The sequence below is a fragment of the Micromonospora sp. NPDC049359 genome, assembly GCF_044466585.1.
GTDB lineage: Bacteria > Actinomycetota > Actinomycetes > Mycobacteriales > Micromonosporaceae > Micromonospora.
Genome location: NZ_JBITMW010000002.1, coordinates 1 through 56,219, shown reverse-complemented (window position 1 = coordinate 56,219; position 56,219 = coordinate 1). Strand labels below are relative to the sequence as shown.

Annotated in this window: 53 protein-coding genes and 1 riboswitch; of the genes, 43 read left to right on the top strand and 10 right to left on the bottom strand. The window is 72.9% G+C overall.

The window, feature by feature from the left end; all coding sequences use genetic code 11:
* Positions 1-55: 55 nt before the first annotated feature.
* Entirely contained in the window at positions 56-544 is a 489-nt protein-coding gene (locus tag ACIBTX_RS06495; RefSeq protein WP_007458348.1) for a transcriptional regulator, read from the bottom strand.
* A gap of 289 nt (positions 545-833) precedes the next feature.
* On the opposite strand from ACIBTX_RS06495, the gene pyrR reads away from it, so the two are divergent.
* The 15 genes from pyrR (at position 834) to ACIBTX_RS06420 (ending at position 18,765) form a co-directional block, all read left to right on the top strand.
* Positions 834-1,418, top strand: coding sequence for a bifunctional pyr operon transcriptional regulator/uracil phosphoribosyltransferase PyrR (gene pyrR / locus ACIBTX_RS06490; protein ID WP_357133446.1), 585 nt, complete (start codon positions 834-836; stop codon positions 1,416-1,418).
* Positions 1,415-2,341, top strand: a complete 927-nt coding sequence (locus ACIBTX_RS06485) for an aspartate carbamoyltransferase catalytic subunit (protein WP_357133444.1) — start codon at positions 1,415-1,417, stop codon at positions 2,339-2,341. Before pyrR ends, ACIBTX_RS06485 begins: the two co-directional genes overlap by 4 nt.
* Positions 2,338-3,615: a dihydroorotase gene (locus ACIBTX_RS06480; protein ID WP_355053079.1), complete on the top strand. Its 1,278-nt coding sequence runs from the start codon at positions 2,338-2,340 to the stop codon at positions 3,613-3,615. Before ACIBTX_RS06485 ends, ACIBTX_RS06480 begins: the two co-directional genes overlap by 4 nt.
* Positions 3,612-4,763 (top strand): glutamine-hydrolyzing carbamoyl-phosphate synthase small subunit, encoded by a 1,152-nt coding sequence (carA, locus tag ACIBTX_RS06475; protein WP_357133440.1) that lies wholly within the window; start codon positions 3,612-3,614, stop codon positions 4,761-4,763. Before ACIBTX_RS06480 ends, carA begins: the two co-directional genes overlap by 4 nt.
* Positions 4,756-8,103 (top strand): carbamoyl-phosphate synthase large subunit, encoded by a 3,348-nt coding sequence (carB, locus tag ACIBTX_RS06470; RefSeq protein ID WP_357133438.1) that lies wholly within the window; start codon positions 4,756-4,758, stop codon positions 8,101-8,103. The genes carA and carB overlap by 8 nt, the downstream gene beginning before the upstream one ends.
* A complete protein-coding gene (locus tag ACIBTX_RS06465) occupies positions 8,100-9,146 on the top strand; it encodes a quinone-dependent dihydroorotate dehydrogenase (protein ID WP_396832154.1) in 1,047 nt (348 codons plus the stop codon). Before carB ends, ACIBTX_RS06465 begins: the two co-directional genes overlap by 4 nt.
* 118 nt (positions 9,147-9,264) lie before the next feature.
* Positions 9,265-10,539 (top strand): adenosylmethionine--8-amino-7-oxononanoate transaminase, encoded by a 1,275-nt coding sequence (locus ACIBTX_RS06460; protein ID WP_396832153.1) that lies wholly within the window; start codon positions 9,265-9,267, stop codon positions 10,537-10,539.
* A 65-nt stretch (positions 10,540-10,604) separates the two neighbouring features.
* Entirely contained in the window at positions 10,605-11,441 is an 837-nt protein-coding gene (pyrF, locus tag ACIBTX_RS06455) for an orotidine-5'-phosphate decarboxylase (protein WP_396832152.1), read from the top strand.
* Positions 11,442-11,619: 178 nt separating this feature from the next.
* Entirely contained in the window at positions 11,620-11,937 is a 318-nt protein-coding gene (gene mihF / locus ACIBTX_RS06450; RefSeq protein WP_007458370.1) for an integration host factor, actinobacterial type, read from the top strand.
* A gap of 25 nt (positions 11,938-11,962) precedes the next feature.
* On the top strand, positions 11,963-12,496 hold the full coding sequence (locus tag ACIBTX_RS06445; RefSeq protein WP_357133430.1) for a guanylate kinase: 534 nt from the start codon (positions 11,963-11,965) through the stop codon (positions 12,494-12,496).
* Between the two features lie 64 nt (positions 12,497-12,560).
* Positions 12,561-12,824, top strand: coding sequence for a DNA-directed RNA polymerase subunit omega (rpoZ, locus tag ACIBTX_RS06440; RefSeq protein WP_074318577.1), 264 nt, complete (start codon positions 12,561-12,563; stop codon positions 12,822-12,824).
* 14 nt (positions 12,825-12,838) lie between these two features.
* On the top strand, positions 12,839-14,047 hold the full coding sequence (coaBC, locus tag ACIBTX_RS06435; RefSeq protein WP_357133428.1) for a bifunctional phosphopantothenoylcysteine decarboxylase/phosphopantothenate--cysteine ligase CoaBC: 1,209 nt from the start codon (positions 12,839-12,841) through the stop codon (positions 14,045-14,047).
* A gap of 87 nt (positions 14,048-14,134) precedes the next feature.
* Positions 14,135-15,328: a methionine adenosyltransferase gene (gene metK, locus ACIBTX_RS06430; RefSeq protein ID WP_355624166.1), complete on the top strand. Its 1,194-nt coding sequence runs from the start codon at positions 14,135-14,137 to the stop codon at positions 15,326-15,328.
* A 59-nt stretch (positions 15,329-15,387) separates the two neighbouring features.
* Positions 15,388-17,634: a primosomal protein N' gene (locus ACIBTX_RS06425; protein ID WP_396832151.1), complete on the top strand. Its 2,247-nt coding sequence runs from the start codon at positions 15,388-15,390 to the stop codon at positions 17,632-17,634.
* Positions 17,635-17,781: 147 nt separating this feature from the next.
* Positions 17,782-18,765, top strand: coding sequence for an AAA family ATPase (locus ACIBTX_RS06420; protein ID WP_357133425.1), 984 nt, complete (start codon positions 17,782-17,784; stop codon positions 18,763-18,765).
* A gap of 84 nt (positions 18,766-18,849) precedes the next feature.
* On the opposite strand, the gene ACIBTX_RS06415 is transcribed toward ACIBTX_RS06420, so the two are convergent.
* A complete protein-coding gene (locus ACIBTX_RS06415; protein WP_396832149.1) occupies positions 18,850-20,130 on the bottom strand; it encodes a hypothetical protein in 1,281 nt (426 codons plus the stop codon).
* Positions 20,131-20,439: 309 nt separating this feature from the next.
* Here ACIBTX_RS06415 and ACIBTX_RS06410 point away from each other — a divergent pair, with 309 nt between their 5' ends.
* From ACIBTX_RS06410 to ACIBTX_RS06390, 5 genes are all read left to right on the top strand, one after another.
* A complete protein-coding gene (locus tag ACIBTX_RS06410) occupies positions 20,440-22,857 on the top strand; it encodes an ATP-binding protein (RefSeq protein ID WP_396832148.1) in 2,418 nt (805 codons plus the stop codon).
* 79 nt (positions 22,858-22,936) lie between these two features.
* Positions 22,937-24,205, top strand: a complete 1,269-nt coding sequence (locus tag ACIBTX_RS06405) for a cytochrome P450 (protein WP_357133419.1) — start codon at positions 22,937-22,939, stop codon at positions 24,203-24,205.
* Between the two features lie 45 nt (positions 24,206-24,250).
* Positions 24,251-24,808, top strand: coding sequence for a peptide deformylase (def, locus tag ACIBTX_RS06400; RefSeq protein WP_355243190.1), 558 nt, complete (start codon positions 24,251-24,253; stop codon positions 24,806-24,808).
* Between the two features lie 5 nt (positions 24,809-24,813).
* Entirely contained in the window at positions 24,814-25,740 is a 927-nt protein-coding gene (fmt, locus tag ACIBTX_RS06395) for a methionyl-tRNA formyltransferase (protein ID WP_357175969.1), read from the top strand.
* Positions 25,695-27,173: an RsmB/NOP family class I SAM-dependent RNA methyltransferase gene (locus ACIBTX_RS06390; RefSeq protein ID WP_396832270.1), complete on the top strand. Its 1,479-nt coding sequence runs from the start codon at positions 25,695-25,697 to the stop codon at positions 27,171-27,173. The genes fmt and ACIBTX_RS06390 overlap by 46 nt, the downstream gene beginning before the upstream one ends.
* Before the next feature lie 87 nt (positions 27,174-27,260).
* On the opposite strand, the gene ACIBTX_RS06385 is transcribed toward ACIBTX_RS06390, so the two are convergent.
* Positions 27,261-28,151: a septum formation family protein gene (locus ACIBTX_RS06385; protein WP_357133412.1), complete on the bottom strand. Its 891-nt coding sequence runs from the start codon at positions 28,149-28,151 to the stop codon at positions 27,261-27,263.
* An 84-nt stretch (positions 28,152-28,235) separates the two neighbouring features.
* Entirely contained in the window at positions 28,236-29,126 is an 891-nt protein-coding gene (locus ACIBTX_RS06380) for a septum formation family protein (protein WP_396832147.1), read from the bottom strand.
* A gap of 254 nt (positions 29,127-29,380) precedes the next feature.
* Between ACIBTX_RS06380 and rpe the strand changes: the two genes are divergently transcribed.
* The 7 genes from rpe (at position 29,381) to ribH (ending at position 35,713) form a co-directional block, all read left to right on the top strand.
* On the top strand, positions 29,381-30,061 hold the full coding sequence (gene rpe / locus ACIBTX_RS06375; protein WP_357397351.1) for a ribulose-phosphate 3-epimerase: 681 nt from the start codon (positions 29,381-29,383) through the stop codon (positions 30,059-30,061).
* Between the two features lies 1 nt (position 30,062).
* On the top strand, positions 30,063-31,019 hold the full coding sequence (locus ACIBTX_RS06370; protein ID WP_357133405.1) for a response regulator: 957 nt from the start codon (positions 30,063-30,065) through the stop codon (positions 31,017-31,019).
* A gap of 78 nt (positions 31,020-31,097) precedes the next feature.
* Positions 31,098-31,268: riboswitch (FMN riboswitch) on the top strand.
* Positions 31,269-31,426: 158 nt separating this feature from the next.
* Positions 31,427-32,488 carry a bifunctional diaminohydroxyphosphoribosylaminopyrimidine deaminase/5-amino-6-(5-phosphoribosylamino)uracil reductase RibD gene (ribD, locus tag ACIBTX_RS06365; RefSeq protein WP_357397348.1) on the top strand — a complete coding sequence of 354 codons (1,062 nt, stop codon included), beginning with the start codon at positions 31,427-31,429 and terminating at the stop codon, positions 32,486-32,488.
* A 1-nt stretch (position 32,489) separates the two neighbouring features.
* Complete coding sequence (locus tag ACIBTX_RS06360) at positions 32,490-33,107, top strand: riboflavin synthase (protein WP_396832145.1); 618 nt, start codon at positions 32,490-32,492, stop codon at positions 33,105-33,107.
* Positions 33,107-33,796 (top strand): nicotinamide riboside transporter PnuC, encoded by a 690-nt coding sequence (gene pnuC / locus ACIBTX_RS06355; protein ID WP_357133399.1) that lies wholly within the window; start codon positions 33,107-33,109, stop codon positions 33,794-33,796. The genes ACIBTX_RS06360 and pnuC overlap by 1 nt, the downstream gene beginning before the upstream one ends.
* Positions 33,797-33,947: 151 nt before the next feature.
* Positions 33,948-35,210: a bifunctional 3,4-dihydroxy-2-butanone-4-phosphate synthase/GTP cyclohydrolase II gene (locus tag ACIBTX_RS06350; RefSeq protein ID WP_357133397.1), complete on the top strand. Its 1,263-nt coding sequence runs from the start codon at positions 33,948-33,950 to the stop codon at positions 35,208-35,210.
* A 2-nt stretch (positions 35,211-35,212) separates the two neighbouring features.
* The gene (ribH, locus tag ACIBTX_RS06345; protein ID WP_396832269.1) at positions 35,213-35,713 is read left to right on the top strand and encodes a 6,7-dimethyl-8-ribityllumazine synthase; all 501 of its coding nucleotides are present in this window, start codon (positions 35,213-35,215) and stop codon (positions 35,711-35,713) included.
* A gap of 114 nt (positions 35,714-35,827) precedes the next feature.
* Here the strand turns inward: ribH and ACIBTX_RS06340 are convergent, their stop codons facing one another.
* Genes ACIBTX_RS06340 through ACIBTX_RS06330 form a run of 3 tightly spaced genes read right to left on the bottom strand, consistent with a single transcriptional unit; the run spans position 35,828 to position 38,303 of the window.
* Positions 35,828-36,571 (bottom strand): amino acid ABC transporter ATP-binding protein, encoded by a 744-nt coding sequence (locus ACIBTX_RS06340; protein ID WP_396832144.1) that lies wholly within the window; start codon positions 36,569-36,571, stop codon positions 35,828-35,830.
* A gap of 2 nt (positions 36,572-36,573) precedes the next feature.
* Entirely contained in the window at positions 36,574-37,446 is an 873-nt protein-coding gene (locus ACIBTX_RS06335; protein WP_357133393.1) for an amino acid ABC transporter permease, read from the bottom strand.
* Positions 37,443-38,303 carry an ABC transporter substrate-binding protein gene (locus ACIBTX_RS06330; RefSeq protein WP_357133391.1) on the bottom strand — a complete coding sequence of 287 codons (861 nt, stop codon included), beginning with the start codon at positions 38,301-38,303 and terminating at the stop codon, positions 37,443-37,445. Before ACIBTX_RS06330 ends, ACIBTX_RS06335 begins: the two co-directional genes overlap by 4 nt.
* Before the next feature lie 133 nt (positions 38,304-38,436).
* Here ACIBTX_RS06330 and ACIBTX_RS06325 point away from each other — a divergent pair, with 133 nt between their 5' ends.
* The 9 genes from ACIBTX_RS06325 to pheT all read left to right on the top strand — a co-directional run bounded on the left by ACIBTX_RS06325 (position 38,437) and on the right by pheT (position 46,815).
* A complete protein-coding gene (locus tag ACIBTX_RS06325; RefSeq protein ID WP_089016570.1) occupies positions 38,437-38,700 on the top strand; it encodes a phosphoribosyl-ATP diphosphatase in 264 nt (87 codons plus the stop codon).
* A 45-nt stretch (positions 38,701-38,745) separates the two neighbouring features.
* On the top strand, positions 38,746-39,591 hold the full coding sequence (gene hisG, locus ACIBTX_RS06320) for an ATP phosphoribosyltransferase (RefSeq protein ID WP_396832143.1): 846 nt from the start codon (positions 38,746-38,748) through the stop codon (positions 39,589-39,591).
* 144 nt (positions 39,592-39,735) lie between these two features.
* A complete protein-coding gene (locus ACIBTX_RS06315; protein ID WP_357133387.1) occupies positions 39,736-40,209 on the top strand; it encodes a PH domain-containing protein in 474 nt (157 codons plus the stop codon).
* Between the two features lie 546 nt (positions 40,210-40,755).
* Entirely contained in the window at positions 40,756-41,403 is a 648-nt protein-coding gene (gene infC, locus ACIBTX_RS06310; RefSeq protein WP_355053109.1) for a translation initiation factor IF-3, read from the top strand.
* A 20-nt stretch (positions 41,404-41,423) separates the two neighbouring features.
* On the top strand, positions 41,424-41,618 hold the full coding sequence (rpmI, locus tag ACIBTX_RS06305; RefSeq protein WP_355053110.1) for a 50S ribosomal protein L35: 195 nt from the start codon (positions 41,424-41,426) through the stop codon (positions 41,616-41,618).
* A 32-nt stretch (positions 41,619-41,650) separates the two neighbouring features.
* Complete coding sequence (rplT, locus tag ACIBTX_RS06300) at positions 41,651-42,043, top strand: 50S ribosomal protein L20 (RefSeq protein WP_007458417.1); 393 nt, start codon at positions 41,651-41,653, stop codon at positions 42,041-42,043.
* Positions 42,044-42,126: 83 nt separating this feature from the next.
* A complete protein-coding gene (locus ACIBTX_RS06295; protein WP_396832142.1) occupies positions 42,127-42,924 on the top strand; it encodes a TrmH family RNA methyltransferase in 798 nt (265 codons plus the stop codon).
* 220 nt (positions 42,925-43,144) lie between these two features.
* On the top strand, positions 43,145-44,224 hold the full coding sequence (gene pheS / locus ACIBTX_RS06290; RefSeq protein ID WP_357134722.1) for a phenylalanine--tRNA ligase subunit alpha: 1,080 nt from the start codon (positions 43,145-43,147) through the stop codon (positions 44,222-44,224).
* A gap of 41 nt (positions 44,225-44,265) precedes the next feature.
* Positions 44,266-46,815, top strand: coding sequence for a phenylalanine--tRNA ligase subunit beta (gene pheT / locus ACIBTX_RS06285; RefSeq protein ID WP_357134721.1), 2,550 nt, complete (start codon positions 44,266-44,268; stop codon positions 46,813-46,815).
* A 150-nt stretch (positions 46,816-46,965) separates the two neighbouring features.
* Here the strand turns inward: pheT and ACIBTX_RS06280 are convergent, their stop codons facing one another.
* Positions 46,966-47,469: a hypothetical protein gene (locus ACIBTX_RS06280; RefSeq protein ID WP_357134720.1), complete on the bottom strand. Its 504-nt coding sequence runs from the start codon at positions 47,467-47,469 to the stop codon at positions 46,966-46,968.
* Positions 47,470-47,733: 264 nt separating this feature from the next.
* Here ACIBTX_RS06280 and argC point away from each other — a divergent pair, with 264 nt between their 5' ends.
* From argC to argH, 7 genes are all read left to right on the top strand, one after another.
* Positions 47,734-48,735, top strand: a complete 1,002-nt coding sequence (argC, locus tag ACIBTX_RS06275) for an N-acetyl-gamma-glutamyl-phosphate reductase (RefSeq protein WP_396832141.1) — start codon at positions 47,734-47,736, stop codon at positions 48,733-48,735.
* A gap of 55 nt (positions 48,736-48,790) precedes the next feature.
* Complete coding sequence (gene argJ, locus ACIBTX_RS06270) at positions 48,791-49,963, top strand: bifunctional glutamate N-acetyltransferase/amino-acid acetyltransferase ArgJ (protein ID WP_357398041.1); 1,173 nt, start codon at positions 48,791-48,793, stop codon at positions 49,961-49,963.
* Positions 49,960-50,865: an acetylglutamate kinase gene (gene argB, locus ACIBTX_RS06265; protein WP_396832140.1), complete on the top strand. Its 906-nt coding sequence runs from the start codon at positions 49,960-49,962 to the stop codon at positions 50,863-50,865. Before argJ ends, argB begins: the two co-directional genes overlap by 4 nt.
* Entirely contained in the window at positions 50,862-52,106 is a 1,245-nt protein-coding gene (locus ACIBTX_RS06260; RefSeq protein WP_396832139.1) for an acetylornithine transaminase, read from the top strand. Before argB ends, ACIBTX_RS06260 begins: the two co-directional genes overlap by 4 nt.
* The gene (argF, locus tag ACIBTX_RS06255) at positions 52,103-53,038 is read left to right on the top strand and encodes an ornithine carbamoyltransferase (RefSeq protein ID WP_357134710.1); all 936 of its coding nucleotides are present in this window, start codon (positions 52,103-52,105) and stop codon (positions 53,036-53,038) included. Before ACIBTX_RS06260 ends, argF begins: the two co-directional genes overlap by 4 nt.
* On the top strand, positions 53,035-53,550 hold the full coding sequence (locus ACIBTX_RS06250) for an arginine repressor (RefSeq protein WP_357134708.1): 516 nt from the start codon (positions 53,035-53,037) through the stop codon (positions 53,548-53,550). Before argF ends, ACIBTX_RS06250 begins: the two co-directional genes overlap by 4 nt.
* 82 nt (positions 53,551-53,632) lie before the next feature.
* The gene (gene argH / locus ACIBTX_RS06245) at positions 53,633-55,096 is read left to right on the top strand and encodes an argininosuccinate lyase (RefSeq protein ID WP_357134728.1); all 1,464 of its coding nucleotides are present in this window, start codon (positions 53,633-53,635) and stop codon (positions 55,094-55,096) included.
* Positions 55,097-55,139: 43 nt separating this feature from the next.
* Here argH and ACIBTX_RS06240 read toward each other — a convergent pair whose 3' ends face one another.
* Positions 55,140-55,493 carry an MmcQ/YjbR family DNA-binding protein gene (locus tag ACIBTX_RS06240; protein WP_357134706.1) on the bottom strand — a complete coding sequence of 118 codons (354 nt, stop codon included), beginning with the start codon at positions 55,491-55,493 and terminating at the stop codon, positions 55,140-55,142.
* A 138-nt stretch (positions 55,494-55,631) separates the two neighbouring features.
* On the bottom strand, positions 55,632-56,057 hold the full coding sequence (locus ACIBTX_RS06235; protein ID WP_357134704.1) for a DNA-binding protein: 426 nt from the start codon (positions 56,055-56,057) through the stop codon (positions 55,632-55,634).
* Positions 56,058-56,219: the final 162 nt, after the last annotated feature.

The following is a 56,219-nucleotide window of genomic DNA, read 5'->3' as shown; positions in this document are numbered from 1 at the left end:
CGTGCCACCGGCACGGGCCCTTCTCGTCGAACGGCAGATCAGGTGAAGCGACAGCTCAGGAGGCGAAGAACGCCCGGGGGTCGGCCACCAGCACGCCGTGCTCGGTGAGCCGCTCGATCAGACCCGACGGTGAGGCGTCGTAGACGATGGCGAGCGCCCGGAGGTCGTCGGCGCGGATGGAGAGCACCCGGCCGTTGTAGTCACCGCGCTGCTGCTGGATCGCGCGGGCGTAGCGGGCGACGTAGGCCAGGTCCTCGGAGGCCTCGTCGTAGAGCCGCTCCAGGTCCAGGACGATCTTGCTGGTGGGCTCGTGCCGGACACCGCTGCCGTCGGGCAGCAGCTCCGAAACGGGGACCCGGTAGAACTCGGCCAGCTCGGCCAGACGGGACACCGTCACGGCCCGGTCGCCACGCTCGTACGAGCCGACCACCACGGCCTTCCACCGCCCGTTCGACTTCTCCTCCACACCCTGCAGGGAGAGGCCCTGCTGCTGGCGGATGGAGCGCAGGCGGGCGCCCAGAGATTTGGCGTATTCAGAGGGCATTCGGACACTCCCAGTGCTGCTCGGGGTTCTCCCGTCGATCGCTACGGAGCGTGACGGTACGGGGAATGGGACACCTGGTCAAGTGGTCGTGACCTTACCGTTGGGGAGTGCCGAGGGGGTCATCGGTGTTTCGTGGATCTGATCCGGTGGTCAGCGGCCGCTGTCGGTCGGCGCGGTGACCACTGGTAACGTGGCGTGAAGCCCCGGCCAGGGCAGCTCGCGCTCCCCGGTCGGAGGTGCCCGACATCCTTTAACGACCCGTCCCGTGAGGCGGGGAAGGAGGTCCGCCGTGGCGTCCCCACCGGCTGCCCGCCCGTCACCACCGCGACAACCCTCGGTGAAGGTGATCCTCGCCAGCGCCGACGTGCAGCGGGTGGTCGACCGCATCGCCCACCAGATCCTGGAGAAGACCCAGGGCGCGGCCGACACCGTGCTGCTCGGGATTCCCACCCGCGGCGTCCCCCTCGCGCGGCGGCTCGCCGCCCGGATCAGCACCTTCGAGGACGTCGTCGTCCCGGTCGGTGTGCTCGACATCACGCTCTACCGCGACGACCTGCGCCGGCACGCCACCCGCGCGATCGGCCCGACCCAGGTGCCCAGCGGCGGCATCGACGGTAAGCGGGTGATCCTCGTCGACGACGTGCTCTTCTCCGGCCGCACCGTGCGGGCCGCGCTCGACGCGCTCAACGACGTCGGCCGCCCGGCGTCCGTGCAACTGGCCGTGCTTGTCGACCGCGGCCACCGCGAGCTGCCGATCCGGGCCGACTACGTCGGCAAGAACATCCCCACCGCGCTCGCCGAGAGCGTCAAGGTGACGCTGGCCGAGACCGACGGAACGGACGAGGTCAAGCTCTACGGGGGAGCCCACTCATGATCAAGCACCTGCTCTCCGGCGCGGACCTGGACGCCGCCACCGCCACCGAGATCCTGGACACCGCTGCCGAGATGGCCACCGTCGCCGGCCGGGAGATCAAGAAGCTGCCCGCGCTGCGCGGCCGGACGGTGGTGAACCTCTTCTACGAGGACTCCACCCGGACCCGGATCTCGTTCGAGGCGGCGGCGAAGCGACTGAGCGCCGATGTGATCAACTTTTCCGCCAAGGGGTCCAGCGTCGCCAAGGGCGAGAGCCTGAAGGACACCGCGCTGACCCTGCAGGCGATGGGCGCGGACGCGGTCGTCGTACGACACCCCGCCTCGGGCGCCCCGCACCGGCTGGCCAACTGGGTGGACGGGTCGGTCGTGAACGCCGGCGACGGCACCCACGAGCACCCGACCCAGGCGCTGCTCGACGCGTACACGATGCGGGCCCGGCTGGGCCGGCTCGCCGGCCTGTCGGTCGCGGTGGTCGGGGACGTGCTGCACTCCCGGGTGGCCCGCTCCAACGTGCTGCTTTTGTCGACCCTCGGCGCGAAGGTCACCCTGGTCGGCCCGCCCACCCTCATCCCCGTCGACATCGCCGGAGCGCTCGCCCCGGGCATCGACGTGTCGTACGACCTCGACGCGGTGCTGCCGAACGTGGACGCGGTGATGATGCTGCGGGTGCAGCGGGAGCGGATGCGGGACTCCTACTTCCCCTCCGCCCGCGAGTACGCCCGCCGCTACGGGCTGGACGGTCCCCGGATGCGTCGCCTGCCCGAGCACGCGATCGTCATGCACCCCGGTCCGATGAACCGCGGGATGGAGATCACCCCCGAGGTCGCCGACTCACCCCGCTCCACCATCGTCGAACAGGTCACCAACGGGGTCTCCGTCCGGATGGCTGTTCTGTACCTGCTGCTCGGAGGGAACAACCGGTGACCGCGTACCTCATCACCAGCGTGAGCATCGTCGGCGCCGCGCCGACCGACCTGCTGATCCGCGACGGCGTCGTCGCCGAGGTCGGTCCGGGGCTGTCCGCGCCGGACGCCACCGTCATCGACGGAACCGGCCTGGTGGCCCTGCCCGGCCTGGTCGACCTGCACACCCACCTGCGCGAGCCCGGCCGGGAGGACGCCGAGACCGTCGAGTCCGGGTCCCGCGCGGCGGCGCTGGGCGGTTACACGGCGGTCTGCGCGATGGCCAACACGTCGCCGGTCGCGGACACCGCCGGGGTGGTCGAGCAGGTCTGGCGGCTCGGCCGGGAGGCCGGGATGGTCGACGTGCAGCCGATCGGGGCGGTCACCGTCGGGTTGGCCGGCGAGCGCCTCGCCGAGTTGGGGGCGATGGCCGACTCCGCCGCCCGGGTACGGATCTTCTCCGACGACGGGCACTGCGTCGCCGATCCGTTGCTGATGCGCCGGGCCCTGGAGTACGTCAAGGCGTTCGACGGGATCATCGCCCAGCACGCCGAGGAGCCCCGCCTCACCGAGGGCGCCCAGATGCACGAGGGTGAGGTCTCCACCCGGCTCGGGCTGATCGGCTGGCCGGCGGTCGCCGAGGAGGCGATCATCGCCCGGGACGTGCTGCTCGCCGAGCACGTGGGCAGCCGACTGCACGTCTGCCACGTCTCCACCGCCGGCAGCGTCGAGGTGCTACGCCAGGCCAAGGCCCGCGGGGTGCGCGTCACCGCCGAGGTCACCCCGCACCACCTGCTGCTCACCGACGAGCGTGCGGAGAGCTACGACCCGGTCTTCAAGGTCAACCCGCCGTTGCGTACGGCCGCCGACGTCGCCGCGCTGCGCGCCGCGCTCGCCGACGGCGTGATCGACATCATCGCCACCGACCACGCCCCGCACGCCGTGGAGGACAAGGAGTGCGAGTGGGCGTACGCCCGGCCGGGGATGCTCGGCCTGGAGACGGCGCTGTCCATCGCGCTGGACGTGCTCGGTCCCGAGTGGGACCTGATCGCCGAGCGGATGTCCCGCGTTCCCGCCCGGATCGCGGGACTGACCGGGCACGGCGTCGACCCGGCGCCCGGCGCCCCGGCCACCCTGACCCTGGTCGACCCGGCCGCCCGCCGCACCATCGAGCCGGCGGAGCTGGCCAGCCGCAGTCGCAACACCCCGTACGCCCGCATGACGCTGCCGGGTCGCATCGTGGCGACCTTCCTGCGCGGCGAGCCGACGGTCCTGGACGGAAAGGCAATCAAGTGACGCGTAGACGTTCCGCGATTCTCGTGCTCGAGGACGGGCGCACGTTCCCCGGTGAGGCGTACGGCAGTGTCGGGGAGACCTTCGGCGAGGCGGTCTTCACCACCGGCATGACCGGCTACCAGGAGACGCTGACCGACCCGTCCTACCACCGTCAGGTGGTCGTGCAGACCGCCCCGCACATCGGCAACACCGGCGTCAACGGCGAGGACGACGAGTCCGGCCGGATCTGGGTGGCCGGGTACGTGGTCCGCGACCCGGCCCGGATCGGCTCGAACTGGCGGGCCACCGGCGGTCTCGAGGACCGCCTCGCCACCGAGGGCGTGGTGGGCATCAGCGGGGTGGACACCCGGGCGCTGACCCGGCACCTGCGCGATCGGGGCGCCATGCGGGTGGGCATCTCCAGCGTCGAGAAGGACCCGCAGAGCCTGCTGGCCCGGGTCCGGCAGTCACCGCAGATGGTCGGCGCGGACCTGTCCACCGAGGTGACCACTCCCGAGCCGTACGTCGTCGACGCGATCGGCGAGCACCGGTTCACGGTGGCCGCGCTCGACCTGGGCATCAAGCGCAACGTGCCGCGCCGGCTCGCCGCGCGCGGGGTGAGGACCCACGTGCTGCCGGCCTCGTCGAGCATCGAGGACCTGCTCGCCACCGGCGCCGACGCGATCTTCCTGTCGCCCGGACCCGGCGACCCGGCCACGGCCTACGGTCCGGTGGCGGTGGCCCGGGAGGCGCTGCGGCGGCAGGTGCCACTGTTCGGCATCTGCTTCGGCAGCCAGATCCTCGGTCGGGCGCTCGGTTTCGGCACCTACAAGCTGGGCTACGGCCACCGGGGAATCAACCAGCCGGTGCTCGACCGGGCCACCGGCAAGGTCGAGGTGACCAGCCACAACCACGGCTTCGCGGTCGAGGTGCCGGGCGCGGGGGTGGGTGCCGGCGCGGTCGTCCCCGACCAGGTGATCGACACCGACTTCGGTGGCGTGCGGGTGTCGCACGTCTGCCTCAACGACAACGTGGTCGAAGGGCTGCGGGCCGTGGACGTGCCCGCCTTCACCGTCCAGTACCACCCGGAGGCGGCGGCCGGTCCACACGACGCGGACTACCTCTTCGACCGTTTCGCCGAGCTGATCGAAGGCGGGAAGAATGCCTAAGCGGACCGACCTCAAGCACATCCTCGTCATCGGCTCCGGGCCGATCGTCATCGGGCAGGCCTGCGAGTTCGACTACTCCGGAACCCAGGCGTGCCGGGTGCTGCGCAGCGAGGGGATCCGGGTCAGCCTGGTCAACTCCAACCCGGCCACGATCATGACCGACCCGGAGTTCGCCGACGCGACCTACGTCGAGCCGATCACCCCGGAGTTCGTCGAGCTGGTCATCGCCAAGGAGCGCCCGGACGCGATCCTGGCGACCCTCGGCGGGCAGACCGCGCTGAACACGGCAGTCGCCCTGCACGAGGCCGGCATCCTGGAGAAGTACGGCGTCGAGTTGATCGGCGCGAACATCGACGCCATCAACCGGGGTGAGGACCGCCAGCTCTTCAAGGAGATCGTCGCGAAGGCCGGCGTACGCCTCGGCGTCGAGGACCCGGCCGCGCTGGTGCCGCGCTCGCGGGTGTGCCACTCGATGGACGAGGTCGAGGCGACCGTCGCCGAGCTGGGCCTGCCGGTGGTGATCCGGCCGTCGTTCACCATGGGCGGCCTGGGCTCCGGCATGGCGCACACCCCCCAGGACCTGGCCCGCATCGCCGGCGACGGCCTGGCGGCCAGCCCGGTGCACGAGGTCCTGATCGAGGAGAGCGTGCTCGGCTGGAAGGAATACGAGCTTGAGCTGATGCGCGACCGGCACGACAACGTGGTGGTGGTCTGCTCCATCGAGAACATCGACCCGATGGGCGTGCACACCGGCGACAGCGTGACCGTGGCCCCGGCCATGACGCTCACCGACCGGGAGTACCAGCACCTTCGTGACCTGGGCATCGCCGTGCTGCGCGAGGTCGGGGTGGACACCGGCGGCTGCAACATCCAGTTCGCGGTCAACCCGGTCGACGGCCGGATCGTGGTGATCGAGATGAACCCCCGGGTGTCGCGCTCCTCGGCGCTGGCCTCCAAGGCGACCGGCTTCCCGATCGCGAAGATCGCCGCGAAGCTGGCCATCGGCTACACGCTCGACGAGATCCCCAACGACATCACGTTGAAGACCCCGGCGGCGTTCGAGCCGACCCTGGACTACGTGGTGGTGAAGATCCCCCGGTTCGCGTTCGAGAAGTTCCCCGGCGCGGACCCGGAGCTGACCACCACCATGAAGTCGGTGGGCGAGGCCATGAGTCTCGGGCGCAACTTCAGCGAGGCGCTGAACAAGGCCATGCGGTCGATGGAAACCAAGGCGGTCGGCTTCTGGACCACTCCGGACCCGGCGGGCGTCACCCTGGCGGACACCCTCGCCGCGCTGCGCGTGCCGCACGACGGCCGGCTCTACACCGTCGAGCGGGCGCTGCGTCTCGGCGCGTCGATCAGCGAGGTGAGCGAGGCGTCCGGCGGGATCGACCCCTGGTTCCTGGACCAGATCGCGGCGCTGATCGAGCTGCGGACCGAGATCGTCGACGCGCCGGTGCTCGACGCCGAGCTGCTGCGCCGTGCCAAGCGGGCCGGGCTCTCCGACCGGCAGCTCGCCGCGCTGCGTCCGGAGCTGGCGGCCGAGGACGGCGTACGCGCCCTGCGGCACCGCCTCGACGTCCGCCCGGTCTACAAGACCGTCGACACCTGCGCGGCCGAGTTCGAGGCCAGCACGCCCTACCACTACTCGTCGTACGACTCCGAGACCGAGGTCGTGCCGTCGGACCGGCCGAAGGTGCTGATCCTGGGCTCCGGCCCGAACCGGATCGGGCAGGGCATCGAGTTCGACTACTCGTGCGTGCACGCCGTGCAGGCGCTGCGGGCGGCCGGCTACGAGACCGTGATGGTCAACTGCAACCCGGAGACGGTGTCGACCGACTACGACACCGCCGACCGGCTCTACTTCGAGCCGCTGACCTTCGAGGACGTCCTGGAGGCCTGGCACGCGGAGGACTCCTCCGGCCGCGCGGCCGGCGGCCCGGGCGTGGTCGGTGTGGTCGTGCAGCTCGGCGGGCAGACCCCGCTGGGGTTGGCGCAGCGGCTCAAGGACGCGGGCGTGCCGGTGGTCGGCACCTCGCCGGAGTCGATTCACCTGGCCGAGGAGCGGGGCGCGTTCGGCGCCGTCCTGGCCCGCGCCGGGCTGCGCGCGCCGGCACACGGCATGGCCACCTCGTACGACGAGGCCAAGACGATCGCCGACGAGATCGGCTACCCGGTGCTGGTCCGTCCGTCCTACGTGCTCGGTGGGCGTGGCATGGAGATCGTGTACGACGACCCGACGCTGCGTGACTACATCGGCCGGGCCACCGACATCTCCGGCGACCACCCGGTGCTGGTGGACCGGTTCCTCGACGACGCCATCGAGATCGACGTGGACGCCCTGTGCGACGCCGACGGCGAGGTCTACGTCGGCGGCGTGATGGAGCACATCGAAGAGGCCGGGATCCACTCCGGAGACTCGTCCTGCGCGTTGCCGCCGATCACCCTGGCGGGCTCGCACCTGGCCGAGGTCCGCCGGTACACCGAGGCCATCGCCCGGGGTGTCGGCGTGCGTGGTCTGCTCAACGTGCAGTACGCGCTCAAGGACGACGTGCTCTACGTGCTGGAGGCGAACCCGCGCGCGTCGCGGACGGTTCCGTTCGTCTCGAAGGCGACGGCGGTGCCGCTGGCCAAGGCGGCGGCCCGGATCGCGCTGGGCGCGACCATCGCCGAGCTGCGTGCCGAGGGTCTGCTCCCGGCGACGGGGGATGGTGGGACGATGCCCGCCGACGCGCCGATCGCGGTCAAGGAGGCGGTCCTGCCGTTCAAGCGCTTCCGTACCCGCGCCGGCAAGGGGATCGACTCGCTGCTCGGCCCGGAGATGAAGTCGACGGGTGAGGTGATGGGCATCGACACCAACTTCGGGCACGCCTTCGCCAAGAGCCAGTCGGCTGCGTACGGGTCGTTGCCGACCGCCGGGAAGATCTTCGTGTCGGTGGCCAACCGGGACAAGCGCGGCATGATCTTCCCGATCAAGCGGTTGGCCGACCTGGGCTTCGAGATCGTGGCGACGGCCGGTACCGCCGAGGTGCTGCGCCGGCACGGCATCGCATGCGAGCAGATCCGCAAGCACTACCAGGCCGGCGAGGGCGACGACGCCGTGTCGCTGATCCTCGGCGGCCACGTGGCGCTGGTGATCAACACGCCGCAGGGCTCGGGCGCGAGTGCCCGCTCCGACGGTTACGAGATCCGCAGCGCCGCCGTCACCACCGACATCCCCTGCATCACCACGGTCCCCGGCGCCGCCGCGGCGGTGATGGGGATCGAGGCACGTATCCGGGGCGACATGCGGGTGCGACCGTTGCAGGATCTGCACGCCACCCTGCGGGCGGCGCAGTGACGCTGTTCGAGCGGGTCGTCCGGCCCGGGTTGTTCCGGCTCGGCGGCGGGGACGCCGAGACGGCGCACGAGTGGACGCTGCGGCGGTTGGCCGCACTGTCACGGCGTCCCGCCGTCCTGGCCGCGCTGCGGGCCCGGTACGCCGTCGAGGCGCCGCGCACGGTCTTCGGCGTGCGGTTCCCCAACCCGGTCGGGCTGGCTGCCGGCATGGACAAGGACGGCGCCGCGCTGCCGGCCTGGCCGGCGCTGGGGTTCGGCTTCGTGGAGGTCGGCACGGTCACCGCGCACGCCCAGCCGGGCAATCCGCGGCCCCGGCTGTTCCGGCTGCCGGCCAGCGAGGCGGTGGTCAACCGGATGGGCTTCAACAACGCCGGCGCCGCGGCGTTGGCCACCCGGCTGGCGGCGTTGCCCCGTCCACTCGGGGTGCCGTTGGGCATCTCGCTGGGCAAGTCCAAGGTGACTCCGCTCGACGAGGCGGTCGAGGACTACCTGGCCTCGTACCGGGCGCTGCGTGGGCACGGCGACTACTTCGCGGTGAACGTGTCGTCGCCGAACACGCCGGGTCTGCGGTCGTTGCAGGACCGTGCCCACCTGGACGCGCTGCTCGGCGCGCTGGTGGGGGAGAAGCCGGTGCTGGTGAAGATCGCGCCGGACCTGACCGAGGCGGCGATCGCCGAGTTGTTGGAGGTCTGCCTGGCCCGGGGCGCCGCCGGGGTGATCGCCACGAACACCACCCTGGCCCGCGACGGGCTCGCCGCCGTGGACACCGACCGTGGCGCACAGGCCGGCGGCCTGTCCGGTCGGCCGCTGACCGGCCGTGCCCGGGACGTGGTGGCCTTCGTGCACCGCGAGACCGGCGGCCGGCTGCCCATCGTCGGGGTCGGCGGCGTGCTCGACCCGGACGACGCCACCCGGATGTTCGATGCCGGCGCCGCCCTGGTGCAGCTCTACACGGGCTTCATCTACCGGGGCCCGGCCCTGGTCCGGGCGGCGGCCCGCGCGAGCGCCACGGTGGCGACGCCGGATCCGGTCGCCGGCCGGTGAGTGTCCCCGGCCCGGTGCCCGCCCTGCGGTACGGGGACGGGGCGGGGCCGGCGCAGCGGTTCCACCCGGCCGCGCGACGTCCGTCGTCCGGCCGGCTTCAGGCACCCGAGGAGTACGCGTGACACCCGAGGAGATTCTGGCCGTCGACCGGGCGCACGTCTGGCATCCGTACGCCACGCTGCCGCCGGCGAACGCGCCGTTCGTGGTCCGCAGCGCCGAGGGGGTACGGCTGAGGTTGGCCGACGGCCGGGAGTTGGTGGACGGGATGTCGTCCTGGTGGGCGGCGGTCCACGGCTACCGGCACCCGGTGCTGGACGCGGCCGTTACCGACCAGCTCGGGCGGATGAGCCACGTGATGTTCGGCGGACTCACCCACGAGCCCGCCGTGCGGCTCGCGCGGACGCTGGTCGAGCTGGCCCCGGACGGGTTGGAGCACGTGTTCCTGGCCGACTCCGGATCGGTCAGCGTCGAGGTGGCCGTGAAGATGTGCCTGCAGTACCAGCGGGCGGTCGGTCGGCCGGAGCGGCGTCGGCTGGCCACCTGGCGGGGCGGGTACCACGGCGACACGTTCCATCCGATGAGCGTCTGCGACCCCGAGGGCGGGATGCACCACCTCTGGGGTGACGTGCTGCCCCGCCAGGTCTTCGCCCCGGTGCCGCCGGGCGGGTTCGCCGACCCGCCGGACGAGGCGTACGTGGCGGCGTTGGTGGACGCCGTCGAGCGGCACGCCCACGAACTGGCCGCGGTCATCGTGGAACCGGTGGTGCAGGGCGCGGGTGGGATGCGCTTTCACCATCCGGGTTACCTGCGGGTGCTGCGCGAGGTGACCCGCGCGCACGGGGTGCTGCTGGTCTTCGACGAGATCGCGACCGGGTTCGGCCGTACCGGCACGATGTTCGCCGCCGAGCACGCCGGGGTGTCCCCGGACGTGATGTGCGTGGGCAAGGCGCTCACCGGCGGCTACCTGACCCTGGCCGCGGCGCTGTGCACCCCGGAGATCGCCCGTGGGATCTCCGCTGACGGCGTCCTGGCGCACGGTCCGACGTTCATGGGCAACCCGCTGGCCTGCGCGGTCGCCAACGCCTCCATCGGGCTGCTCCGGGCGGGCGACTGGGCGGCACAGGTGTCCCGGATCGGCGCGGGCCTGCGCGCCGGCCTGGAGCCGCTGCGCGCCGTGGCGGGCGTGGCCGACGTGCGGGTGCTCGGGGCGATCGGCGTGGTCCAGCTCGACCACGACGTCGACCTCGGCGCGGCCACCACGGCCGCCGCCGACCGTGGCGTCTGGCTGCGGCCCTTCCGCGACCTGATCTACACGATGCCGCCGTACGTGACGGACGACGCCGACCTGGCCCGGATCGCGGCCGGGGTGGCGGCGGCCGTGGCGGCCGGCTGAGCGGGAACCGACAAGCATTCCGGGAGGCGGCCAGCCGCCCGGGCGACAAGAGGGGAAGTACGCCGATGGAGAGCTTCGGCACCCGGCTGCACCGGGCCGTCACCGAGCGCGGACCGCTCTGCGTGGGCATCGACCCGCATCCCGGCCTGCTGGCCCGCTGGGGCCTCGCCGACGACATCGACGGTCTGGACCGGTTCACCCGAACCGTGGTGGATGCGCTCGGTGACCGGGTTGCGGTTGTCAAGCCTCAGTCGGCCTTTTTCGAGCGATTCGGATCCCGCGGTGTGGCGATTCTTGAGTCAACTATCCGACAGTTACGGGAAGCCGGATCGCTCGTTCTGCTCGACGTCAAGCGTGGCGACATCGGCTCAACGGTCAGCGCGTACGCCTCCGCGTACCTGGATCCATCCAGCCCGCTGTATGTCGACGCGGTCACGGCCAGTCCCTACCTGGGAGTAGGTTCGTTGGCGCCGATGTTCGAGTTGGCCGCCAAACACGGCGGCGGGGTCTTCGTGCTGGCCCTCACCTCGAACCCCGAGGGCGCGGCCGTGCAGCGGGCCCGCACGGCCGACGGGCGCACCGTGGCGCAGACCGTGATTGACGAGATTTCCCAGCTCAACAGCGGTGCGGACCCCCTCGGCAGCTTCGGTCTGGTGGTCGGGGCCACCATCGGTGACACCGGTCATGACCTGTCCACCGTCGGGGGGCCGCTGCTCGCTCCGGGGCTCGGCGCGCAGGGTGCGGGCGCCGCCGATCTGCGTACCGTCTTCGGCTCCAGCCTCGCCGCGGTGCTCCCGTCGTACTCCCGTGAGGTCCTGTCGGCGGGACCGGACAGCGACGCCCTGCGGGCCGCCGCGGACCGCGTGCTGGTCGAGTGTCGGGCCGTTCTGGCTGCCCGGTGACTGACTGACGGCTCGGTCACTTTGCGATGATCATCGCGCGCCCACGTTGCCGAAAGCTCCGTCGACCGCTAGTTTTCCCCGCGCTGGGAACCATGGACCCCTTGGTTCACAGCGACACCACGTTTCACAGATGCGGCGGTGCGCCCCGCCCGCCGCGATAGGGACCTGAGGAGAACTGGTGCCGCTCCCGTCACTGACCCCCGAACAGCGCGCTGCCGCGCTCGAGAAGGCCGCGGAGATCCGCAAGGCCCGTGCCGAGCTGAAGGAGCAGCTCAAGCAGGGCAAGACCACCCTTGGCGCCGTCCTCGAGCGCGCCGAGAGCGACGATGTCGTCGGCAAGCTCAAGGTTTCGGCTGTCCTGCAGGCGATGCCGGGCATCGGCAAGATCCGGGCTACCCAGATCATGGAGAAGCTCAAGATCGCCGACAGCCGTCGTCTGCGCGGCCTCGGCGAGCAGCAGCGCAAGGCACTGCTTGGAGAGTTCGCCGCCAACTGAACCTGGCAGCGTGTAGAAACAAGCAGTGAGCACGGATGACGAGGCGCGCCCGGCGGCTCGGCTCACTGTCCTGGCTGGACCTTCGGGTTCCGGCAGGGAGAGTGTCGTCGAGCTCGTCCGGGCGCGTTTCCCGTCCGTGTGGATCCCGGTGCCGGCAACGACCAGGCCGCGCCGGGAGCCGGAGGTGGACGGGGAACAACGGGTCTTTCTCGCCCCGGCCGAGTTCGAGCGCCGGGTGGCCGGCGGCGAGCTGCTGGAGTGGTCCCGGATCGGCGCGTACCGCCGGGGGACCCTGCACCCGCCGCTGCGCGCCCGGCTCGACGCCGGGCAGCCGGTCCTGCTTCCGCTCGACGTGACCGGGGCCCGGCTGGTGCGGCAACGACTGCCCGACGCGCGTCTGGTGCTGCTGATCCCGCCCGGACGCCGGCCGGACGCCGCCGCCGCGGCCGCCTTCGCGGACACCCTCACGCACGACCTCACCGATCGGGTGGCGGACGAGCTGGTAGGCTTACTCGGTTCAACTCATCCGGATCCGGCCTGGTCGCGCCTGCGTGGCTGACGGCCGGCCGCCGTCGGGACTCAGCACCGCGTCCGCGCGGCTCGAAAGACGCAGAGGTTAATTCGTGGGATCCATCGCCAACCCCGAAGGCATCACCAACCCGCCGATCGACGAGCTCCTCGAGAAGACGACGTCGAAGTACGCGCTGGTCATCTTCGCCGCCAAGCGCGCGCGCCAGGTCAACGCCTACTACAGCCAGCTCGGTGAGGGCCTCCTGGAGTACGTCGGCCCGCTCGTCGAGACCACCCCGCAGGAAAAGCCGCTCTCCATCGCCATGCGCGAGATCAACGGCGGTCTGCTCACCGCCGAGCCGACCGACCAGCCGTAGGCGCGTCCCCGTCGATGTCCGCCTCGATCGTCCTCGGGGTCGGCGGCGGCATCGCCGCCTACAAGGCGTGTGAGCTGCTGCGACTCTTCACCGAGTCGGGCCACCGGGTCCGTGTCGTGCCGACCGCGTCGGCGCTGAGATTCGTCGGCGCGCCGACCTGGGCGGCGCTCTCCGGCCAGCCGGTCGCCGACGACGTCTGGTCCGACGTGCACGAGGTGCCGCACGTCCGCCTCGGCAAGCAGGCCGACCTGGTGGTGGTCGCGCCGACCACCACCGACCTGCTCGCCAAGGCCGCCCACGGGCTCGCCGACGACCTGCTGACCAACACGTTGCTGACCGCCCGCTGCCCGGTGGTGCTGGCCCCGGCCATGCACACCGAGATGTGGGAGCACCCGGCCACCGTCGCCAACGTCGCCACGCTGCGCTCCCGGGGCGTCCGGGTGATCGAGCCGGCCGTCGGGCGGCTCACCGGCGCCGACACCGGCAAGGGCCGCCTGCCCGACCCGGCGGAGATCTTCGCGATCGCCCGCCAGGTCCTCGCTCGGGGCGCCTCCGCCCCGGCGGACCTGACGGGTCGCCGGCTGGTCGTCACCGCCGGGGGTACCCGCGAGCCGTTGGATCCGGTCCGCTTTCTCGGCAACCGCTCCTCGGGCAAACAGGGCTACGCCTTCGCGCGTTCGGCGGTCGCCCGCGGTGCCCGGGTCACGCTGATCGCGGCCAACGTCTCGCTCGCCGACCCCGCCGGGGTCGACCTGGTCCGGGTCGGCACGACCGCCGAGCTGCGCGAGGCGACCCTGAAGGCCGCCACCGAGGCCGACGCGGTCGTGATGGCGGCGGCTCCGGCCGATTTCCGACCGGCGACGTACGCGCCTGGCAAAATCAAGAAGTCGGACGACGGTGTCGCTCCCACCATCGAGCTCGTCACCAATCCGGACATCGCTGCGGAGCTCGGCCAGCGCAAGGGACCGGGGCAGGTGCTGGTGGTGTTCGCCGCCGAGACCGGCGACGCGGAGGCCAACGGCCGGGCGAAGCTGGCCCGGAAGCGGGCTGACCTCATCGTGGTCAACGAGGTCGGTCCGGACCGGGTCTTCGGCGCCGACACCAACACGGTGACGGTCATCGGCGCGGACGGCTCGGTGAGTCGTCTGCCGGAGCAGGCCAAGGAGGCGGTGGCCGACACCGTGTGGGACCTCGTCGTGGCGCGGCTGGCCAACCGCTCCTGACGGGTGGAACAGGGCGCGACCGACCCCGACACCGGCCGCAGCGGTGACTAGACTGCCGCGGAACGACCTCACACGCTTAGGAGTGCCGTGACACGCCGCCTCTTCACGTCCGAATCGGTCACGGAAGGCCACCCGGACAAGATCGCCGACCAGATCAGCGACGGCATCCTCGACGCGCTGCTCGCCGAGGACCCGCACAGCCGGGTTGCCGTCGAGACCATGATCACCACCGGCCAGGTGCACATCGCCGGCGAGGTCACCACCAAGGCGTACGCCGACATCCCCACCATCGTCCGCCGGACCATCCTCGACATCGGGTACGACTCGTCGAAGAAGGGTTTCGACGGCGCGTCCTGCGGGGTCAGCGTCTCGATCGGCGCGCAGTCCGAGGACATCGCGCAGGGCGTCGACAACGCCTTCGAGCTGCGTACCGGGGCGTCGGAGAGCGCGTTGGACGCGCAGGGCGCGGGCGACCAGGGCATGATGTTCGGTTTCGCCTGCTCGGAGACGCCGGAGTTGATGCCGCTGCCGATCGCGCTGGCGCACCGGCTGGCGCGTCGGCTCGCCGCGGTGCGCAAGGACGGCACGATCCCGTACCTGCGGCCGGACGGCAAGACCCAGGTCACCATCGAGTACGAGGGGCTGCGCCCGGTCCGGCTGAACACCGTCGTGGTGTCCAGCCAGCACGCCGCGGACATCTCGCTGGAGTCGCTGCTCACCCCCGACGTGCGCGACTCCGTCATCGCGCCCGAGCTGGAGAGCCTCGGCCTGGACACCGACGGCTACCGGCTGCTGGTCAACCCGACCGGCCGGTTCGAGATCGGCGGCCCGATGGGTGACGCCGGCCTGACCGGCCGCAAGATCATCGTTGACACCTACGGCGGGTACGCCCGGCACGGCGGCGGCGCGTTCTCCGGCAAGGACCCGTCCAAGGTGGACCGGTCGGCCGCGTACGCGATGCGCTGGGTGGCCAAGAACGTGGTCGCCGCCGGCCTCGCCGAGCGGTGCGAGGCGCAGGTCGCCTACGCCATCGGCAAGGCGCACCCGGTGAGCCTGTTCATCGAGACGTTCGGCACCGAGACCGTGCCGGTCGCCTCGATCGAGAGCGCCGTCTCCGAGGTGTTCGACCTGCGCCCGGCCGCGATCATCCGGGACCTCAACCTGCTCCGCCCGATCTACCAGCAGACCGCCGCGTACGGCCACTTCGGCCGGGAGCTGCCGGACCTGACCTGGGAGAGCACCGACCGGGCCGCCGACCTCAAGTCGGCCGCAGGAGCCTGACCGCCACCAGGCGTAGCGACCGGCGACCCGCACCAGGGTCGCCGGTCGCGCGCGTCTGCGTGGACGTGCCGCTGGCGCACCTGGACCGCCCGTTCGACTACCTCGTGCCGGCCGAGCTGGACGACGTGGCGGTGCCCGGCACCCGGGTCAAGGTGCGTTTCGCGGGGCAGTTGGTCGACGGTTGGCTGCTGTCCCGGGCGGACGACTCCGGGCACACCGGCCGCCTCGCCTACCTGGAGAAGGTCGTCTCGCCCGAGCCGGTGCTGACCCCCGAGGTCGCCCGTCTGGCCCGCGCGGTCGCCGACCGGTACGCGGGCAACCTCGCCGACGTCCTCCGGCTCGCCGTGCCACCCCGACACGCCCGTGTCGAGAAGGAGCCCCCCGCGGACCTGCCAGCCCCGGCCCCCGAACCCGCCGAGCCCGCCGCGCCCGGCGGTGCGGCTGCGCCCGGCGGTGCGGCTGCGCCCGGCGGTGCGGCTGCGCCCGGCGGTGCGGCTGCGCCCGGCGGTGCGGCCGAGTCCGGCGGTGCGGCCGTGACGGCAGTGCCAGACGGTACCGCCGAGTCCGGTGATGCCGCCGCGACAGCCGTGGCCGACGGTCCGGCCGAGTCCGATGATGCCGCCGGGCCGGCGGTGCGTGGCGGGCCGGCGGTGCCTGGCGGACCGGCGGTGCCTGGCGGACCGACGGTGCCTGGTGGACCGGCGGTGCCCGGGGAGTCCGGGGTGCCGGAAGGTTCCGCCGCACCGGGGGAGTCGGTCGACCCGAGGGGATGGCGGGACTATCCGGCCGGGCCGGCGCTGTTGCGGGCGCTCACCGACGGCCGGCCCGCCCGTGCGGTCTGGTCGGCCCTGCCCGGCGAGGACTGGGCCGCCCGCTACGCCGACGCCGTGGCCGCCACCGTCGCCGGTGGGCGCGGCGCGGTGGTCGTCGTGCCGGACGCGCGCGACCTCGACCGTCTCGACGCGGCGCTGACCGACGTGCTGGGCCCCGGGCGGCACGTCGCACTCTCCGCCGCCCTCGGGCCGGCCCGGCGCTACCGGGCGTTCCTCGCCGCCCGTCGCGGGCAGGTGCCGGTGGTCATCGGCACCCGGGCGGCGATGTTCGCCCCGGTGCGCCGGCTCGGGCTCGTCGCCGTCTGGGACGACGGGGACGACCTGCACTCCGAACCCCGCGCGCCCTATCCGCACGCCCGCGACGTACTGCTCACCCGAGCGCGGCTCGGCGAGGCCGCAGCGCTGGTCGGCGGGTACGCGCGTACGGCCGAGGCGCAGTTGCTGCTGGAGACCGGCTGGGCCCGGGAGGTGGTCGCCGACCGGGCGACGGTGCGGGCGCGGATACCGGCCATCGCGCCGACCGGGGACGATCCGCAGCTCGCCCGTGATCCCGGTGCGGCCACCGCGCGGCTGCCCAGCCTGGCCTGGACGGCCGCCCGCGACGCGCTCCGGGCGGGCCTGCCGGTGCTCGTGCAGGTACCCCGCCGCGGCTACCTGCCCTCGGTCTCCTGCGCCGACTGCCGCACCCCGGCCCGCTGCGCGCACTGCGCCGGCCCGCTGGCCCTGCCGTCGGCCGGCGGCACTCCCGCCTGCCGGTGGTGCGCCCGGGTCGCCGCCGCGTACGCCTGTCCCCAGTGCGGCGGGCGGCGGCTGCGGGCGGCGGTCACCGGCGCCCGGCGTACCGCCGAGGAGCTGGGCCGGGCGTTCCCCGACGTGCCGGTGCGGACCTCGGGGCGCGAGGAGGTGTTGACCGACGTGCCCGGCACGGCCGCCCTGGTCGTCGCCACGCCCGGTGCCGAACCGGTCGCGGCCGGCGGCTACGGCGCGGTGCTGCTGCTCGACTCGTGGGCCCTGCTGACCCGGGCCGACCTGCGTGCCGGCGAGGAGGCGCTGCGCCGCTGGCTGGCCGCGGCGGCGCTGGCCCGCCCGGCGCCGGCCGGCCGCGTGGTGGTCGTCGCCGACGGCGCGCTCGCCCCGGTGCAGGCGTTGCTGCGCTGGGACGCCGCCTGGTTCGCCGGTCGGGAGCTGGCCGAGCGCCGCGAGCTGGGCTTCCCACCGGCGGTACGGATGGCGAGCGTCACCGGCCCGGCCGAGGCGGTGGCCGACCTGCTCGACGCGGCGCGGTTGCCCGCCGACGCCGAGGTGCTCGGGCCCGTGCCGGCCGAGGAAGGGCGCGAACGGATGCTGCTGCGGGTGCCCCGGGCACGGGCCGCCGCGCTCGCCGAGGCTCTGCACTCGGCTGCCGGGGTGCGCGCCGCCCGCAAGGCCGCCGAGCCGGTTCGTCTCCAGGTCGATCCGTTGAGCCTGTTCTGACCGTTTCGCGGGCGGTGGCAGGCGGGCGCGGCGACCGGTGCCCGCACACCGCGTCCGGCAGAACGCTGGTGACGAGGTGGTAGCATCGCCCGTCATGCTCGGGCTGTCGATGATGTCAGGAAGCCGGTTATCAGGGGTGGACCAGTCGTGACCGTTCGACAATCGATCGTCTTCAACGGCGACCTCGGCAGCGGCAAGAGCACGGTGTCGGTGGAGATCGCCAAGCGGCTCGGTATGCGCCGGGTCAGCGTGGGTGATCTCTATCGGGAGATGGCGCAGCAGCGGCAGATGACCGCCCTGCAACTCAACCTGCACGCCGAGCTGGACCAGGCCGTCGACGGGTACGTCGACCAGCTCCAGCGCGACATCGCCGCCTCCGGCGAACACCTGATCATGGATTCGCGGCTGGCCTGGCACTTCTTCACCGACGCGCTCAAGGTGCACATGATCACCGAGCCGGGTGAGGCGGCCCGCCGGGTGCTGGCCCGCCCGTCCGGCCCGGCGGAGAGCTACGCCTCGCACGAGGAGGCCAAGGCCAAGCTCCGCGAGCGCAGCGCCAGCGAGCGCAGCCGGTTCATCCTCCGCTACGGGGTGGACAAGGCGCGGTTGCGCAACTACGACCTGATCTGTGACACCACCCGGGCCTCCGCCGCCGAGGTGGTCGAGCACATCGTCGCCGCGTACGAGGGCACGCTCGGCGCCGAGGTGCTGCGCGACGGCCCGCCGCTGCTGCTGCTGGATCCGGCGCGGGTCTACCCGACCGAGGACATCGCCACCCTGCGTGGCCTCTGGGACAGCGAGTTCGTCGGCGACGTGGCCGAGGCCGGCGACGAGTCGTTGGAGCCGCTCAAGATCGGCTTCACGGGGGAGTACTTCTTCGTCGTCGACGGTCACCGGCGGCTCAGCGCCGCCCTGCAGAACGGCTTCTCCCTGGTGCCGGCGCAGCTCGTCGCCGAGGTCGACGAGCCGGTGGTCGGCGGGATGAGCGCCGTGGACTACTTCGCCGCTCAGGTGCGGCCGGGCCTGGTCTACGACTGGGAGGCCGCCCACAAGATCCACCTGCCGTTGCCGGAGCCGGCGCTGCTCCGCGGCGACGCCGTGCTCGCCGCGGACACGGGCGTCGGCGCCTAGGCGCAGCCTGAGCGCGACGCCGGACCGGCGCGCGGGACGCGCGCCGGCCCGGGTGTCGGGTTGGACGATGGTCGTGCGGAGGCGTCAGCCCAGGACGACTCCGGAGGCGCCCACGCCGGCCATGCCGGAGAAGATGTCCTCGTAGTAGAACCGCCAGGCGCACACCCGCCCGGCGGTCACGTAGCCGGTGCACGCCGTCGTCGTGTTGGTGTCGTCGATGGCGGTGTTGGTGCCGGTCGCCCAGACCTGGAGGGTGTTCGCCGCGTTCACGATCTCCACGGGGCCGCCGCTGTCACCCTGGCCGACGGCGTTGGTGTGGGCGGTGTTCTCGGCCTGCACCTGACCGCAGACCGTACCGAAGTTGCGCACGTTGATGCACAGGTTGCGGGCCTTCACCTGGATCGAGCACCGGGTGCCGGAGTACGCGCCGGAGCTGCACACCCAGTTGCCGACCTGGCTGGCCTGCGCGCCGATCACCTGGTTGCTGAACTCGCTGACCACCGCGCCGTTCGCGTCCGTGCTGTTGTTGAAGACCCGGCCGCCGCCGCTGCCCGCGATGAGCAGGCTGTCGCTGCTGACGTTGCGGCTGATGACGGTGCCGATGGTCTGCCCGGTCGGGTCGGCCGCCACGACGTTGAGGTTGGCGCAGTGCGCGGCGGAGAGTACCCGCGACACCCCGCCCTGGTAGACGCCGAAGCCGGTCGAGCAGCCGCCACCGGTGGAGGTGTTGCGCCACGCGGCGCCACCCCACCAGGGCGGGCTGTCGTCCCACCGGGTGGCGGGAGCGGCGGCGACGCCGGTCTGGACGGTCACCGGAACGCCGGCGAGAGCCGTCGCCCCGAGCAGCCCACTCTGCGTACCGACGAGCAGGCCGGCGCCGTCGGCGCGCGGCCCCACCGTCGTGATCTTGTCGCCGGCCGTGGCGCGCAGCTTGTCGGCCGCGACCATCAGCTCCCGCTGCGAGTACGCGGCGGGCAGCACCGTCGTCGCGACGGTGGCCCGGGCGTTGGCCACCAGTCGGGCCGGCGGCTCGCCCTTCCAGTAGACCTGGAGATGACGGGTGGCGGGATCGGCGACGATGCCGGCGAAGCCGGAGTTCGCGCTGCGCTGCGCGGCGTTGGTGATCTGGGCGGCGGCGGTGTTCATCCGCTGCTGCAACTGGAGCAGCTCCGACCAGGAGGCGAAGCCGCCTGGCACCGCGGTGCTGTCGACGAACGATCCGGTGGTGGTGGCCTTGCCCTTCGGCGCGGCGGTGGCCGACGTGGCGGTCACGCCCGTGACGAGCAGCGTGAGGCCGCAGGCAGCCACGGCGATGCGACGCAGCATCGACGCGGACCGTCGGGCGTTCGGGTGTGGACGGATCATCTGTACCCCTTCCCCAGGGTTCGTGGCGCGGGCCGGGCCCGCACCAGGGACGGTGGCACGCGACGTCCGATCCGGACGGCGATCCTGGACGGGATTGGACACGGTCGGACACCACCGGACGGCGAAAGGTCCGATGTGAACTGTCAGACATCGGCGATCTCCTATCTCACCGCTGGTAGCCGCGTCTAGCCTGCCCGTGTCGGCATCCGGGGCGCCGGGTGACCGGGAGGGGGTGGGGGCCGCATGTCCGACCAGTGGATTCCGCCCGGCGTTCGTGCCGGGGCCCAGGAGTCGCCCGGGGGGTGCGACGTGGCACGCCGTGCCGCCGCGGCGCAGACCCTGCCGGATCTGGCCGGTCTGCTGCGCCAACTTCGCCGCCGCGAAGCACGGCAGCAGGGCGAGACCCGGCTGACATACCGGCAGTTGGCGGCGAAGACCGGCTGGTCACGCGGCATCATCGGGGAGTACTTCGCCGGTAACGTCCTGCCCCCGCCGGAGCGGTTCGACGCGCTCATCCGATTGCTCGGCGCGAGCCCCGCCGAGCAGGGTGTGCTGGCCACCGCGCGGGACCGGATCGAGGAGCGACGCCGACGCCCGACCGGCGACCACGCGACCGACGTACGGGCGGGCGCCGGGGCGGCGCGCCCCCAGGGCGGCGGCGCACGGGTCGCCGCGACGTCGAACCGCCTCCCCGTACCCCGTCAACTGCCCCCGGCGCTGCCCGGATTCGTCGGACGTACCGCCCAGCTCGCGCAGCTCGACACCGCCTGGGCCAGCCCGGACGCCGCCGACGACGGCGGCGTGGCGCCCGCCGGGGTGGTGACCCTGTCCGGTACGGCCGGGGTCGGCAAGACCACCCTGGCGGTGCACTGGGCGCATCGGGTCGCCGACCGCTTCCCGGACGGTCAGCTCTACGTCGACCTGCGAGGATTCGACGCCACCGGCACGGTGGTGACGCCCGTCGAGGCGGTCCGGGGGTTCCTCGAGGCCCTCGCGGTGCCGCCCGAACGGATCCCCACCCACCTGAGCGCGCAGGTGGGCCTGTACCGCAGCCTGCTCGCCGGCCGTCGGATGCTGGTGCTGCTGGACAATGCCCGCGACGCCGAGCAGGTCCGGCCGCTGCTGGCCGGCAGCGCGACCTGCCTGGTCCTGGTCACCAGCCGCAACCGCCTGGCCGGTCTGGTCGCCGCCGAGGGCGCCCGGCCGGTGGGCGTGGAGCTGCTCAGCGCCGCCGAGGCGTGGCAGCTGCTGGCCCGCCGGCTCGGCGCGGACCGGCTGACCCTCGAGCCAGGGGCGGTGGACGAGATCATCGAGCGGTGCGCGCGGTTGCCGCTGGCGCTGGCGGTACTCGCCGCGCGGGGCGCGGCAAATCCCGATTTCCCCCTGGCCAGCCTCGCGGCCGAGCTGCGCGAGGCGCCCCACCCGTTGGAATCGTTCGACGCCGGTGACGCCGGCACCGACGTGCAGGCCGTGTTCTCCTGGTCCTACCGGAGCCTGACGCCCCCGGCCGCGCGGCTGTTCCGGCTGTTCGGCTGCCACCCGGGCCCGGACATCGGCGTGGCGGCGGCGGCCAGCCTGGCCGGGGTGCCCCGCGAGCAGGCGCCCCGACTGCTGGCGGAGCTGGCCCACGCGCACCTCGTCACCGAGCACGCACCCGGTCGGTTCGGCGCGCACGACCTGCTCCGGGCGTACGCCGTCCAGCAGGCCGAGCGGTTCGAACCGGCCGGCGCCCGACGGGCCGCGATCCGGCGTGGACTGGACCACTACCTGCACACCGCCCACGCGGCCGCGCTGCTGCTGCAACCGGGCCGGGATCCGGTCACCCTGGCCCCGGTCGCCCCCGGTGTGCGGCCCGAGGAGATCATCGACCACGGGCGGGCGCTCGCCTGGTTCACCACCGAGTACCCGGTGCTCCTGGCGGCCGTCGCGCACGCCCGGCGCGTCGGGTTCGACAGCCACGCCTGGCAGCTGGCGTGGACGCTGGTGGACTTCCTGCAACGCCGGGGGCGGTGGCCGGACCTCGCCGCCGCCCAGCGGACCGCCCTGGCCGGGGCCCGCCGGGCGGGCGACCGACTCGGGCAGGCGAACGCCCACCGGGACCTCGCCCGGGTGCTGTCCCGGCTGGGTCGGGTGGACGAGGCGGCGAGCAACTACCGGCACGCCCTGGCGATCTTCGGGGCGTTGGGTGACCACACCGGGCAGGCGCGTACCCACCGGGCGTTCGGCGCGATGCTCGACGGCCTCGGCCGGCACGCCGAGGCGCTGGAGCACGGGCAGCGGGCGCTGGCGCTGTACCGCGACGCCGGCCACCTCGCCGGGGAGGCGAGCGCCCGCAACGCGGTCGGCTGGGCGCACGCCCAGCTCGGGCAGTACGCCCCGGCGCTCACGCACTGCGGGCAGGCGCTGACGTTGCTGCGCCGCACCGGCGACCGGCACGGTGAGGCGAACACCTGGGACAGCCTCGGCTTCATCCACGCCCGCCTGGGCGACCACGCCGAGGCGATCCTTTGTTACGGGCGGGCGCTCCGGCTCTACCGGCGGATCAGCGACCGGTACGACGAGGCGGACACCCTGTCCCGGCTCGGCGAGAGCCGCCAGGCGGCGGGGGACACCGTCGGCGCGGTGCGGACCTGGCGGCGTGCCCTGCGCATCCTCGACGACCTCGGCCATCCCGACGCCGAGCGGGTCCGTGCCCTGCTGGCCGCGGCGGCGACCGCCGGGGGCTGACGAGCGCCGGGCAGGGGATGCCTTCCGGCGGCGGCACCGGGATGATGGAGCCTTCCACGCATCGACGGGGAGGCCGACCATGGAGGCTGCCGAGGCGCTCACACTGCTCATGTCGCCGCAGGGACGCGTCGATCCGTACCCGACGTACGAGCGGCTGCGCTCGCACGGGCCGGTGGTCGAGGCGTTGCCCGGCCTGTACGTGGTGACCGGCTACCCGGAGGTCGACGAGCTGCTGCGCGACCCCCGGCTCGTGGTGCTCGACGACGCGCTGCGGGACCAGGTGTGGCCGAACTGGCGGCAGAGCCCGGCGATGAAGTCGATCGCCCGGTCCATGCTGCGGACCAACCCGCCCGACCACAGCCGGATGCGTCGGCTCGCCGCCGGGGTGTTCAGTCCGCGCCGGATCGCCGGGATGCGTGACGTGGTGCGGGCGCAGGCCGAGGAGTTGCTCGACGCGATGATCGAGCGCGCCGAGGACGGCCGGCCGGTCGACGTGCTCGCCGACTTCGCGTACCCGCTCCCGGTCGGGGTGATCTGCGCGCTGCTCGGCGTGCCGGCGCAGGACCGACCGCTGTTCCGCCGCTGGGCCGGCGACATGACCGGGGTGCTGGAGCCGGAGATCACCACCGAGGAGCTGGCAGTCGCCGACGCGGGCGCAGCCGAGCTGCGCGACTACTTCGTCGAGCTGATCGTCGCCCGGCGCCGGGAACCGGCCGATGACCTGACCACCGCGCTGGTCCAGGTCCACGACGCCGACGGCGAGCGGCTCACCGGCGACGAACTGCTGGCCAACCTGGTGGTGCTGCTGGTGGCCGGCTTCGAGACCACCACCAATCTGCTCGGCAACGGCCTCGTCGTGCTGCTGCGCCACCCCGACGACGCCGACGCGCTGCGCGCCGACCCCGGGCTCGTCCCGGCGTACGTCGAGGAGCTGTTGCGCTACGACTCCCCGGTGCAGCTGACCACCCGGACCAGCGCGGCGCCGGTGCGCTGCGGCGGGCTCGACCTGCCGGCCGGCAGCACGGCGCTGCTGCTGCTCGGCGCGGCCAACCGCGACCCCCGCCGCTTCACCGACCCGGAGCGTTTCGACCCCACCCGTGAGCAGGCGCACCCGCTGTCCTTCGGTGCCGGTCCGCATTACTGCCTCGGCGCCGGCCTTGCCCGGCTGGAGGCGCAGCTGGCGTTCCCGCTGCTGCTGCGCCGGTTGCCCGAGCTGGCACTGGCCGAGCCGCCCCGGCACCGGACCCGGCTGACCCTGCGCGGCTACGAGAGCCTGCTGGTGACGCTGGGCACACCGGCCCCGGCCGATCGAGGTACGCCGGCCGGAGCGCTGCCGGGCACTCCGTAGACTGGTACGGCACCGCTCGCCCGTCCGACGAAGGAGCCGTCCCGCGTGACCGTCCAGCCCATCCGTCTTTTTGGGGATCCGGTGCTGCGCACGCCGGCCGATCCGGTGGTCAACTTCGACGCCGAGCTACGTCGGCTCGTCGCCGACCTCACCGACACGATGCGGGAGCAGAACGGCGCCGGTCTGGCCGCGCCGCAGCTCGGCGTGAGCCTGCGGGTGTTCACCTTCGACGTCGACGACGTGCTCGGGCACCTGATCAACCCGGTGCTGGAGTTCCCCGACGAGGAGGAGCAGGACGGCCCGGAGGGCTGCCTGTCGATCCCCGGGCTCTACTTCGACACCAAGCGTCGGCAGAACGTCGTCGCCAAGGGCTTCAGCTCGTTCGGCGACCCGATGCAGATCGTCGGCAGCGGCCTGATGGCGCGCTGCGTGCAGCACGAGACCGACCACCTCGACGGGGTGCTCTTCCTGGACCGACTGGACGCGCAGGGGCGCAAGGAGGCCATGAAGGCGATCCGCCAGGCCGAGTGGTACGACGGTTCGGCCCCGCCCACGGTCAAGCTGAGCCCGCACATCAGCGACCCCTTCGGTCTGGGTCGGTGACCCGGATGCGCGTGATCTTCGCCGGCACTCCGGCGGTGGCCGTACCGGCCCTGGCCGCCGTCGCGGCCTCCCAGCACGAACTGGTCGCCGTCGTCACCCGACCCGACGCGCCCGCCGGACGGGGGAGGGGCCTGTCCCGCTCCCCGGTCGGCGTCTGGGCCGACGAGCACGGCGTGGAGGTGCTCACGCCGGCCCGACCCCGCGACCCGGAGTTCCTCGACCGGCTGCGCGCGCTCTCCCCGGACTGTGTGCCGGTGGTGGCCTACGGCGCGCTGGTGCCGCCGTCCGCGCTGGAGATCCCCCGCCACGGTTGGATCAACCTGCACTTCTCGCTGCTGCCGGCCTGGCGGGGTGCCGCACCCGTACAGCACGCCGTGCTGCACGGCGACGAGCTGACCGGGGCCAGCGTCTTCGAGTTGGAGCAGGGCCTGGACACCGGGCCCGTCTACGGCACCCTGACCGACGAGATCCGTCCCGGCGACACCTCCGGCGACCTGCTGGAACGCCTCGCCGACAGTGGCGCGGGGCTGCTCGTGGCGGTGCTCGACGCGATCGCCGACGGCACCGCCCGCGCCGAGCCGCAGCCGGCCGACGGGGTGTCCCTCGCGCCGAAGCTGACCGTGGAGGACGCCCGGGTCCGCTGGGGCGACCCGGCCTTCGCGGTGGACCGGCGCATCCGCGCCTGCACGCCGGCGCCCGGCGCGTGGACGACCTTCCGCGACGAGCGGGTGAAGCTCGGCCCGGTCGTGACGGTGGCCGACGGCCCGGACCTGAAACCGGGGGAGTTGCTGGTGGAGAAGACCCGCGTGCTGGCCGGCACGGCCACCGGGCCGGTGCGCCTCGGCGAGGTCCGCGCCGCGGGCAAGCGGGCCATGGCGGCTACCGACTGGGCGCGCGGCGTCCGCGTCAGCGCCGGCGAGGGACTCGCGTGACGGCCCCGGAGGGGACGCGTCCATACCGGGGCGGTCCGTCGACCGGCCGCGGTGGCGACCGCCGGCCGGCGCGACCGCCGCTGGACCGGCCGCGCCGCGCGGCGTACGAGGCGCTCGCCGCCGTGCACCGCGACGACGCCTTCGCCAACCTGGTGCTGCCCACCATCCTGCGCGAGGAGGGGCTGTACGGCCGCGACGCGGCCTTCGCCACCGAGCTGACCTACGGCACGCTGCGTCACCTGGGCACGCTGGACGCGATCCTCAGCGACGCGGCCGGCCGGGACGTGGCCCGGATCGACCCGCCGGCACGCGACGCGCTGCGGATCGGGGCGTACCAGCTCCTGCACACGCGGGTGCCCCCGCACGCGGCCGTGTCGTCGACCGTGGACCTGGTCCGCTCGGTCGCGCCGGGCGCGGCCGGGTTCGCCAACGCGGTGCTGCGCGAGGTGTCGACCCGTGACATCGACGGGTGGGTGGCCAAACTCGCGCCGCCGATCGAGACCGACCCGGTCGGGCACCTGGCGCTGGCCTACAGCCACCCGCAGTGGATCGTGCGGGCCTTCTCCGAGACGCTCGGCGGCGACCTGGGCGAGACGGCCCGACTCCTGATCGAGGACAACGAGCGTCCCCCGGTGCACCTGTGCGCCCGACCCGGGTTGATCGATCCGGTCGAGCTGGCCGACGCGGTCGGCGGGGCGCCCGGCGCTTTCTCCCCGTACGCCGTCTATCTGCCCGGCGGCGCCCCGGGCGACGTGGCGGCGGTGGTCGACGGCCGCGCCCACGTCCAGGACGAGGGCTCCCAACTGGTGGCCGCCGCGCTCGCCGACGCGCCGCTGGACGGCCCGGACGGGCGCTGGTTGGACCTGTGCGCCGGTCCCGGCGGAAAGGCCGGGTTGCTCGGCGCGCTGGCCGCGCAGCGGGGCGCCCGCCTGACCGCCGTGGAGGTGGCCGAGCACCGGGCCCGGCTGGTGTCCCAGGCGACCCGGGGCCTGCCGGTGACCGTGCTCGCGATGGACGGTCGTGAGGTCGGCGCGGACCCGAAGCTGCCGGAGGGCCACTTCGACCGGGTGCTGGTGGACGCGCCGTGCACCGGGCTGGGCTCGCTGCGCCGGCGTCCCGAGTCGCGCTGGCGGCGGCAGCCGTCGGACCTGCCGCCGCTGACCCGGCTGCAACGCGAGCTGCTGGGCGCGGCGCTGCGGGCGGTCCGGCCGGGCGGGTTGGTCGCCTACGTGACCTGCTCGCCGCACACGGTGGAGACCCACGTGACGGTCACCGAGGCGGCCCGTCGCAGCGGCGTGGCGGTGGACTTCGTCGACGCCCGACCGTTGCTGCCGGCCGGCATGCCCGGCCTGGGTGACGGCCCCACCGTGCAGCTGTGGCCGCACCGGCACGGCACCGACGCGATGTTCCTCGCCGTCCTGCGCCGAGGCTGAGCCGCCCCGCTAAGTGAAAGGAAGGGCCCCTTGTTATACGCCAGGCGTTAACAAGGGGCCCTTCCTTTCAGCTCAGCGAGAGGGGGGTCAGGTGATGGGGAGGCCCTTGTTGCCGGCGTTGCGCATCGAGCGGGTCAGGTTCCGGTCGCTGATCCACAGGAAGCACTGCACCCCACGGTTGCCGTTCTTCCACTCCTGCTCGTACGGCTGGTAGTAGATCGTCCCGGCGCGGAAGTCGAGCTTGGAGTCGTCCGGCACCTTGGCGTACTTGGCGGTGACCGACTGGCACGCGCGGTGGGTGCGCTTGGTGGTGCGGTTGAACTCCGCGTAGCTGATGTCCGGGGCACGCCAGATCCCGACGAACTCGGCGTGGTGCTTCGCCGTGCAGGACACCGGCACCATCGCCTCGATGTCGTCCTTGACCAGCTTCGGGTTGAAGCAGCGGTAGGCCAGCGGGGCCGCGCCGGCCAGCGCGCCCCGCAGACTGCCGGTGCGCAGGTCGACGGCGGTGTCGTCGATGCTGGCGATCTCGGTGACGTCGCAGCGGTACCAGCGGGCGCCGCCGGCCCAGGCGGGCGCCGACGGCAGCACGACGGTCAGTCCCAGGCGTCCGGAGCGCCAGTCGCCGCCGACCGCCTTGGTGACCTCCTTCTCGCAGCCGGCCTGTGCGGCCCGCATGCCCTCGGAGCCCGGGGGTGGGGTGGTGCCGCGCTCCGCGCCGGGACCGGTGAGCGTGCCGACGTGGATCGTCTCCACCCGGTGCGCCTCGCTGCACTCCATCGGGTTGTAGCCGCTGAGGAACCCGACCTGCTGAAAGGAGTGGTGGCAGACACCGGCCGCGGGAACGAACTGCTGCGCCGCCACGGGCGCCGGCCAGTCGTCGGTGAGGTTCCGGTCAACTCCGGTGGGCGTGCCACAGCCGGTGAGGGCCAGGGCCACCGCCGCGCCTCCGGCAATCGCCGTCAACCACCGTCGCATCTTCGACCTCCCGCCGCCGGTGACCTCCGGTCGACCTCCAGCCGGCCGGTAACGCCACGGCGCAGCAGCATACGGCACCGTAGGTCAGATCGCGGGTAGTCCCTCGGGGCCGGCGCCGCGCATCGAACGGGTGAGTTTCCGGTCGTCGCTCCACAGGAAACAGCGCACCCCGCGGTCGCCCTCCTCCCACTCCCGTTGCGACGGTGGGTAGTAGATGGACCCGGCCCGGTACGGCAGTTCGCTGTTGTTGGGCACGGCCACGTACGCGGCGATCAGCGCCATGCAGCGCCGGTGCGCCTCCTCGCCGGAGCGGGTGAAGGCCGCCCAGCTCAGGTCCTTCTCCTCGTAGACGCCGACGAACTCGGCGCGGTGCGGCTCGGTGCAGAGCACCGGGGCCATGTAGTTGAGGTTGTCGCCGATCAGCTTGGGGTCGAAACAGCGGTGGGTCAGCGGGCTGTCGCCGATCAGCGCGCCACGCAGGCTGCCGACGCGGTTCACCGGGCGGGTGTTGTCGATGCTGTCGGTCTCGCTGAGATCGCAGCGGAACCAGCGTGCGCCGCCGGTCCACGCCGGCGCCGTGGGCAGCGAGAGCGTCAGGGTGAGCCGGGCCGTGTGCCAGTCACCGCCGAGCACGTCCCGGGCCCGCTGGTCGCACTCGGCGCGGGCCGCGCGCAGCGCGGTCGAACCCGGGCCCGGCCGGGCACCGGCCCGCGCGGCCGGGCCGGTGAACGTGCCGACGTGGATCGCCTCGGCGAGGTGGCTGCGGGCGCAGTCGACGGTCTCGTACGTGCTGGCCTGCACGACCGCGGTGATCCTGGGCAGGCAGGTGTCGGTGGCCGGGGTGAACGGTCGGGGAACCCGCAACTCCGGCCAGTCGTCGGTGAGATCACCGTCCGCGCCGCGTGCCGGCGCGCAGCCGGACAGCAGCATCGTCGTGACGCCGACCAGCGCCAGCGCTGCAAGCCACCGTCGCATCGTCCGCCCTCCCGGGAGCTGGCGACCGGTCGCCGCGCCCCGTGGCGCGACCCCGGCGGGCGTGCAGCCTACGGCACCGTCCCGCTTGGAGTGTCGTCGCGTTTGGGTCGATCGGCCAGCCACTGATGTCTGTTCGTCCGGATTCGAGGATCCGGACCGGTTTATTCTGCACTACTGGTCACTGGTGGATCACAGCGTGTCGGAGTTGGTGCCGTGCTGCGGGCGGCGGGTGGCCGCGTTCGTACACTGGCCCCGTGACCGTACCGCCGCCAATCGTCGCGCCGAGCATCCTGGCCGCCGATTTCGCTCGCCTCGCCGAAGAGGTCCGTGCCGTCGAGGACGCCGCGGACTGGTTGCACGTGGACGTGATGGACAGCCATTTCGTGCCCAACCTGACCATCGGGCTGCCCGTGGTGCAGAGCCTGCGGGCCGCCACCACGATGCCGTTCGACGTGCATCTGATGATCTCCGACCCGCGTCGGTGGGCCCCGGGGTACGCCGACGCCGGGGCGTACAACGTCACGTTCCACGTCGAGGCGGCCGACGACCCGGTGGCCCTGGCCAAGGACCTGCGTTCGGCCGGCGCTAAGGCTGGACTGGCCATCGACCGGGACACCCCGATCGAGCCGTACCTGGACCTGCTGCCCAGCTTCGACACCCTGTTGATCATGACGATCAAGGCGGGCTTCGGCGGGCAGCGGTTCATCCCGCAGTTGCTGGACAAGGTCCGCGCCGCCCGTCGGCACGTGAACGCCGGGCACCTGGAGCTGCGCATCGAGGTGGACGGCGGGATCGCCGCCGACACCATCGAGCAGGCGGCCGCGGCCGGCGCCGACGCGTTCGTGGCCGGCACCGCCGTCTACGGCGCCGCCGACCCGGCGGAGGCGGTACGGCACCTGCGGGCGCTGGCGGAACGCGCGGCGCCCGAGGCCTGAGATGGAGCCCGAGGTCGACCGCAAGGACGTCATCCTCGTCGTCGACGACGACGAGGACATCGCCCGGTTCGTCGAGTTCAACCTGCGGTTGCACGGCTTCGAGGTGATCCACGCCAGCGATGGTCAGGAGGCCCTGGAGGTCATCGAGCGCCAGCGGCCGGATCTCGCCGTGGTCGACCTCATGATGCCCCGCATCGACGGGCTGGAGCTGACCCGGCGGCTGCGCGCCGACCCGATGACCTCCGCCCTGCCGGTGATCATGCTGACGGCCAAGGGGATGACCGTGGACAAGGTCCACGGGCTCAGCGCGGGCGCGGACGACTACCTGGTCAAACCGTTCGACACCGCCGAGCTGGTGGCCCGGGTCTCCTCGACGCTGCGGCGCAACAAGGAGTTCCGGGAGGTGTCCCCGCTCACCGGACTGCCCGGCAACAGTCGCATCCGGCGGGAGATCAGCGACCGGGTCCGGCAGGGGGTGGACTACGCGGTCGGCTACATCGACATCGACCGGTTCAAGAGCGTCAACGACCGGTACGGCTTCGTCCGGGGCGACGACTTCATCTCCGCCCTGGCCCGCAGCCTGCACCGGGCCGTGGTGGCGGTGGGGCTGCCGCCGGCCTTCCTCGGCCACGTCGGCGGCGACGACTTCGTGATCGTCTGCGCGCCCGACCAGGTCCGCCCGCTCACCTCCCGGGCGGTGGTCGACTTCGAGAAGTCCGCCGACACGCTCTACGACGCGACCGACCGTGAGCGCGGCTTCGTCGAGCTGAAGGACCGGCGCGGCAACATCCGCCGGGCGGCCCTGGTCACGCTCTCGATCGGCGTCTCGCTGTCCGACGCCGGCAAGCGGTTCACCGACCCGCTCGAGGCCATCGCGGTGGCCTCGGAGATGAAGACGGTCGCCAAGAGCCAACCGGGGTCGTATGTCGCCGTGGACCGGCGGCGCGGCGTCACCTGACGCGTGATCCCGCTGTGAAGTAGCTCGCCTGAATAACGACACGCCGGGTTCGGCGTGTAAGACTGCGAAGTACCCACCACGCGCTGGCGGGACTCGGTGAAATTCCGAACCGGCGGTGATCCACGGTCCAACCGTGGTCAGCCCGCGACCCGGACGGCTCTGCCGCCCGGTGGACCTGGTGAAAATCCGGGGCCGACGGTTGGGTGCGGCTCGTCCGCGCCCAGACAGTCCGGATGGGAGACAGCGCGCGGGACGGACGGGTCCGAGCCGGCCGCTGGCTTCAGCGTGCCGTGCCGCCCACCCGGGGCGGCTGTGCCGTACCCGGAATCCGCCGCCGCCTGCCCGCGGTCCATACCGCCTCCCTGACCGCCCGCGCGATGAGGCGAGTGAGAGGGCAGGACAGGGCGATGGCCAGCGTCTCCGTCGACGAGGCGATGCGGCGTGCGATCGAGCTGGCGGCGCGCGGGCTGGGCACCACCAGCCCCAACCCGGTGGTCGGGTGCGTGCTGCTCGACGCGGACGGCCAGGTCGTGGGCGAGGGCTTCCACGCGTACGCGGGCGGACCGCACGCCGAGATCGTCGCGCTGGCCCAGGCCGGCCGGCGGGCCAAGGGCGGCACCGCGGTCGTCACTCTGGAACCGTGTGACCACACCGGCCGCACCGGCCCCTGCAGCACCGCGCTGGTCCAGGCCGGCGTGGGCCGGGTGGTCATCGCCGTACCGGACCCGAATCCGGTGGCCACCGGCGGCGCCGCCACGTTGCGCTCCGCCGGCGTCCAGGTGGACCTGGGAGTACGCGGCGAGGAGGCCGAGGCCGGCAACGTGGCCTGGCTGACCTCGATGCGCCGGGGCTGGCCGTACGTCATCTGGAAGTACGCCGCCACCCTCGACGGCCGGTCCGCCGCCGCGGACGGCACCAGCATGTGGATCACCTCGGAGGCGGCCCGGATCGACGTGCACGCGCTGCGCGGCACTGTCGACGCGGTCATCGCCGGGGTGGGCACCGTGCTCGCCGACGATCCGCGCCTGACCGCCCGCAACCTGCGCGACGGCAGCCTGGCCATCCGGCAGCCGCTGCGGGTCGTGGTGGACAGCTCGGGACGTACCCCGGTGGACGCCCGGGTCCGCGACGGCGCCGCGCGGACGTGGATCGCGACCGCCGCCGAGGTCGGCGCGGGCAAGGACGGCCGGGTCGACCTGCCGGCGCTGCTCGCGGCGCTGCACCAGCGCGGCGTCCGCGCCGTGCTGCTGGAGGGTGGGCCCCGGCTGGCCGGCGCGTTCCTGGCCGCCGGCCTGGTGGACAAGATCGTCGGGTACGTCGCGCCGCGGCTGCTCGGCGCCGGCCCCACCGCCCTGGTCGACGCGGGAGTGACGACCATCGCTGAGGCCATCGATCTGGAGCTCGTCGACGTTACGCAGGTCGGTCCGGATCTCCGGATCACCGCTTTGCCCCGAAAGAGGGAGGGCTGACATGTTCACCGGCATTGTCGAGGAATTGGGCGAGATCGTGCGCGTCACGGCCACGGCGGGTGATTCCGCGCTGATCGCCGTGCGGGGCCCGCTCGTCACCTCCGACGCCCGGCACGGTGATTCCATCGCCGTCAACGGTGTCTGCCTGACCGTCGTGGACGCGGCCGACGGCGTCTTCACCGCCGACGTCATGGGCGAAACCCTGCGCCGCTCCGCGCTGGGCGCGCTGCACGCGGGCGACCCGGTCAACCTGGAACGGGCCGCCGCGCTGGGCAGCCGCCTCGGTGGGCACCTCGTGCAGGGGCACGTCGACGGTGTCGGCGAGATGATCTCGCGCGAACCGGCCGAGCAGTGGGAGACCGTGCGGTTCCGGCTCCCCGCCGACCTGTCGCGGTACGTGGTGGAGAAGGGCTCGATCACGATCGACGGCGTGTCGCTGACCGTGGCAGCCGTCGGCGTCGACGAGTTCGCCGTCGGGCTCATTCCGACCACCCTCAAGCTGACCACCCTCGGCGCGAAGGGCGTCGGTGACCCGGTCAACCTCGAGGTCGACGTGGTGGCCAAGTACGTCGAGCGGCTGCTGGGCAGTCGGCTCGCCGAGACCGACGAGGTGGCCTGATGGGCGCCCTCGGCTGGCTCCTCGACGCCCAGGTGCAGGTGGCCGGCTCGCCGGTGCTGGTCCGGGAGATCGTCGGCAACGCGTTCGGCCTGATCTCGGCGCTGCTCGGGCTGCGCCGGCTGGTCTGGGCCTGGCCGGTCGGCATGATCGGGAACGCGCTGCTGTTCACCGTCTTCCTCGGCGGCGTGTTCGCCACCCCGCAGGCCCACGACCTGTACGGGCAGGCCGGCCGGCAGGTCTTCTTCTTCGCGGTGAGCGTCTACGGCTGGTGGCGCTGGCAGCGCAACCGTCGGGCCGACGCCCAGCACGCCGCGGTGCTGCCACGGTGGGCCACCGGGCGGGAACGGCTCGCCCTGCTGCTGGCCGCCGTCGTCGGCACCGCCGCGGCGTACCCGCTGCTCAAGGCGTTGGGCTCCTGGGGTCCGCTGCCGGACGCCTGGATCCTCACCGGCAGTCTGCTCGCCACCTACGGCATGGCCCGCGGCTGGGTCGAGTTCTGGCTGGTGTGGATCGCGGTGGACGCCGTCGGCGTGCCGCTGCTGCTGCGCGGCGGGTTCTACCCGTCGGCGGCCATGTACCTGATCTACGGCGCCCTCTGCGCCTGGGGCTTCGCCGCCTGGTGGCACACGTCGCGCGCCACCCGCCCGGCCGCCGCGCTCCCACCCACCTACACGGAGGCCGTCGCATGAGCGAGCAAAGCGAGCGAATCATCAGGTCAAGCGCCATGGTGCCTCATGACGCCACTGCTCACAGTCCGACCCCCGGCCGAGGCCGCGTGGCCGTGCCGGGCCAGACCGACCCGGCCGGGGCTCGGACCGTTCGGCGAAGCGGAGTGGCGGCATGAGCTTCGCCGACATCGAGCAGGCGATCGCCGAGATCGCGGCCGGACGGCCGGTCGTCGTGGTCGACGACGCCGACCGGGAGAACGAGGGCGACCTGATCTTCGCGGCCGAGCTGGCCACGCCGGAGCTGATGGCGTTCATGGTGCGCTACACCTCGGGGTACGTCTGCGTGCCGTTGACCGAGAGCGAGGCCGACCGCCTCGACCTGCCGCCCATGCACCACACCAACCAGGACCGGCGCGGCACCGCGTACACGGTGACCGTCGACGCCCGGGAGGGGGTCAGCACCGGCATCTCGGCGGCCGACCGCGCGCACACCATCCGACTGCTCGCCGACGCGGCCACCGACCCGACGGACCTGGCGCGTCCCGGGCACGTGGTGCCGCTGCGCGCCCGCGAGGGCGGGGTGCTGCGCCGGCCCGGCCACACCGAGGCGGCGATCGACCTGACCCGGCTCGCCGGGCTGCGTCCGGCGGGCGTGCTCTGCGAGCTGGTCAACGACGACGGCACCATGATGCGGTTGCCGGACCTGGAGAAGTTCGCCGCCGAACACGGCCTCGTGCTGATCACCATCGCCGACCTGATCGCCTACCGGCGGCGGACCGAGAAGCAGGTCGAGCAGGTGGCCGAGGCTCGGATGCCCACCCGGCACGGGGTGTTCCGCGCGCTGGGTTACCGCGCCGAGCACGACCCGGCCGAGCACGTGGCCATGGTCATCGGAGACCTCGGCGACGGCCAGGACGTGCTGGTCCGGGTGCACTCCGAGTGCCTGACCGGGGACGTGTTCGGCTCGCTGCGCTGCGACTGCGGGCCGCAGTTGGACGCCGCGCTGGCCCGGGTCGCCCGTGAGGGCCGGGGCGTGGTGCTCTACGTGCGCGGCCACGAAGGACGCGGCATCGGGCTGCTGCACAAGCTCCAGGCGTACCAGTTGCAGGACCAGGGCCGCGACACCGTCGACGCCAACCTCGACCTGGGCCTGCCGGCCGACGCCCGCGACTACGGCACCGGCGCGCAGATCCTCTACGACCTGGGCGTGCGCTCGATGCGACTGCTCACCAACAACCCGGCCAAGCGGGCCGGGCTGGAGGGTTACGGGCTCACTATCACCGGCCGGGAGAGCCTGCCGGCCGGCGCGCACCCGGAGAACCTGCGCTACCTGCGCACCAAGCGGGACCGGATGGGTCACCTGCTGGACGAGTTGGACGAGGTGTCCGAGGCGCCGCTGGGGCGTCCGGTCGCCAACGACGAGATCGGAGCATGACGATGGCGGGATTCGGTGAGCCGGGAGTCGACGCGGTGGACGCCGCGGGGCTGACCGTCGGCGTGGTGGCCGCGCGCTGGCACGGCGACCTGACCGACCACATGCTGGAGCGCGCGGTCGCCGCCGCCGAGGCGTGCGGCGCGCGATCCGTGGTCGCCCGCGTCGCCGGCTCGGTCGAGCTGCCCGTCGTCGCGCAGGCCCTCGCCCGCCGCTGCGACGTGGTGGTCGCGCTCGGCGTGGTCGTCCGCGGCGCGACCGCCCACTTCGACTACGTGTGCCGATCGGTCACCGACGGGCTGACCCGGGTGGCGCTGGACGAGGGCAAGCCGGTCGCCCACGGTGTGCTCGCCGTGGAGACCATCGAGCAGGCCCGGGACCGGGCCGGCCTGCCCGGCTCGGCGGAGGACAAGGGCTGGGCGGCGACCGTCGCGGCGCTCGACGCCGCGCTGGCCGTGCGTACCGTCGCGGCGGGCAACGCGCAGCGGGTCGGCTTCGCCGGCTGACCCGCTCGGCCTGTCTCCGGTGGCGGCCGGCCTGTCTCCGGCGGCGGCCGGGTTCTCGGCGGCGGCCAGCCTATCTCCGGTGGCGGCCGGGTTCTCGGCGGCGGCCGGCCTGTCTCAGAGCCGGCCGGCCTCGATGATCCGGCGCAGAAACTGCCGGGTACGGGGCTGCGTCGGCTCGCCGAGCACCTGCTCCGGCGGGCCGCTCTCGACGACGCGCCCCGCGTCGAGGAAGCACACCTCGTCGGCGACCTCCCGGGCGAAGCCCATCTCGTGGGTGGCCAGCACCATGGTCATCCCGTCGGCCTTCAGGTCCCGGATCATCGTCAGCACCTCGCCGACGAGTTCCGGGTCCAGCGCCGAGGTGACCTCGTCGAGCAGCATCAGCCGGGGCGAGTTCGCCAACGCCCGGACGATCGCCACCCGCTGCTGCTGCCCGCCGGAGAGGGCGTCCGGAAAGGCGTGCGCCTTCGCGCCCAGACCCACCCGGTCGAGCAGGTCGCGGGCCTGGGCCTCGGCGTCCGCGCGGGCCCGCCGGTGTACGCGCCGGGGTGCGAGGGTGATGTTGTCCAGCACGCTCAGGTGCGGAAACAGGTTGTACGCCTGGAACACCATGCCGATCCGCCGGCGTACCCGGTCGGCGTCAACCCGAGGGTCGGAGATGTCCTCCCCGTCCAGCTCGATCGTCCCGTCGTCCAACTCGTCGAGGAGGTTCACGCACCGCAGGAGCGTGGACTTGCCCGACCCGGACGCCCCGATCAGCGCCACCACCCGGTGCTCGGCGACCGTCAGGTCGAGCCCGTCCAGCACGACGTGGCCGGCGAACTCCTTGCGCAGCCCCCGGCAGCGCAGCAGCGTCATGGTCAGCCTCCCGACTGGCGGCGGGCCGAGCGCAGCGTCACCCAGTCGGTGACCGCGATCAGCGGGATCGCGAGCAGCACGAACAGCACGCCCGCCACGATGTACGGCGTGTAGTTGAACGTCTGGGCGGTGGCGATCTGGGCGGCCCGGACCGCGTCGATCGGGCCGGCGAGCGAGACCAGCCCGACGTCCTTCTGCAGGGCCACCACGTCGTTGAGCAGCGGTGGCGCCACCCGGCGGACCGCCTGCGGCAGCACCACGTGCCGCATCGTCTGCCGGTAGGTCAGGCCCAGCGACCGGGCCGCCGCGAGTTGGCTGGGGTGCACCGACTCGATGCCGGCCCGGAACACCTCGGCGAGGTAGCCGCCGTAGGTGAGCACCAGCGCCAGCCCGCCCAGCACCAGCACCGACGGCATGCCCCGCAGCCGCAGCCCGGGTACGCCGAGGGTGAGCAGGTAGAGCACGATGATCAGTGGTAGGCCCCGGAACGTGTACGTGTAGCCGGCGGCCAGCGCCCGTACCGGAAAGAAGATCGGGCCGCGCAGCGTCCGCAGCACGGCGATCACCAGCCCCAACAGCAGCGCGCCGGCCGCGCAGCAGACCAGCAGCCGTACGTTGAGCCAGAGCCCGTCCAGCACGGTCGGCAGCGCGTCGGCGGCGATCTTCGGGTCCAGGAACGACTCCCGTACCCGGTCCCAGCCCGGCGCGCCGGTCACCGCGACGACCAGCAACGTGCCGAGCGCCGCCGTGGAGGAGGCCGCGACCAGCACGCTGTAGACGGTCTGTCGCCGCCGGTACGCCGTTCGCCGCGCCTGGGCCGGCGAGGGGGTGTGCTCCCGTGGCGCTAGGGCGGGGGTGGTTTCCCGCGGCGTCACGTCAGCTCGGCCGCGCCCGCCACCTGCGCGAGCCACTTCTGCTCCAGCTCCTTGAGCGTGCCGGCCTCGCTGAGCTGACCGACGGCTCCGCTCACACAGCGGGTCAGCGGCGAGTTCTTGTCCAGCAGCAGCCCGAACACCTCCGGCACGCCGACCCGTGGCAGCTGGCCGACGATCACCGCGTCGGTGACCTCCGCGCCGGTGATGTAGAAGGCCGTCGGCAGGTCCACCACGAGACCGTCGATCTGCCCGTTCTGCAGGGCCTTCTTGGCGTCGTCGTTGCTGTTGTAGACCTGCGGCTTCGCGGTGGGCTTGATGACGTCGGTGATCGCCTGGTAGCTGGTCGTGCCTACCTGGGCCCCGAGCTTGGCGCCCTTCAGGTCGGCCACGGTCTTCTTGCCGGCGATCTTCGACGACTTGAGCGCGATGACCGTCTGCCGCACCAGGTAGTACGGCGCGGAGAAGTCCACCGCCTGCTTGCGCTCGTCGGTGACCGAGAACTGGTTGATGTCGAAGTCGAAGGTCTTCTCCCCGGGCGCGATCGCGGTGTCGAACTTCACCCGCGTCCAGGCGACGTCCGCCCGCGCGTAGCCCAGCTTCTCGGCCACGGCGTACGCGACGGCGGCCTCGAAGCCCTCGCCGTTCTCCGGCTTGTCCTGCCGGAACCACGGCTCGTACGCCGGCTGGTCGGTGGCGATGGTGAGCTTGCCCGGCGTACGGGTGGGCAGGCTGTCCTTGACGCAGGACGGCGCGGCGGTGACGGTGGGGGTCGGTTCGTCCTGCGGCGCGCAGGCGGTGACGGCGCCGACGACGGCGCCGACGAGGGTGAGCGCGAGAAGACGTGAGCGGCTGGCCATGGCGGACAGCGTAAAGCTCCACGGCCATCGATCGAAGATCTTCCCACCGGGACGATAGGGAATTGTCCGCCTGCTGGGTTCGGCCGGACCCGGACGTCCGGTGGTGGCCCGGCGGCTGGAAGAATCGTTCCCCGTGAAGACGTTCGAGGAGTTGTTCGCCGAGCTGCAGGCCAAGGCCGCCGCCGGCACCCCGGGCTCGGGCACCGTCGCCGCTCTGGACAAGGGCGTGCACTTCATCGGCAAGAAGGTCGTCGAGGAGGCGGCCGAGTCGTGGATGGCCGCCGAGCACGAGGGGCCGCAGCGCACCGCCGAGGAGATCTCCCAACTGCTCTACCAGGTCCAGGTGCTGATGCTCGCCAGCGGTCTCGAGCTCAAGGACGTCTACCGACATCTGTGAGTGCGCCCCGTCGTTGATCAGACCCGATCGAAGGAGCACTCCGTCATGCTGCGTGTCGCCATCCCCAACAAGGGCACCCTGGCCGATCCGGCCGCCCAGATGCTGCGCGAGGCGGGCTACCGCCAGCGCACCGATCCCAAGGACCTCGTCTGCCGGGACGAGGCCAACGACGTCGAATTCTTCTACCTGCGTCCCAAGGACATCGCCACCTACGTCGGCTCCGGTGATCTCGACCTCGGCATCACCGGCCGTGACCTGCTGATCGACTCGGCCGCGCCCGCCGAGGAGGTCGTCGACCTCGCCTTCGGGCGGGCCACCTTCCGGTTCGCCGCCCGCCCGGACGACATCGACTCCGTCCAGGAGTTGGGCGGGCACAAGATCGCCACCGCGTACCCGGGGCTGGTGGAGCGGCACCTCGATGAGGCGGGCGTCAAGGCCGAGGTGATCCGCCTCGACGGCGCCGTGGAGAACGCCGTACGCCTCGGGGTGGCCGACGTGATCGCGGACGTGGTGGAGACCGGAGCGACGCTGCGTCAGGCGGGCCTCGTCGTGTTCGGCGAGCCGCTGCTGCGATCGTCGGCGGTGCTGGTGCGACGTGCCGGCGCGCCGGCCCACACGCAGGCCGAGCAGCTCCTCCGTCGCCTGCACGGCGTGCTGGTGGCCCGGCGTTACGTGATGCTCGCCTACGACGTGCCGGCCGGTCTGCTGGACCGGGCCAGCGGGTTGACCCCCGGCATCGAGTCGCCCACGGTCTCGCCGTTGCACCGCGAGGGCTGGGTGGCCGTGCAGGCCATGGTGCTCAGCGACGACGTGCACCGGATCATGGACGAGCTGTACGACCTGGGTGCCCGCGCCATCCTGGTCACCAACATCCACGCCTGCCGCCTCTGACGGGTATTGATCCACCCGAGATCGCGGAAGTGGGGGTGTCCGCTCGCGCGGGTCACCCCCACTTCGCTGACCTCGGGTGGATCACGGGCGGCGCCTCGGCGGGTGATGCGCGGGTGGGGCGGACGTGAGTGGCAGACTGGGGGAGTGAGTGACACCGAGCTGGTCCGCCTCAAGCCCCGCCGCATCCGGGTGGTGTGCTGGTCCGCGGCGATCGTGCTGGTGGTGGTGTTCGCCCTGGTCGCCACCTCGCTGAGCGGGCCGACCGGCGACGGGTACGGCAGCTTCCAGCGCGGTGACCAGATCGCCATGATCGGCCTCGGCATCTTCGGGGCACTGGGCTTCCTGCTGTTCACCCGCCCGCGCATCGAAGCGGACGAGCGGCGCATCCGGGTGCGTAACGTGATCAGCTCCTACGAGCTGCCCTGGGAGGTCGTCCGGGGTGTCCGCTTCGATCGCGGGGCGCCCTGGGCCAGCCTGGAACTGCACGACGACGACCTGCTGCCGTTGATCGCGCTCCAGGCGGCCGACAAGGAGTTGGCCGTCGACGGCGTGCGCGCCCTGCGCCGGCTGCACGAAGCCCACCTGACCCGCTTGGCGGAACGCGCCGTCGGCACCTGAACCACCCACCCCGCACGCAAGCCACGGCACTCCCGCCCTGCCCCCCGACGCCCCCCACGCCTCCCACGCCAGCGCGAAGCTGACTCAGCGCGGTGATCAAGAGGTTTGCGTCACGGGGCACGGCGTGTCGTGACGCAAACCTCTTGATCACCCCGCACCCCGCGCCCCGCGCCCCGCGCCCCGCGCCCCGCGCCCCGCGCGCGCCGGACGGTGCCTGCGCCAGCCGGGGTGTCCGGTTTGGGGGTGGGCGGGGCGGCGGTGTAGTGTTGTCGAGTCGACCAGGCTGTCTCCGCATGCGAGCAGACAGCCTCGAAAGCGGAGCGCCTGCTCCCACCCGAGTCGCCGCTACGGTGGCCGGGTCCGGTCACCGGTTCCGGGCATGTCCCGGTCCCGGATGCGCGATCCTGTGATCGTGCCGACCGGTCGAGCGGGCCCTGGCATGCGCCAGGGCCTTCTGTTTTCCAAGTCGGGTCCCTCCCGGGAGCCGCAGGGGTCGGCACCTGAGCAGAAACGACTCGAGGAGGCCCCATCAGCGTCGAACCACGCGTGAACGAGCAGATCCGGGCACGTGAGGTCCGACTGGTCGGCCCAGAGGGTGAGCAGGTGGGCATCGTCCCGCTGGAGCGCGCCCTTCAGCTGGCCGCGGACGTCGATCTGGACCTGGTCGAGGTTGCGCCGATGGCGCGCCCGCCGGTGTGCAAGCTCATGGACTTCGGCAAGTTCAAGTACGAGAGCGCACTCAAGGCGCGCGAAGCGCGGCGTAACCAGCAGCAGACCGTCATCAAGGAAATGAAGCTTCGGCCGAAGATCGACCCGCACGACTACGAGACCAAGAAGGGTCACGTGGTGCGGTTCCTCAAGGCGGGCGACAAGGTCAAGGTGACGATCATGTTCCGCGGTCGCGAGCAGAGCCGCCCGGAGCTGGGTTACCGGCTCCTGCGCCGGCTCGAGTCCGAGATCACGGATCTGGGATACGTCGAAGCCGCTCCCAAGCAGGACGGCCGAAACATGATCATGGTTCTCGCTCCGCACCGGGCCGTCAAGGCTTCCGCGGTCGCCGCCACGGCGTCGCGCGGTGGTCCTCGGGACCGGGTCGGGGACGAGTCCGCCGCTCCGGCAGCCGATGAGACCGCGGCGGTCGGCGAGACCGCAGCAGCCGGCGACACCGGCACCGCCGCCACCAGCGGCGAGTAACAGGGGAGAAGACGTTCCACATGCCGAAGATGAAGAGCCACACGGGTATGGGTAAGCGGGTCAAGCTGACCGGCAAGGGCAAGGTCGTTGCCCAGCAGGCCGGCCTGCGCCACAACCTGGAGAAGAAGCCCTCCACCCAGACCCGCCGGCTGACCGGCACGGTCGTGCTGGCCAAGGCCGACGTCAAGCGCATCAAGAAGCTGCTCGGCCGCTGACGCGCGCCACCTTTACGTAAGAAGGAGTTGAGATGGCACGCGTCAAGCGGGCTGTGAACGCCCAGAAGAAGCGTCGTACCCTGCTGGAGACCGCGAGTGGTTACCGCGGCCAGCGCTCCCGGCTGTACCGCAAGGCCAAGGAGCAGGTGCTGCACTCGATGCAGTACGCCTACCGGGACCGTCGTGACCGCAAGGGCGACTTCCGGCAGCTGTGGATCCAGCGGATCAACGCGGGCGCCCGGGCCAACGGGATGACCTACAACCGCCTGATCCAGGGCCTGCGTCTGGCCGGCATCGAGGTCGACCGCAAGATCCTGGCCGACATGGCCGTCAACGACGCCGCCTCGTTCGCGGCGATCGTCGAGCTGGCTCGGGCTGCGGTCACGGCCGAGGGCACCGGCGGCGCGGCGGCTCAGGCCGCCTGATCCCCACGCACCAGAGAGAGGCGTCTCCCGCGTCGGCACCGCCGTCCGGGGGGCGCCTCGATCGTGCCGAAGGAGCAAACCCCATGGCCTTCACCCCCCGTACCCCCAGGGTTGTCGCCGCCCGCCGCCTGCAACGCCGCCGGGACCGCGACGCCGCCGGCCGGTTCCTGGCCGAGGGCCCGCAGGCGGTCCGCGAGGCCCTGGCGCGGTCGGGGGTGGTCACCGAGCTTTTTGGTACGACCACCGCGCTGGATCGGCACCCGGAGCTGGCCGCCACGGCGGCCCGGGCCGACGTGCCGGTCTCCGAGGTGACCGACGACGCCCTCGCGGCCCTGGCCGAGACGGTCGCCCCGCAGGGGCTCGTCGCTGTCTGCCGGCACCTGGACGTGCCGCTGGAGCAGGCCCTGGCGGGTACGCCCCGGCTGGTGGCGGTGCTCGCCGAGATCCGCGACCCGGGTAACGCCGGCACCGTGCTGCGCACCGCCGACGCGGCCGGCGCGAGCGCGGTGATCTTCGCCGGCGACGCCGTCGACCCGTACAACGGCAAGTGTGTCCGCGCCTCCGCCGGCAGCCTGTTCCACGTCGACGTGGTGCGCGCGCCCGATCCGGTCGCGGTGGTCGACGCGCTGCGCGCCGCCGGGCTGTCGATCTTCGCCACCACCGGGTACGGCGACAGCGACCTGGATGATCTGACCGACTACGGCCGGCTCGTCGGGCCCACCGCCTGGCTGTTCGGTTCCGAGGCGCACGGGCTGCCCGAGGCGTTGACCGCTGCCGCCGACGCCCGGGTGCGGGTGCCGCTGTACGGGCGCGCCGAGAGCCTCAACCTGGCTGCCGCGGCGGCCGTCTGCCTGTACGCTTCAGCGAGAGCACAGCGCTGAGGGTGTCCACACCCGGCGCGACTGACAGCAGGGGAGAGCGTCCGTCCATGAACGCGCCACGGCGTTCGTTTAGCCAGCCCGCCGGTGTCGGCGGGCGGCGGGCCTGACCTGCTCCCTGCGCAACTCCTACCGGCGGGCTGCGGCGCAGCCGCGCGTCCGTAGACTCGCTTCGCCGCCCCGATGACGGGCTGGCGCCGCCGTGAGGGAGTGCCCGTACGCCATGAGCTACCGCAACGATCCGTACGACCCGAAGCAGGTCGCCCTGCTCGACCCGGCCGCCCTGGCCGAGGCCGTCGCCGACGCCACGAAGGCGTTCGACGACGCCGCCGACCCGGACGCGTTGACCGCGCTGCGCCCCGCGCACCTCGGTGACCGGTCTCCGGTGTCCCTCGCGCGCCGGGAGATCGGCGCGTTGCCGCCGGCCGCGAAGTCCGACGCCGGCAAGCGGGTCAACGAGGCCCGCCGGGCGATCGAGACCGCGTACGCCGAGCGCGCCGAGGTGGTGGAGCGCGAGCAGGCCGCGCGGGTGCTCGTGGAGGAGCGGGTGGACGTCACATTGCCGTACGCCCGGCGTCCTCGTGGTGCCCGGCACCCGCTGAGCACGCTGATGGAGTCGATCAGCGACCTCTTCGTCGGGATGGGTTACGAGGTGGCCGAGGGCCCCGAGGTCGACCTGGAGTGGGTCAACTTCGACGCGTTGAACATCCCCGCCGACCACCCGGCGCGCGGGCTGATGGACACCTTCCACATCGCATCCCCTGATGGGTCCGCGGGCTCCGGGCTTGTTTTACGAACGCACACGTCGACGGTGCAGACCCGCACCATGCTCAGCCGCAAGCCACCGATCTACGTGATCGTGCCCGGCCGGGTCTACCGCACCGACGAGATCGACGCCACCCACAGCCCGGTGTTCCACCAGGCCGAAGGCCTGGTGGTCGACAAGGGCATCACGATGGCGCACCTGCGGGGCACCCTCGACCACTTCGCGCGGGCGATGTTCGGCCCGGAGGCGAAGACCCGGTGGCGGCCGCACTACTTCCCGTTCACCGAGCCGTCGGCGGAGTTCGACGTGTGGTTCCCGGAGCACCGCGACGGTCCGCAGTGGGTCGAGTGGGGTGGCTGCGGGATGGTCAACCCCCGGGTGCTGCGCGCCTGCGGGGTCGACCCGGAGGTCTACTCCGGCTTCGCCTTCGGCATGGGCATCGACCGGACCCTGATGGTCCGGCACGGGGTCAGCGACATCCGCCATCTCTTCGAGGGCGACGTGCGGTTCAGCCGCGCGCTCGGGACCGGGGCGTAGGGCGATGCGGGTACGAGACACGGGAACGGTGGTCTGAAGTCATGCGAGTTTCTGTCAGTTGGCTGCGGGAGTACGTCGACCTCCCCGCCGACCTGCCCACCGGCGATCTGGAGCAGGCTCTGGTCGACCTCGGTATCGAGGTCGAGTCCGTGCAGGACCTGCGCGCGAGCGTCACCGGTCAGCTCGTCGTCGGCGAGGTACGCGAGATCGAGGAGCTGACCGGCTTCAAGAAGCCGATCCGGTTCTGCCGGGTGGACGTGGGCGCCGCCAACGGCACCGGCGAGCCGCAGGAGATCGTCTGCGGGGCGCGCAACTTCGCCGTCGGCGACCGGGTCGTAGTGATCCTGCCCGGCGGCGTGCTGCCCGGCGGGTTCGCGATCGGCGCGCGCAAGACGTACGGGCACAACTCGGCCGGCATGATCTGCTCGGCCAGGGAGCTGGGCCTGGGCGACGACCACTCGGGCATCATCGTGCTGCCGCCGGAGGTGACCGCCAAGCCGGGTGACGACGCACGGTCCGTCGTGGGCCTCGACGACGTCGTGTTCGAGCTGGAGATCACCCCGGACCGGGGGTACGCGCTGAGCCTGCGCGGCCTGGCCCGGGAGCTGTCGCACGCGTTCGACGTGCCGCTGCGCGACCCGGGGATGGCGCCCGCGCCGGGCGGTACGCCGACGCCGGCGTACCCGGTCGAGGTCCGCGACACGGTCGGCTGTGACCGGTACGCCGCCCGCCTGGTGCGGGGCGTCGACCCGGCCGCGCCCACGCCGTCGTGGATGGCCCAGCGGCTCGTCACCGCCGGCATCCGCAGCATCTCGCTGCCCGTCGACATCACCAACTACGTGATGTTGGAGCTGGGCCAGCCGATGCACGCCTTCGACGCCGACCGGATCGCCGGCCCGCTGGTGGTCCGCCGTGCCGAGGCGGGGGAGAAGCTGACCACCCTGGACGGTGTCAGCCGGGTGCTCACCGCCGACGACATGGTCATCTGCGACGACACTGGCCCGATCTCGCTCGCGGCGGTGATGGGCGGCGAGACCAGCGAGGTCGACACCGGAAAGACCACAAACGTGCTTTTCGAGGCCGCCCACTGGGACCCGGCCATGGTCGGGCGCACGGCCCGCCGGCACAAGCTGTTCAGCGAGGCCGCGAAGCGCTGGGAGCGGGGCGTCGACCCGGCGGTGCCGCTGGTCGCGCTGGAGCGGGCCGTGCGGCTGCTCACCGAGCACGGTGGCGGCGCTCCGAGCGCCGAGATCCTGGACATCGACCACGTCCGGCCGCGTACGCCCATCACCCTGCCGGCGGACCTGCCGACCCGGCGGGTCGGCGTCGAGTACCCGCCCGCGCGGGTCGTCGCCCTGCTGGAGCAGGTGGGCTGCACGGTCGCGCAGGGCGCGGACCGGCTCTCCGAGGACCCGGGCGCGGTCGGCACGGCCAGCGGCGCCGGGTCGGCGCTGAGCGTCACCCCGCCGAGCTGGCGGCCCGACCTGACCGACCCGGCCGACCTGGTCGAGGAGGTCGTCCGCCTCGACGGGTACGACAAGGTGCCGTCGGTGCTGCCGACCGCGCCGCCCGGGAACGGCCTGACCCCGCGCCAGCGTCGCCGCCGGGCCGTCGCATGGTCGCTGGCCGAGCGGGGGTACGTGGAGGTGCTCGCGCACCCCTTCGTCTCCCCGGAGCTGGCCGACCAGCTCGGACTGCCGGCCGACGACCCGCGCCGACCCGCGGTGCGCCTCGCCAACCCGCTGTCCGAGGAGGAGCCGCTGCTGCGCACCACGCTGCTCGGCCCGCTGCTCGGCATCCTCAAGCGCAACCTCGGCCGGGGTCACCGCGACCTCGCCCTCTACGAGATCGGCGCGGTCTTCCACCCGCGCCCCGACGCCGGCAGCCCGCCGGCGATGGGCGTGGACCGGCGACCCACCGACGAGGAGTTCGCCGCCGCCGACGCGGTCGTGCCGGCCCAACCGGTGCACGTCGCGGCGGTACTCGCCGGTGACCTGGACCCGGCCGGCTGGTGGGGCGCGGGCCGCCCGGCCGGGTGGGCCGACGCCATCGAGGCGGCCCGGGACGTGCTGGCCGCCGCCGGCATCCCCGACGAGCGGGTCGAGGTACGGGCCGCCGAGCACGCGCCGTGGCACCCGGGCCGCTGCGCCGAGCTGCGGGTCGACGACACCGTCGTCGGATACGCCGGTGAGCTGCACCCGGCGGCGGTGGCGGCCCTGGAACTGCCCCGCCGCACCTGCGCCATGGAGCTGGACCTGGACGTGCTGCCGCCGGTGCCGGTGGTTCCCGCGCCGACAGTGTCCGGGTTCCCGCCGGCGTTGATCGACGTGGCGTTGGTGCTGGACGAGTCGGTCCCGGCCGAACAGGTGCGTCGGGCGCTGGAGGCGGGCGCCGGCGAGCTGTTGGAGGACGTGCGACTGTTCGACGTGTACTCCGGCGCGCAGCTCGGCGAGGGTCGCCGGTCGCTGGCGTACAAGCTGACGTTCCGCGCCCCGGACCGGACGCTGACCGTCGAGGAGGCGCTGGCCGCCCGGGACGCGGCGGTCGCCGTCGCGGCCGAGCGCTTCGGCGCGACCCTGCGCGGCGCGTAGCCTGTCCACGCACCAACGAGCAAGGCCCTGCCCTGGTGGTTCCCGCCGGGTCAGGGCCTTCTTCGGGTACGTCTCTCGGGTACGCCTGTGGTGCGGGGTCGCTCGGCGGGTGCTCGGAAATCGTTGGGCCCGGGTGTCGTCCTCGGCAGGTCAGTCGACCCGGAGTGAGTGGGCGATCGCGTCGGCGTCGGCCGGGTCGTCCGCGACCGCGATGACGACCATCCGTTGGTCGGCGATCACCACCACCCGCCGCGACCGGCCGTCCGGTAACACGTCCCCGCCCCGGCGCACGGGGTGGCCGGCCGCGTCGCCCTGTTCGGTGGCGATCGCCGCCACCGGATCGCGGGCGAGGTCCCTGGAACGTCTCACCTCCGCGTAATCGACGGAGGGCTCCGGCGTCAGCGCGCAGCCGGCGACGACGTCGAGGTCGACGATGTACGTGTCCCGGACCGGCGTACCGCACTTGACGGCGTTGCGGGGCCACTGCGCCGGCACCGAGATCCGTACGCCCTCGCTGGCGACCTCCTGCTTGCCGGATGGGTTCTCGCCGGGCGCAGCAGTGCGCCCGCAGGCGCCGACGCCGGACACCGCCGCCACCGCGACGGCGACGAGCACGATCGGCGGCCTCCTGCGGCCGTTCAGGTCGAGGTTCATGCTCGGCCCTTCTTCGCGTGGCCGCCCCAGCAGCACGGACCCGGGGTGGGCCCGAAGCATGCTGCCTGAACCTGCCCCACCTGCGTGCCGATGAGCCGGCCGGCCACTAACGCCATCAGCTACTCCAGGTTACTTCCCGTGATCGACCGGGTTCGCAGGCAGACTGTCGACCACCGGCCTTCATCACCATGCAGTAGGCTGTATTAACTTGCAGGAAACAATCACTCTTGCTAGTCTCCTCTGCATAGTCATGCGGAGGTGGGTATGGGAATTCGAGTCGCGGTCGCGGGCGCGAGCGGGTACGCGGGCGGTGAGCTGCTGCGTCTGGTCGCCGGGCACCCGGAGTTCGAGCTGGTCGCCGCCACCGCGCACCGCCAGGCCGGGCACCGCGTCGACGTGGCGCATCCGCAGCTCACCGGGCTCGACCTGGTGTTCGGCGAGACCGACCCGTCGATCCTCGCCGACGCCGACCTGGTCTTCCTGGCGCTGCCGCACGGCGAGTCGGCGGCCCTCGCGGCCCAGCTCCCGCCCGAGGTGCGCGTCGTCGACCTGGGCGCCGACCACCGGCTCGCCGACCCGTACGCCTGGGCGCAGTACTACGGCGGCACGCACGCCGGCCAGTGGACGTACGGCCTGCCCGAGCTGTCCGGCCAGCGGGAGATGATCGCGGGCTCCACCCGGGTCGCGAACACCGGTTGCTACGCCGCCGCGATCACCCTCGCGCTCGCGCCGCTGATCGCCGACGGCGCGGCCAACCCCGCCGACGTGGTCGTGGTCGCCGCCTCGGGCACCTCCGGCGCGGGCCGGGCGGCGAAGCCGCACCTGCTCGGCAGCGAGGTGATGGGCGACCTGTCGCCGTACCGGGTCGGCACCCACCAGCACGTGCCCGAGATCAAGCAGGCCTCCGGGGCGACCGGCCTATCGTTCACCCCGGTCCTCGCGCCGATGCCACGCGGCATCCTCGCCACGGTCACCGCCGTGCCGGCCCGCGGCGTCGACCCGCAGGAGGTGCTGACGCGGGCGTACGCCGACGCGCCGTTCGTGCACGTGCTGCCGGAGGGGAGGTGGCCGCACACGGCGGCCACGCTGGGCTCCAACTCGTGTCATCTGCAGGCCACCGTCGACGTCGACTCGGGTCGGCTGATCGTGGTCAGCGCCCTGGACAACCTCGGCAAGGGCGCCGCCGGCCAGGCCGTGCAGAACGCCAACCTGATGCTCGGCCTGCCGGAGACGACGGGCCTGTCGATCTGGGGAGTCAGCCCGTGAACGCGAGGAGTGCAGCGCGGCCCAGTCCCGCAGTCGCGAACGGGAGGGGAGTCGCGTGAGTGTCACCACCCCTCGGGGGTTCCGGGCCGCTGGAGTGACCGCCGGACTGAAGGCCAGCGGTGGCCCGGACGTCGCGCTGGTGGTCAACGACGGCCCGGACGCCGGTGTCGCCGGTGTCTTCACCACCAACCGGGTCAAGGCCGCGCCGGTGCTCTGGAGCCAGCAGGTCGTGCAGGGCGGCGTGGTCCGCGCGGTGGTGCTCAACTCCGGTGGCGCGAACGCCTGCACCGGCCCGGCCGGTTTCCAGGACACGCACGCCACGGCCGAGCACACCGCCTCGGCGCTGAGCGCGGTCAGCCCGCGGCTGCTCCTCGGGGCCGGCGAGGTGGCGGTCTGCTCCACCGGGTTGATCGGTGAGCGGTTGCCGATGGACAAGCTGCTGCCGGGCGTCCGTACCGCCATCCGGCAGTTGTCGCGTGACGGCGGCCTGGCCGCCGCCGAGGCCATCATGACCACCGACACCCGGCCGAAGACCACGGTGGCCCGGGGCAGTGGATGGACGGTCGGCGGCATGGCCAAGGGCTCCGGCATGCTCGCGCCGGGCATGGCCACCATGCTCTGCGTGCTCACCACCGACGCGGTGGCGGGGCCGGCGGTCCTGGACGAGGCGCTACGCGCCGCGGCCCGGGTGACGTTCGACCGGGTCGATTCCGACGGCTGCATGTCCACCAATGACACGGTGCTGCTGTTGTCCAGCGGCGCCAGCGGCATCGAGCCGACCCCGGCCGAGTTGGCCGCCGCGGTCACCACGGCCTGCCACGACCTGGCGCAGCAGCTCATCGCCGACGCGGAGGGCGCCACCAAGCAGGTCGCCATCGACGTCGTGGGGGCCGCGACCGAGGACGACGCGGTCGAGGTGGGCCGCTCGGTCGCTCGCAGCAACCTGGTCAAGACCGCCCTGTTCGGCAACGACCCGAACTGGGGTCGGATCCTCGCCTCGGTCGGCACCACCACGGCCGCCTTCGAGCCGGACAAGGTGGACGTGGCCGTCAACGGGGTCTGGCTGTGCCGGGGCGGCGCGGTGGCCGAGGACCGTTCGACGGCCGACCTCAGCGCGCGGGACGTCAGCATCCGGATCGACCTGCGCGCGGGCGATTCGACGGCCACCATCTGGACCAACGACCTGTCCCACGCGTACGTGCACGAGAACTCGGCGTACTCGACATGAATCTCAGCAGTGATCTCACCCGTGCGCAGGTGAAGGCGGAGACGCTGATCGAGGCGCTGCCCTGGCTGGCGCGTTTCTCCGGCTCCACGGTCGTCGTCAAGTACGGCGGCAACGCCATGACCGAGCCGGAGTTGCAGCGGGCGTTCGCGGCCGACATGGTGTTCCTGCGGTACGCCGGTCTGAAGCCCGTGGTGGTGCACGGCGGCGGTCCGCAGATCTCGGCCATGCTGGGCCGGCTCGGCATCGAGAGCGAGTTCCGGGGCGGTCTGCGGGTGACGACCGCCGAGGCGATGGACGTGGTCCGGATGGTGCTCGTCGGGCAGGTCGGGCGGGAGCTGGTCGGGCTGATCAACTCGTACGGCCCGTACGCCGTCGGCCTCTCCGGCGAGGACGCGCGGCTGTTCACGGCGGTGCGCCGCCCGGCGTACGTGGACGGGCTGCCGGTCGACGTGGGCCAGGTGGGCGACGTCGAGTCGGTGGACACCTCGGCGGTGACCGACCTGATCGACGCCGGCCGGATCCCGGTGATCTCGACGGTCGCGCCGGACGTCGACGGTGTCCTGCACAACCTCAACGCGGACACCGCCGCCGCCGCGCTCGCCGTCGCCCTACGGGCCCGCAAGCTGGTCGTCCTCACCGATGTGGCCGGCCTGTACGCCGACTGGCCGGACACCAACAGCCTGGTCTCCGTGATCACCGCGGACGACCTGGCCAAGCTGCTGCCCCGCCTGGAGTCGGGGATGGTACCGAAGATGGAGGCCTGCCTGCGGGCCGTGCGCGGGGGCGTGCCGGCCGCGCACGTGGTCGACGGCCGGGTGGCGCACTCCACGTTGCTCGAGGTGTTCACGTCGGAAGGGTTCGGAACGATGGTGGTGCCGCAGGACGGGACGGACGGGGCATGAGCAGTCTGGTGCGACGGTGGACGCAGTCCATGATGGACAACTACGGAACGCCGCCGCTGGCGCTGGTCTCCGGCGCGGGCGCCGTGGTGGTCGACGAGGCGGGCCGCGAGTACGTGGACCTGGTGGGCGGGATCGCGGTGAACGCTCTCGGTCACGCCCATCCGGCGGTGGTGGCCGCCGTGTCGAAGCAGGTGGCCACGCTGGGGCACGTCTCCAACCTCTTCGTCGCCGAGCCGCCGGTAGCTCTCGCGGAGCTGCTGCTGGCGCTCGCCGGCAGCCGAGCCGGCCGGGTCTTCTTCGCCAACTCCGGCGCGGAGGCGAACGAGACCGCCTTCAAGCTGTCCCGGCGCACCGGGCGCAGCCACGTGGTCGCCACCAACGGCGGCTTTCACGGTCGCACCATGGGCGCCCTCGCCCTGACCGGTCAGCCCGCCAAGGCGGACCCGTTCCGGCCGTTGCCCGGCGAGGTGACCCACGTCGACTACGGCGACGTGAGCGCCCTGGAGGCGGCGGTCACCGACGCCACCGCAATGGTGATCCTGGAGCCCATCCAGGGTGAGAACGGCGTGGTCGTACCGCCGACCGGCTACCTGACGGCGGCCCGGCGGATCACCGCCCGGCACGGGGCGCTGCTGGTGCTCGACGAGGTGCAGACCGGCATCGGCCGTACCGGGCACTGGTTCGCCCACCAGGCCGAGGGCGTGGAGCCCGACGTGGTGACCCTGGCCAAGGGCCTGGGTGGTGGGCTGCCGCTGGGCGCGACGCTCGCCTTCGGCCGGGCCGCCGACCTGCTCACCCCCGGCTCGCACGGTACGACCTTCGGCGGCAACCCGGTGAGCTGCGCCGCCGCGCTCGCCGTGGTGGCTACCATCGCCAACGAAGGGCTGCTCGACCACGTCAAGCGCGTCGGCGAACGGCTGCGTCGGGGCATCGAGGCGCTGGACCACCCGCTCGTCGCGGGCGTACGCGGGGCCGGGTTGCTGCTCGGCGTGGTGCTCACCGCGCCGGTGTCGACGGTCCTGGCCGAGGCGCTGCGGGAGGCCGGCTTCCTGACCAACCCGGTGCAGCCGGGCGTACTCCGCCTCGCCCCGCCGTTGATCCTCACCACCGAGCAGGTCGACGCGTTCCTCGCCGCGCTCCCGGCGGCCCTGGACGCGACGGCCCCGGCGGCGGCCGGCACGAGCGCTTCCGCGACCACCGAATCCTCCACCCAGCCCACCACGACGGGGACGACCGCATGATCCGGCACTTCCTGCGCGACGACGACCTCTCGCCCGCCGAACAGTCGAGCGTGCTCGACCTGGCGGCCCGGATGAAGGCCGATCGGTTCGGCCACCAACCGCTGGCCGGCCCCCGCTCGGTGGCGGTGCTCTTCGACAAGCAGAGTCTGCGGACGCGGATCTCGTTCGACGTCGGCATCGCCGAGCTGGGCGGCCATCCGCTGGTCGTGGACACCCAGGTCACTCACTTCGGCCGGGGCGAGACGCTCGCCGACGCGGGCCGGGTGCTGTCCCGCTACGTCGCGGCGATCGTGCTGCGTACCCACGGCGACGACCGGATCGCCGAGGTCGCCGGCGGCGCTACCGTCCCGGTGGTCAACGCGCTCACCGACGGGTTCCACCCCTGCCAGCTGCTGGCCGACCTGCTGACCATCCGGGAGCGGTGCGGCGGCACGTCCGGCCGGACCCTGGCCTATGTGGGCGACGGCGCGAACAACATGGCGCAGTCGTACCTGCTGGCCGGGGCCATGGCCGGGATGCACGTGCGGATCGCCGGCCCGGCGGGGTTCGCGCCGGACGAGGACGTGGTGCGGCGGGCCGCCGAGATCGCGGCCGGGACCGGCGGGTCGGTACGGGTGCTGACCGACCCGGCGCAGGCGGCCCGCGACGCCGACGTGCTGGCCACCGACACCTGGACCTCGATGGGTCAGGAGGCCGACGGTTTGGACCGCATCACCCCGTTCCTGCCGTACCAGGTCAACAAGGAGCTGCTCGACCACGCCGCGCCGGACGCGATCGTGCTGCACTGCCTGCCGGCGCACCGGGGCGAGGAGATCACCGACGAGGTGCTCGACGGTCCGCAGAGCGCGGTGTTCGACCAGGCGGAGAACCGGCTGCACGCCCAGAAGGCGCTGCTGGCGTTCCTGCTCGCGGCCTCCGGGGAGCGACGATGACCGCCCCCTTGACCCGCGCCGCCCGGCACGCCCGGATCGTCGAGCTGATCCGGGACCGGCCCGTACGCTCGCAGACCGAACTGGCCGACCTGCTCGCCGCCGACGGCGTCGGGGTCACCCAGGCGACCCTCTCGCGCGACCTGGAGGAGTTGGGCGCGGTCAAGGTGCGCGGCGGCGACGGTCCGGCCGTCTACCTGATCCCCGAGGACGGGAAACGGCCGCTGCGCGACGCCGAGGCCGCCCCGGCCCGGCTGGTGCGCCTGCTGCGCGAGCTGCTCAACGGGGTGGACGCCAGCGGCAACATCGCGGTGCTGCGTACCCCGCCGGGTGCGGCCCAGTACCTGGCCAGCGCGTTGGACCGGGCGGGCCTGCCCGAGGTCGTCGGCACCATCGCCGGCGACGACACCATTCTCGTCGTGGCCCGTGAGACCGTCGGTGGGGCCGCGCTCGGCGACAAGCTCGCCGGTTGGTCCCGCCGGGAAGACAGCGTCGAAGGGGACAGCGCACCGTGACCGCGCACAGGTGGAGCACGCCGAGCCGGATGGCTGCGGCCCGTGCCGCCCGGATGGGTGGCTGACGAACATGGGGACCACAATGGGCGGCGTGGACGACAAGACCCTCACCGAGAACAGCGCCGGCACCAACCGGACGAGCCTGTGGGGTGGCCGGTTCGCCGGTGGCCCCGCCGAGGCGCTCGCCCGGCTGTCGGTGAGCGTGCAGTTCGACTGGCGGCTGGCCCCGTACGACATCGCGGGTTCCCGGGCGCACGCCCGGGTCCTGGCCGGCGCCGGCCTGCTCGACCCGGAGGAGCTGGGCCGCATCCTGGCGGCCCTGGACGACCTGGAGGCGGCCTGCGCGTCGGGGGCGTTCCGGCCCACCGTCGACGACGAGGACGTGCACACCGCGCTGGAACGGGGGCTGCTGGAGCGTCTGGGGAGCCTCGGCGGCAAGCTGCGTGCCGGTCGGTCCCGCAACGACCAGGTCGCCACCGACCTGCGGCTCTACCTGCGGGACCACGCGCGGGGTGTGGCCAGCCGCGTCGTCGAGCTGGCCGAGGCGCTCGTCGAGCAGGCCGAGCGGCACGTCGACACGGCCGCGCCCGGTATGACCCACCTCCAGCACGCCCAGCCGGTCACCTTCGGGCACTGGTTGCTGGCCCACGTGCAGCCGCTGCTGCGCGACCTGGAGCGGCTGCGCGACTGGGACCACCGGGCGGCGATCAGCCCGCTCGGCGCGGGCGCGCTCGCCGGGTCGGGGCTTCCGCTGGACCCGGTGGCGGTCGCCAAGGAGCTGGGTTTCCGCACGTCGTTCGCCAACTCGATGGACGCGGTCGCCGACCGGGACTTCGTGGCCGAGTTCCTCTTCACCACCGCGCTGATCGGGGTGCACCTGTCCCGCCTGGGCGAGGAGGTGGTGCTGTGGACGTCGCACGAGTTCGGCTGGGTAGAGCTGGACGACGCGTTCGCGACCGGTTCGTCGATCATGCCGCAGAAGAAGAACGCGGACATCGCCGAGCTGGCCCGGGGCAAGTCCGGCCGGTTGGTCGGCGGCCTGATGACGGTGCTGACCATGCTCAAGGGCCTGCCCATGACGTACGACCGGGACATGCAGGAGGACAAGGAGCCCGCGTTCGACGCCGTCGACACCCTGGAGCTGCTGCTCCCGGCCCTGGCCGGGATGATCTCGACGATGACCGTCCGGGTGGACCGGCTCGTCGCGGCCGCGCCGGTGGGCTTCTCCCTCGCCACCGAGGTCGCCGACTGGCTGGTCCGGCGCAACGTGCCGTTCCGTGACGCGCACGAGATCACCGGTCGGTTGGTGGCGCTCTGCGCGGCCCGCGAGTGCGAGCTGGAGGACGTCTCCGACGCCGACCTGGCCGCCGTCAGCGAGCACCTCGACCCGTCCGTGCGTGACGTGCTCTCGGTGCGCTCGGCCCTCGCGGCCCGCACCACCCCCGGCTCGACCGGCCCCGGTCCGGTCGCCGACCAGCTCGCCGCCGCGGCGGACCGGCTGGCCGGCTGGCGGGAGTGGGCCACCGAGCGGGTCGTACCCCGCTGACGCCAGGCGTGGCGTCGGCGCGGGCCGCCGGCGCCACGGTGGTTCAGGCCGTCGGGCGCTCCCGCTTCGGGAGCTTGGCCACCACCATGTCGTACGACGAGTCGACCGCCTCGGTCAGCTCGTCGGTGTCGATCCCGCCGTCGAGGCGCAGCGTGTTCCAGCCGGACCGGCCGATGTACGGCATCGGGCGCGCGTCGGCGGGGTGGCGGTGCAGCCACTCGTCGGCGATCTCGCGGGTCGCGCCGCACTTCACGCCGACGGTGGGCGCCGCGACGCCGTTGCCGAGGAACGCGAAGATCCGGCTGCCCACCTTCACCACCTCGTCGTCCTCCCACGGCCGGTCCAGCCACGCTCCCGGCTTGGCCAGGCAGTACGACAACATCTCCGCACGTTCCACAAACCCCTCCTAGTCATAACCCCGCCCCCCGCCCCGCGCCCCGCGCTCGCACATCGCGCCGATCTTGCAGTTTGTGTTGTCGATACGCGACCGATCTCCCGTTCTGTCGGGACAGAAAGTGCAAGATCGGCGCGGGGGTCAGGGGGTTTGGTCCGTGGAGCGGGCCGCTACCCGTTCGTAGCGTTGGCGGGCGGCCTGTGCGCTGCCCAGCCCCAGCCCGTACGCGATGGACTGCCAGGTCAGGCCCCGGTCGCGGGCGAGGGTGAGCAGTCCCGCCTCCAGGGCGTCCAGCTCGGCGCGTACGTGTGGCAGCAGGGTCAGGGCGGCCGTCAGGTCGGCGGCGTCGACCGGCTCCTCGGCGGGCTCCCGCTCGGCGCCGCCGGCGGCGAGCGCGGTGACCAGGGCGACCGCCTCCCACGGGTCCAGCACGTGCGGGTGGGCCCAGCGCCCCCGCCGCGCGTCGGAGCCGGCGTGCCGCTCGCTGATCCGTTGCAGCGCCTCGTAGGTGCGGTGGGCGCGCGCCCGACCCGGGTCGGGCGCCGTGAAGAGGTCCGAGGTGGTCATGTACCGAGCACACCCCATCAACGAGCTGTTGTCAACGGTCTGTTGAAGCGTGGGGGGCCCCGAAAACCGGGCCCCCCCCCCCCCCCGAGAGCCGCCCGGGGGAACCGGGGGGGGGCGTGGTGGGGTTTGACACGGCGTGGCGCGCGTTACCCGGGACCCCAC

Excerpts from the sequence above, each read along its gene's own strand:
- ACIBTX_RS06385 (WP_357133412.1), bottom strand. The coding sequence starts at position 28,151 with ATGCGACGGTGGTTGACGGCGATTGCCGGAGGCGCGGCGGTGGCCCTG.
- argH (WP_357134728.1), top strand. The coding sequence starts at position 53,633 with ATGGGCGGCGTGGACGACAAGACCCTCACCGAGAACAGCGCCGGCACC.
- ACIBTX_RS06235 (WP_357134704.1), bottom strand. The coding sequence starts at position 56,057 with ATGACCACCTCGGACCTCTTCACGGCGCCCGACCCGGGTCGGGCGCGC.
- pheT (WP_357134721.1), top strand. The coding sequence starts at position 44,266 with ATGCGAGTTTCTGTCAGTTGGCTGCGGGAGTACGTCGACCTCCCCGCC.
- rplT (WP_007458417.1), top strand. The coding sequence starts at position 41,651 with ATGGCACGCGTCAAGCGGGCTGTGAACGCCCAGAAGAAGCGTCGTACC.
- ribH (WP_396832269.1), top strand. The coding sequence starts at position 35,213 with ATGGCGGGATTCGGTGAGCCGGGAGTCGACGCGGTGGACGCCGCGGGG.
- ACIBTX_RS06350 (WP_357133397.1), top strand. The coding sequence starts at position 33,948 with ATGAGCTTCGCCGACATCGAGCAGGCGATCGCCGAGATCGCGGCCGGA.
- carB (WP_357133438.1), top strand. The coding sequence starts at position 4,756 with ATGCCTAAGCGGACCGACCTCAAGCACATCCTCGTCATCGGCTCCGGG.
- ACIBTX_RS06260 (WP_396832139.1), top strand. The coding sequence starts at position 50,862 with ATGAGCAGTCTGGTGCGACGGTGGACGCAGTCCATGATGGACAACTAC.
- rpmI (WP_355053110.1), top strand. The coding sequence starts at position 41,424 with ATGCCGAAGATGAAGAGCCACACGGGTATGGGTAAGCGGGTCAAGCTG.
- ACIBTX_RS06250 (WP_357134708.1), top strand. The coding sequence starts at position 53,035 with ATGACCGCCCCCTTGACCCGCGCCGCCCGGCACGCCCGGATCGTCGAG.
- ACIBTX_RS06495 (WP_007458348.1), bottom strand. The coding sequence starts at position 544 with ATGCCCTCTGAATACGCCAAATCTCTGGGCGCCCGCCTGCGCTCCATC.
- ACIBTX_RS06370 (WP_357133405.1), top strand. The coding sequence starts at position 30,063 with ATGGAGCCCGAGGTCGACCGCAAGGACGTCATCCTCGTCGTCGACGAC.
- hisG (WP_396832143.1), top strand. The coding sequence starts at position 38,746 with ATGCTGCGTGTCGCCATCCCCAACAAGGGCACCCTGGCCGATCCGGCC.
- coaBC (WP_357133428.1), top strand. The coding sequence starts at position 12,839 with ATGTCCGCCTCGATCGTCCTCGGGGTCGGCGGCGGCATCGCCGCCTAC.
- ACIBTX_RS06340 (WP_396832144.1), bottom strand. The coding sequence starts at position 36,571 with ATGACGCTGCTGCGCTGCCGGGGGCTGCGCAAGGAGTTCGCCGGCCAC.
- argF (WP_357134710.1), top strand. The coding sequence starts at position 52,103 with ATGATCCGGCACTTCCTGCGCGACGACGACCTCTCGCCCGCCGAACAG.
- ACIBTX_RS06380 (WP_396832147.1), bottom strand. The coding sequence starts at position 29,126 with ATGCGACGGTGGCTTGCAGCGCTGGCGCTGGTCGGCGTCACGACGATG.
- argB (WP_396832140.1), top strand. The coding sequence starts at position 49,960 with ATGAATCTCAGCAGTGATCTCACCCGTGCGCAGGTGAAGGCGGAGACG.
- ACIBTX_RS06295 (WP_396832142.1), top strand. The coding sequence starts at position 42,127 with ATGGCCTTCACCCCCCGTACCCCCAGGGTTGTCGCCGCCCGCCGCCTG.
- fmt (WP_357175969.1), top strand. The coding sequence starts at position 24,814 with ATGCGCGTGATCTTCGCCGGCACTCCGGCGGTGGCCGTACCGGCCCTG.
- ACIBTX_RS06330 (WP_357133391.1), bottom strand. The coding sequence starts at position 38,303 with ATGGCCAGCCGCTCACGTCTTCTCGCGCTCACCCTCGTCGGCGCCGTC.
- ACIBTX_RS06485 (WP_357133444.1), top strand. The coding sequence starts at position 1,415 with ATGATCAAGCACCTGCTCTCCGGCGCGGACCTGGACGCCGCCACCGCC.
- ACIBTX_RS06280 (WP_357134720.1), bottom strand. The coding sequence starts at position 47,469 with ATGAACCTCGACCTGAACGGCCGCAGGAGGCCGCCGATCGTGCTCGTC.
- ACIBTX_RS06415 (WP_396832149.1), bottom strand. The coding sequence starts at position 20,130 with ATGATCCGTCCACACCCGAACGCCCGACGGTCCGCGTCGATGCTGCGT.
- argC (WP_396832141.1), top strand. The coding sequence starts at position 47,734 with ATGGGAATTCGAGTCGCGGTCGCGGGCGCGAGCGGGTACGCGGGCGGT.
- pyrF (WP_396832152.1), top strand. The coding sequence starts at position 10,605 with ATGGAGAGCTTCGGCACCCGGCTGCACCGGGCCGTCACCGAGCGCGGA.
- pnuC (WP_357133399.1), top strand. The coding sequence starts at position 33,107 with ATGGGCGCCCTCGGCTGGCTCCTCGACGCCCAGGTGCAGGTGGCCGGC.
- ribD (WP_357397348.1), top strand. The coding sequence starts at position 31,427 with ATGGCCAGCGTCTCCGTCGACGAGGCGATGCGGCGTGCGATCGAGCTG.
- pheS (WP_357134722.1), top strand. The coding sequence starts at position 43,145 with ATGAGCTACCGCAACGATCCGTACGACCCGAAGCAGGTCGCCCTGCTC.
- ACIBTX_RS06405 (WP_357133419.1), top strand. The coding sequence starts at position 22,937 with ATGGAGGCTGCCGAGGCGCTCACACTGCTCATGTCGCCGCAGGGACGC.
- ACIBTX_RS06360 (WP_396832145.1), top strand. The coding sequence starts at position 32,490 with ATGTTCACCGGCATTGTCGAGGAATTGGGCGAGATCGTGCGCGTCACG.